Annotated in this window: 48 protein-coding genes (1 of these 48 running past the window's edge); 29 read left to right on the top strand and 19 right to left on the bottom strand. The window is 62.1% G+C overall.

Annotated features, from left to right (window positions below; all coding sequences use genetic code 11):
- A protein-coding gene (gene mdlC, locus NJ75_RS09605; protein ID WP_039333855.1) for a benzoylformate decarboxylase crosses the window boundary here: on the bottom strand, nucleotides 1-1,274 show its 5' portion. It extends 283 nt beyond the left edge of the window; the window shows 1,274 of its 1,557 coding nt (coding positions 1-1,274); its start codon is at nucleotides 1,272-1,274; its stop codon lies beyond the left edge, outside the window.
- A 134-nt stretch (nucleotides 1,275-1,408) separates the two neighbouring features.
- Here mdlC and NJ75_RS09600 point away from each other — a divergent pair, with 134 nt between their 5' ends.
- Complete coding sequence (locus NJ75_RS09600) at nucleotides 1,409-2,323, top strand: ketopantoate reductase family protein (RefSeq protein ID WP_039333853.1); 915 nt, start codon at nucleotides 1,409-1,411, stop codon at nucleotides 2,321-2,323.
- A 21-nt stretch (nucleotides 2,324-2,344) separates the two neighbouring features.
- Here the strand turns inward: NJ75_RS09600 and NJ75_RS09595 are convergent, their stop codons facing one another.
- Nucleotides 2,345-4,903, bottom strand: a complete 2,559-nt coding sequence (locus NJ75_RS09595; protein WP_039333850.1) for a TonB-dependent receptor — start codon at nucleotides 4,901-4,903, stop codon at nucleotides 2,345-2,347.
- Nucleotides 4,904-5,012: 109 nt separating this feature from the next.
- Nucleotides 5,013-6,644: a tetratricopeptide repeat-containing sulfotransferase family protein gene (locus NJ75_RS09590; RefSeq protein WP_052242307.1), complete on the bottom strand. Its 1,632-nt coding sequence runs from the start codon at nucleotides 6,642-6,644 to the stop codon at nucleotides 5,013-5,015.
- An 80-nt stretch (nucleotides 6,645-6,724) separates the two neighbouring features.
- On the opposite strand from NJ75_RS09590, the gene NJ75_RS09585 reads away from it, so the two are divergent.
- Nucleotides 6,725-8,026, top strand: coding sequence for an amino acid permease (locus NJ75_RS09585; protein ID WP_039333848.1), 1,302 nt, complete (start codon nucleotides 6,725-6,727; stop codon nucleotides 8,024-8,026).
- Here NJ75_RS09585 and NJ75_RS09580 read toward each other — a convergent pair.
- Both NJ75_RS09580 and NJ75_RS09575 read right to left on the bottom strand, forming a co-directional pair.
- Nucleotides 7,980-9,581, bottom strand: a complete 1,602-nt coding sequence (locus NJ75_RS09580; RefSeq protein ID WP_039333846.1) for a phytoene desaturase family protein — start codon at nucleotides 9,579-9,581, stop codon at nucleotides 7,980-7,982. The genes NJ75_RS09585 and NJ75_RS09580 overlap by 47 nt on opposite strands.
- A 26-nt stretch (nucleotides 9,582-9,607) precedes the next feature.
- Entirely contained in the window at nucleotides 9,608-10,789 is a 1,182-nt protein-coding gene (locus NJ75_RS09575; protein WP_039333844.1) for an aromatic ring-hydroxylating oxygenase subunit alpha, read from the bottom strand.
- A 60-nt stretch (nucleotides 10,790-10,849) separates the two neighbouring features.
- Between NJ75_RS09575 and NJ75_RS09570 the strand changes: the two genes are divergently transcribed.
- Entirely contained in the window at nucleotides 10,850-11,464 is a 615-nt protein-coding gene (locus NJ75_RS09570; protein WP_039333842.1) for a TetR family transcriptional regulator C-terminal domain-containing protein, read from the top strand.
- Here NJ75_RS09570 and NJ75_RS09565 read toward each other — a convergent pair.
- The 4 genes from NJ75_RS09565 to NJ75_RS09550 form a co-directional block, all read right to left on the bottom strand.
- The gene (locus NJ75_RS09565; RefSeq protein WP_236727109.1) at nucleotides 11,445-12,794 is read right to left on the bottom strand and encodes a M20/M25/M40 family metallo-hydrolase; all 1,350 of its coding nucleotides are present in this window, start codon (nucleotides 12,792-12,794) and stop codon (nucleotides 11,445-11,447) included. The two genes, NJ75_RS09570 and NJ75_RS09565, sit on opposite strands and share 20 nt — an antisense overlap.
- Nucleotides 12,795-12,971: 177 nt before the next feature.
- Nucleotides 12,972-13,826, bottom strand: coding sequence for a p-hydroxycinnamoyl CoA hydratase/lyase (locus NJ75_RS09560; protein ID WP_039333838.1), 855 nt, complete (start codon nucleotides 13,824-13,826; stop codon nucleotides 12,972-12,974).
- Between the two features lie 29 nt (nucleotides 13,827-13,855).
- Nucleotides 13,856-15,256, bottom strand: a complete 1,401-nt coding sequence (locus tag NJ75_RS09555; RefSeq protein ID WP_039333836.1) for an aldehyde dehydrogenase — start codon at nucleotides 15,254-15,256, stop codon at nucleotides 13,856-13,858.
- Between the two features lie 389 nt (nucleotides 15,257-15,645).
- Complete coding sequence (locus tag NJ75_RS09550) at nucleotides 15,646-16,629, bottom strand: NADPH:quinone oxidoreductase family protein (RefSeq protein WP_330217047.1); 984 nt, start codon at nucleotides 16,627-16,629, stop codon at nucleotides 15,646-15,648.
- A gap of 464 nt (nucleotides 16,630-17,093) precedes the next feature.
- On the opposite strand from NJ75_RS09550, the gene NJ75_RS09545 reads away from it, so the two are divergent.
- Nucleotides 17,094-17,408, top strand: coding sequence for a UrcA family protein (locus NJ75_RS09545; protein WP_039333834.1), 315 nt, complete (start codon nucleotides 17,094-17,096; stop codon nucleotides 17,406-17,408).
- Between the two features lie 94 nt (nucleotides 17,409-17,502).
- Here the strand turns inward: NJ75_RS09545 and NJ75_RS09540 are convergent, their stop codons facing one another.
- The 3 genes from NJ75_RS09540 to NJ75_RS09530 all read right to left on the bottom strand — a co-directional run bounded on the left by NJ75_RS09540 (nucleotide 17,503) and on the right by NJ75_RS09530 (nucleotide 20,216).
- Nucleotides 17,503-18,420, bottom strand: a complete 918-nt coding sequence (locus NJ75_RS09540; protein WP_039333832.1) for a response regulator — start codon at nucleotides 18,418-18,420, stop codon at nucleotides 17,503-17,505.
- Nucleotides 18,407-19,810, bottom strand: a complete 1,404-nt coding sequence (locus tag NJ75_RS09535; RefSeq protein WP_236727108.1) for an ATP-binding response regulator — start codon at nucleotides 19,808-19,810, stop codon at nucleotides 18,407-18,409. The genes NJ75_RS09540 and NJ75_RS09535 overlap by 14 nt, the downstream gene beginning before the upstream one ends.
- Before the next feature lie 202 nt (nucleotides 19,811-20,012).
- A complete protein-coding gene (locus NJ75_RS09530) occupies nucleotides 20,013-20,216 on the bottom strand; it encodes a hypothetical protein (protein ID WP_039333830.1) in 204 nt (67 codons plus the stop codon).
- A 202-nt stretch (nucleotides 20,217-20,418) separates the two neighbouring features.
- Here NJ75_RS09530 and NJ75_RS09525 point away from each other — a divergent pair, with 202 nt between their 5' ends.
- From NJ75_RS09525 to glgX, 7 genes are all read left to right on the top strand, one after another.
- Nucleotides 20,419-20,958 carry a cytochrome b gene (locus NJ75_RS09525; RefSeq protein WP_039334047.1) on the top strand — a complete coding sequence of 180 codons (540 nt, stop codon included), beginning with the start codon at nucleotides 20,419-20,421 and terminating at the stop codon, nucleotides 20,956-20,958.
- 298 nt (nucleotides 20,959-21,256) lie between these two features.
- Nucleotides 21,257-23,680 (top strand): glycogen/starch/alpha-glucan phosphorylase, encoded by a 2,424-nt coding sequence (locus NJ75_RS09520; protein ID WP_039333828.1) that lies wholly within the window; start codon nucleotides 21,257-21,259, stop codon nucleotides 23,678-23,680.
- A complete protein-coding gene (glgB, locus tag NJ75_RS09515) occupies nucleotides 23,677-25,842 on the top strand; it encodes a 1,4-alpha-glucan branching protein GlgB (protein WP_039333825.1) in 2,166 nt (721 codons plus the stop codon). Before NJ75_RS09520 ends, glgB begins: the two co-directional genes overlap by 4 nt.
- A 16-nt stretch (nucleotides 25,843-25,858) precedes the next feature.
- Nucleotides 25,859-27,118, top strand: a complete 1,260-nt coding sequence (gene glgC, locus NJ75_RS09510; RefSeq protein WP_082013340.1) for a glucose-1-phosphate adenylyltransferase — start codon at nucleotides 25,859-25,861, stop codon at nucleotides 27,116-27,118.
- Nucleotides 27,115-28,593, top strand: a complete 1,479-nt coding sequence (gene glgA, locus NJ75_RS09505) for a glycogen synthase GlgA (RefSeq protein WP_039333823.1) — start codon at nucleotides 27,115-27,117, stop codon at nucleotides 28,591-28,593. Before glgC ends, glgA begins: the two co-directional genes overlap by 4 nt.
- A complete protein-coding gene (locus NJ75_RS09500) occupies nucleotides 28,590-30,218 on the top strand; it encodes an alpha-D-glucose phosphate-specific phosphoglucomutase (protein WP_039333821.1) in 1,629 nt (542 codons plus the stop codon). Before glgA ends, NJ75_RS09500 begins: the two co-directional genes overlap by 4 nt.
- On the top strand, nucleotides 30,215-31,981 hold the full coding sequence (gene glgX / locus NJ75_RS09495) for a glycogen debranching protein GlgX (RefSeq protein ID WP_039333819.1): 1,767 nt from the start codon (nucleotides 30,215-30,217) through the stop codon (nucleotides 31,979-31,981). The genes NJ75_RS09500 and glgX overlap by 4 nt, the downstream gene beginning before the upstream one ends.
- Nucleotides 31,982-31,984: 3 nt before the next feature.
- Here the strand turns inward: glgX and NJ75_RS09490 are convergent, their stop codons facing one another.
- Both NJ75_RS09490 and NJ75_RS09485 read right to left on the bottom strand, forming a co-directional pair.
- On the bottom strand, nucleotides 31,985-32,632 hold the full coding sequence (locus NJ75_RS09490) for an RBBP9/YdeN family alpha/beta hydrolase (protein ID WP_039333817.1): 648 nt from the start codon (nucleotides 32,630-32,632) through the stop codon (nucleotides 31,985-31,987).
- 125 nt (nucleotides 32,633-32,757) lie between these two features.
- Nucleotides 32,758-33,642, bottom strand: a complete 885-nt coding sequence (locus NJ75_RS09485; protein WP_169745713.1) for a helix-turn-helix domain-containing protein — start codon at nucleotides 33,640-33,642, stop codon at nucleotides 32,758-32,760.
- Nucleotides 33,643-33,748: 106 nt separating this feature from the next.
- Here NJ75_RS09485 and NJ75_RS09480 point away from each other — a divergent pair, with 106 nt between their 5' ends.
- The gene (locus tag NJ75_RS09480; RefSeq protein ID WP_039333813.1) at nucleotides 33,749-34,939 is read left to right on the top strand and encodes a cytochrome P450; all 1,191 of its coding nucleotides are present in this window, start codon (nucleotides 33,749-33,751) and stop codon (nucleotides 34,937-34,939) included.
- A gap of 182 nt (nucleotides 34,940-35,121) precedes the next feature.
- Nucleotides 35,122-35,703, top strand: coding sequence for a murein L,D-transpeptidase catalytic domain family protein (locus NJ75_RS09475; protein ID WP_236727107.1), 582 nt, complete (start codon nucleotides 35,122-35,124; stop codon nucleotides 35,701-35,703).
- On the opposite strand, the gene NJ75_RS09470 is transcribed toward NJ75_RS09475, so the two are convergent.
- Entirely contained in the window at nucleotides 35,696-36,553 is an 858-nt protein-coding gene (locus NJ75_RS09470; RefSeq protein ID WP_169745712.1) for a LysR family transcriptional regulator, read from the bottom strand. The two genes, NJ75_RS09475 and NJ75_RS09470, sit on opposite strands and share 8 nt — an antisense overlap.
- A 100-nt stretch (nucleotides 36,554-36,653) precedes the next feature.
- On the opposite strand from NJ75_RS09470, the gene NJ75_RS09465 reads away from it, so the two are divergent.
- The 6 genes from NJ75_RS09465 (at nucleotide 36,654) to NJ75_RS09440 (ending at nucleotide 43,177) form a co-directional block, all read left to right on the top strand.
- Nucleotides 36,654-37,817 carry an isovaleryl-CoA dehydrogenase gene (locus NJ75_RS09465; RefSeq protein ID WP_039334041.1) on the top strand — a complete coding sequence of 388 codons (1,164 nt, stop codon included), beginning with the start codon at nucleotides 36,654-36,656 and terminating at the stop codon, nucleotides 37,815-37,817.
- 33 nt (nucleotides 37,818-37,850) lie between these two features.
- Complete coding sequence (locus tag NJ75_RS09460; protein ID WP_039333810.1) at nucleotides 37,851-38,837, top strand: alpha/beta hydrolase; 987 nt, start codon at nucleotides 37,851-37,853, stop codon at nucleotides 38,835-38,837.
- Nucleotides 38,834-40,435: a carboxyl transferase domain-containing protein gene (locus tag NJ75_RS09455; protein ID WP_039333808.1), complete on the top strand. Its 1,602-nt coding sequence runs from the start codon at nucleotides 38,834-38,836 to the stop codon at nucleotides 40,433-40,435. Before NJ75_RS09460 ends, NJ75_RS09455 begins: the two co-directional genes overlap by 4 nt.
- Before the next feature lie 14 nt (nucleotides 40,436-40,449).
- On the top strand, nucleotides 40,450-42,321 hold the full coding sequence (locus tag NJ75_RS09450) for an acetyl/propionyl/methylcrotonyl-CoA carboxylase subunit alpha (protein WP_039334040.1): 1,872 nt from the start codon (nucleotides 40,450-40,452) through the stop codon (nucleotides 42,319-42,321).
- Nucleotides 42,321-42,770 carry a MaoC family dehydratase gene (locus NJ75_RS09445; RefSeq protein ID WP_039333806.1) on the top strand — a complete coding sequence of 150 codons (450 nt, stop codon included), beginning with the start codon at nucleotides 42,321-42,323 and terminating at the stop codon, nucleotides 42,768-42,770. Before NJ75_RS09450 ends, NJ75_RS09445 begins: the two co-directional genes overlap by 1 nt.
- 170 nt (nucleotides 42,771-42,940) lie before the next feature.
- Complete coding sequence (locus NJ75_RS09440; RefSeq protein ID WP_039333803.1) at nucleotides 42,941-43,177, top strand: hypothetical protein; 237 nt, start codon at nucleotides 42,941-42,943, stop codon at nucleotides 43,175-43,177.
- Nucleotides 43,178-43,208: 31 nt separating this feature from the next.
- Here the strand turns inward: NJ75_RS09440 and NJ75_RS09435 are convergent, their stop codons facing one another.
- Entirely contained in the window at nucleotides 43,209-44,138 is a 930-nt protein-coding gene (locus NJ75_RS09435) for a LysR family transcriptional regulator (RefSeq protein ID WP_039333801.1), read from the bottom strand.
- Between the two features lie 123 nt (nucleotides 44,139-44,261).
- On the opposite strand from NJ75_RS09435, the gene NJ75_RS09430 reads away from it, so the two are divergent.
- The 5 genes from NJ75_RS09430 to NJ75_RS09410 all read left to right on the top strand — a co-directional run bounded on the left by NJ75_RS09430 (nucleotide 44,262) and on the right by NJ75_RS09410 (nucleotide 48,970).
- Complete coding sequence (locus NJ75_RS09430) at nucleotides 44,262-44,996, top strand: pirin family protein (protein ID WP_052242272.1); 735 nt, start codon at nucleotides 44,262-44,264, stop codon at nucleotides 44,994-44,996.
- 59 nt (nucleotides 44,997-45,055) lie between these two features.
- The gene (locus NJ75_RS09425) at nucleotides 45,056-45,472 is read left to right on the top strand and encodes a DoxX family protein (RefSeq protein ID WP_039333799.1); all 417 of its coding nucleotides are present in this window, start codon (nucleotides 45,056-45,058) and stop codon (nucleotides 45,470-45,472) included.
- A gap of 82 nt (nucleotides 45,473-45,554) precedes the next feature.
- Nucleotides 45,555-46,133, top strand: coding sequence for a nitroreductase family protein (locus tag NJ75_RS09420; RefSeq protein WP_039333798.1), 579 nt, complete (start codon nucleotides 45,555-45,557; stop codon nucleotides 46,131-46,133).
- 42 nt (nucleotides 46,134-46,175) lie between these two features.
- On the top strand, nucleotides 46,176-47,795 hold the full coding sequence (locus tag NJ75_RS09415) for an NAD(P)/FAD-dependent oxidoreductase (RefSeq protein ID WP_039333796.1): 1,620 nt from the start codon (nucleotides 46,176-46,178) through the stop codon (nucleotides 47,793-47,795).
- The gene (locus NJ75_RS09410) at nucleotides 47,792-48,970 is read left to right on the top strand and encodes a BaiN/RdsA family NAD(P)/FAD-dependent oxidoreductase (protein ID WP_039333795.1); all 1,179 of its coding nucleotides are present in this window, start codon (nucleotides 47,792-47,794) and stop codon (nucleotides 48,968-48,970) included. The genes NJ75_RS09415 and NJ75_RS09410 overlap by 4 nt, the downstream gene beginning before the upstream one ends.
- 10 nt (nucleotides 48,971-48,980) lie before the next feature.
- Here NJ75_RS09410 and NJ75_RS09405 read toward each other — a convergent pair whose 3' ends face one another.
- Nucleotides 48,981-49,184 carry a hypothetical protein gene (locus tag NJ75_RS09405; RefSeq protein WP_039334037.1) on the bottom strand — a complete coding sequence of 68 codons (204 nt, stop codon included), beginning with the start codon at nucleotides 49,182-49,184 and terminating at the stop codon, nucleotides 48,981-48,983.
- 285 nt (nucleotides 49,185-49,469) lie between these two features.
- Between NJ75_RS09405 and NJ75_RS09400 the strand changes: the two genes are divergently transcribed.
- On the top strand, nucleotides 49,470-51,014 hold the full coding sequence (locus NJ75_RS09400) for a sensor histidine kinase (RefSeq protein WP_039333794.1): 1,545 nt from the start codon (nucleotides 49,470-49,472) through the stop codon (nucleotides 51,012-51,014).
- Nucleotides 51,011-51,694: a response regulator transcription factor gene (locus NJ75_RS09395; RefSeq protein WP_039333793.1), complete on the top strand. Its 684-nt coding sequence runs from the start codon at nucleotides 51,011-51,013 to the stop codon at nucleotides 51,692-51,694. Before NJ75_RS09400 ends, NJ75_RS09395 begins: the two co-directional genes overlap by 4 nt.
- 750 nt (nucleotides 51,695-52,444) lie before the next feature.
- Here NJ75_RS09395 and NJ75_RS09390 read toward each other — a convergent pair.
- Nucleotides 52,445-53,434, bottom strand: a complete 990-nt coding sequence (locus NJ75_RS09390) for a lactonase family protein (protein ID WP_039333792.1) — start codon at nucleotides 53,432-53,434, stop codon at nucleotides 52,445-52,447.
- Nucleotides 53,435-53,592: 158 nt separating this feature from the next.
- On the opposite strand from NJ75_RS09390, the gene NJ75_RS09385 reads away from it, so the two are divergent.
- Nucleotides 53,593-54,258 (top strand): MFS transporter, encoded by a 666-nt coding sequence (locus NJ75_RS09385; protein WP_082013337.1) that lies wholly within the window; start codon nucleotides 53,593-53,595, stop codon nucleotides 54,256-54,258.
- Nucleotides 54,216-55,097, top strand: coding sequence for an MFS transporter (locus tag NJ75_RS09380; protein ID WP_156484034.1), 882 nt, complete (start codon nucleotides 54,216-54,218; stop codon nucleotides 55,095-55,097). Before NJ75_RS09385 ends, NJ75_RS09380 begins: the two co-directional genes overlap by 43 nt.
- A 6-nt stretch (nucleotides 55,098-55,103) precedes the next feature.
- Here NJ75_RS09380 and NJ75_RS09375 read toward each other — a convergent pair whose 3' ends face one another.
- Nucleotides 55,104-55,844: an SDR family oxidoreductase gene (locus NJ75_RS09375; protein WP_039333788.1), complete on the bottom strand. Its 741-nt coding sequence runs from the start codon at nucleotides 55,842-55,844 to the stop codon at nucleotides 55,104-55,106.
- Nucleotides 55,845-56,012: 168 nt separating this feature from the next.
- Between NJ75_RS09375 and NJ75_RS09370 the strand changes: the two genes are divergently transcribed.
- A partial coding sequence (locus tag NJ75_RS09370; protein WP_039333786.1) for a hypothetical protein occupies nucleotides 56,013-57,671 on the top strand: 1,659 nt, incomplete at its 3' end.

Raw genomic sequence — 57,671 nt, 5'->3', positions numbered from 1 at the left:
GCAGAGCCATCCCCAAGTACGGCAACCACCTTCTCTTCAGGACGCGCCATCGCCATTCCCACTGCGGCCGGTAGGCCATGCCCCAAACCGCCGCTGGCCGTGGTGTAGAAGGTATCCTTGTGCACGATCGGCAAGCGATCATGCATTGCGCCACGACTTGACGGAGCCTCCTCAACGATAATGCTGTGCGGATCACGCAAGGCCGCAAGTCGTTGCAGGACGAACGCGTCCGACATGACCGCACCATCGAGCGGTTCAGGGTGCAGTCGCGACATGGGTGCCGTTCGCTGCGCGACGCCGCCTTCGGCAAGCAGCGAGACAATCGCATCTCTGCAATTGCCAACTATTGCCGTTCCCGCTGGCGCCCATGCTGCGTGCACATGATTATCGCCGATCAGCCAGACTTCACAGCTTTCGGGAACATGGAGCCCGCCTCCCTCGACATGATACAGATTCATGGGTCCGCCGAGGGCCAGAACGAAGTCATATGGAGCAAGTGCAGAAACGATGGCTTCGCGGGCCGCCGTGAGAAAGCCGGCGAAGAGCGGATGATTTTCGGGAAAGCTGCACCGTGCGGACATCGGCGCAACCCAGACCGCGGCATTGTGCCTTTCGGCCAGCGCGACGACCTCATCCCACACCCCGTCGCGCGCAACACCTGCTCCGACAACGAACGCAGGGCGATCGGAACGTGCTAGGGCATTGGCGCATTCGGCCAGTGCAATGCTGTCCGGAGCGCGGGCGGGATGGACTTTGCGTAATACAAATGGCTCGCACTCGCGATCCCAGTCGTCGATCGGGATCGAAACGAACGTGGGGCCTCGGGGTGGCTCCATCGCCACCAGCCAAGCGCGGTGAAGGGCTGCAGGAACATCTTCCGCGCGCGCCGGCTCGCACGACCATTTCACGAATGGCCGAGGAAACTCGCTGGCGCGCTCTGCGAACAGGAATGGCTCATATGGCAGTATGGACCGAGCCTGCTGCCCAGCCGTCACCACCAGCGGCGTCTGGTTCTTGTACGCGGTAAACAGGTTTCCCAAAGCATGCCCGACCCCGGCTGAGCTATGGAGATTGACGAGCGCCGCGCGGCCCGTTCCTTGTGCATATCCATCGGCCATGCCGAGAACGATGCTTTCCTGCAGCCCCATCACATATCGAAAGTCTGCCGGAAAATCCCGGAACATCGGCAATTCGGTAGAGCCCGGATTTCCGAAAACCGTCGTCATCCCAACTTCGCGCATCACCTCTAGCGAAATTTCTCGAACTGTCGGCATCTCGCTCCTCTAGGTTCACCCGGTGCAAAGCATGGTGCGTCATTGGCATGCGCACAATTGTTATATCTTGCTGCCCCCCGTAAGTGAAACGGAGTTGGGCACACTTTGTAAGCCCACCCCGCTTGGGAGGGAACATGGAACGAGTGGTGGTGGTAGGTGCGGGAGCCATGGGATGTCTTTTCGCCGGACGTCTGGCCCGTGCAGGAAAAATGGTCACCTTGGTGGACATCGATGCGGACCGCCTCGAGCAGATTGCAAAAAGGGGCGTCGAACTCCACGACGAATGCGGCAACGGCGTGGTGGACGTAGGCACTGCCCTGGCAGCCGGCGCACCCAACGCAGATCTGTTGCTGCTTTTCACAAAGGCCATGCACAGTCGTGCTGCGATTCAATCCGTTGCCCACCTTGCAGACGGGCATTGCTGTGCATTGACCCTTCAAAATGGCTTGGGAAATGCCGAGGCCATTTCGGAGGTGTTCACGCCAGACCGTACGCTTGTCGGCGTGACAGACTGGCCAGCGGACCTGTCCCCTCCCAACGCCGTGGCGGCGCACGGGACGGGCCACGTCTGGCTTGGATCGTTCACGGCAGGTGGACAAAGCTCGGCAGTCGAAGCTGTCAAATGTCTCAATGCTGCAGCAATGCAGGCGCAGCATGATCCCCTCGTGCTTGCAGCAATCTGGGAGAAGGCAGCCTTCAATGCCGCACTGAACGCGCTTGCGACCATCCTCGAACGTCCTGTTGGTGGCCTCGATTCCCCGGAAGGCCGAAGAGTTGCCACAGCAGTAATCGACGAGACGATCGCAGTGGCGAACGCGCAGGGCATCCGGATGGATAGGGACCGCCTCCTGGCCAAGACCGATTTCGCGCTCACCAACCACCGGGCGCACAAGCCGTCCATGCTACAAGACAGACAGGCAGGTCGCACAACGGAGATAGAGGCGATCAACGGTCAGATCATTGCAGCAGCAAAACGAGCAGGACTTGCCGCCCCGGTTACCGAGGCACTCGCCGAACTTGTCAGGATGGGCGAGCCCGGCCGGATTTGATCCCGACCGGGCGGCGCATTGTCAGAACTTTGCGCCGGCCCGCAGCCCGAACATGCGCGGCGTTGTAGGCACGATGTAGGGACGCTGCGTGCAGGCGCCGCACTGAACGAAGCGCGACAATTGGCCACGTTCGTCGGTCAAATTGCGTACAAAGGCTTCGATCGAATAACTCGACCACTCACCCCCGATCGCAAGATTGACTTGGCCAAAGCCCTCTAGCCGCCCCTGCGCCGCTGCAAAATCAACGCGAAGGTCCGAGCTTGCGGAACTTTGGTACGTCGCGTTGACTTGTCCGTAGACCTTGCCCTCGCCCATCGGTACCGTGTAGCGTGCGGTTCCGCTCATCTTCCACTGCGGAGTAATCGGAAGGCGGGTTCCTGCCGGCGCCTGCAGCGAATTATCGGGGTCGGAGCAGGTGAAGGTAGGATCAATGGCTGCGCAAAGATTGTTGCGGATTTTCGCGTCGGTATAGGCACCGGACAGATTGATGCTCAGGCGATCCAGCGAAATCGCTGCATCTAAGTCAAAGCCACGAATCCGCGCATTCGGACCATTGGTGATGATTGTGAAGCTGTTTGGGCCAAGGTAAGAGAACTGGAAATTCTTCCAGTCCTGCTGATAAACCGCACCATTCAGGCGTAGCAGGCCGTTCGCCAGCGTCGTTTTGAAGCCAAGTTCGTAGTTGGTAAGGTAATCGGGCTGATAAGCGCCGAAGTCGCCTCTGCGGTTGATGCCGCCCGGACGAAATCCGCGTGACACCGTAGCGTAAGCCAGCACGTCGCTGTTCGGCTTCCAAGTTGCATTGAAGCGGTATGTACCGCCCGAACCGATCGCCCTGACCGGCTTGACCTCACCATTGATGACGCGCCCGAGATTGTTGCAGGGACTACCCGCAACGACAGCCGGCAACAATGTGCCCGAGCCGGTACGCTGCCAATCACCGTTCTCGTCCTTGGTGAACAGGCGTTCGCCGTTGCTTGTGAAGCAACTACCTACGCCTGTGGCGAAGCTGCCGGCACCATTGAACGGAGTGTCGTTGAAGTCGCTGCCGGGATTCCTGCCGAAGCCGAAGAAACCGATCAACGAGTTGTCATAGATAAAGGCGCGGCCACCTGCTGTCAGCGTCACCGTCGGTGACAAGTCCAGACTGAACTCCCCGAACATCGCATAGTCTTTGTCGACGCGCTTCTGTTGCGTGAGCCAGAGCGTGCCCGGGAAGCCATTCACCGAAACAAGCGGACCAAGATTGTTGATCTTGTAGTCCTGATGAATGAGGTTGGACTGATACTGATAGAACAGGCCCCCAACGAAACGAAAGGCCTCTGTCGAAGGGGAAGCGACCCGAAACTCCTGACTGAATTTCTTGAAGTGATCGGTGCCGATCACGTTCTGCCGAGGATCAATCGTGTTTCCGAGAGAGTCCTGATAATAGAAGTAGTTGGCCAAGCCGCCAACGGATTCATACAGCGAATCGTAAGCTTCCGAATAGTCGGTATAATCGCTTGACTGGAAGGTCTTGCGATCAAGATACGCGCCTGCGTAAGTCACGTCCCAGTTGCCAAACTTGCCCTCGATCGTCAGCGCAGCCTGCCAGAACTTGTCGTTGCGGAACTCCGGGAAGAAGTGCTGCACCTGAAGATCACCGACCGACGGATCATATCCATAAGACCCGCGGCTCTTGGTTTCCTGGTACATGAACTGCGGCGTGACGGTCCAGTTTTCGTCCAGATCGACCTTGAGCGCAGCGCGGCCACCGTAGATGTCGGTGTAATTGTAGTCCTTCTTGACGAAGGCCGCGTTGTTGACGCTGACGCCATCCTTGATGCAGCCGTTGATGTTATCTTCGTCGTCGAATGTCGGCGTGCCGCAGAACGTGCGCGTGCCTGGCACATTATCGATGAAGCCGGCATCGCGCTGATACCAGCCCACCACACGCAAAGCCGCGTTCGAGGACAGCGGCGCGTTGATCATGCCTTCGAGCTTGTAGCCCTGTCCGCCCTTGTGGACCGTGTTCACCTCGCCGTCGACGCTGCCGTAGAAGCCGGACGTATCGGGCTTGTTGGTGATGATGCGAATTGTCCCCGCCTCGGACGATGCCCCGTAAAGCGTGCCCTGCGGGCCAGAGAGGCTTTCGATGCGGGCGATGTCATAGACATGCACGTCAAGGTTGCCGCCGATGGTGGTAACCGGTTGCTCGTCGAGATAGACCCCGACCGACGGCAGCGAGCCAGAGTGATTGCCATCGCCGCCCGAGGCCACACCGCGCATGTAGACAACGTTCGTACCTGGCGTTCCGCCGAGCGCCTGGAACGTGACCGATGGCAGCTGCTGCGCATAGTCGGTGAAGCTGGCGACCCCGAGCTGCTCCAGCTTCTGCGTGCCAAGCGCCTGGATCGAAATGGGCACGTTTTGCAGGTTCTCGCTGCGCTTTTGCGCGGTAACGATGATGACGTTGGGGTCGGATTCCGCAGCATCCGTCTGTGCTTCCTGCGCCATCGCCGGGAAACTAACTGCCGCCCCCGCCAACATGAGAACCTTGGCCAACTGCGTACGACGATTGATCTTGGTGTGCCCGCGCATAGCAGAATTTACCCTCATGTTTCTGTTTTGCGCGACGATGCTGCTCTTCCGCGATCCTTATCGTCAAGCAGGATACTGCACGAAGCGAGCGTTAACCCTGCAAGCGTGGCTAATTTACAACGATGTCGGTTCCGAAGTCTGCCGGCGCATCCGGATAGGCCTCGAGAACGTCACCCAACACCGATCTGAGAGGCTCCAACCATTGCTCGAAAGGCTTCCATGCCTCTGTTCCATCGCGAAAAATCGGGCGACGCACCTGTTCCGAACTTGCAGTCCTCACTGCGCGTTCGGTCTCATGGAACGCGAGACAGGACTCCTCGAATGGCAAGCCGCAATGGGCCAGCAGAGCCCTAACTTCGGCTTCCGTCTGCTCTACCATCCGCTCGTATATCACTCTGTGCACGACGCCCGGGAGCACCTGATCAAAGTGCGCCATCGCCCGCACATAGTCGCGGTAATAGCGGCCCATGTCATCCAGCGAATAACTGAAGCCCTGCCCCCGCGCGAAATGCTGCTTGAAGTTCGAGAAGCAGCAGGCGAGCGGATGACGACGGGCATCGATAATCCTGGCGTTCGGCAGGATCGCATGGATAAAGGGCACATGCAGCCAGTTGTTCGGCATCTTGTCGATGAACAATGGCCGTGCCGTATGCCGTTGCACCCGGGTCCGCGAAAGATAGGCTTCCCCAAGCTTGCGCAGTTCGTCACCATCGAGAGCTGACAGCGTTTCGGGATAGCCTTCGACACTACGTGCAAGGAAGCCGATGTCGGAGAGTTCACTCGTACCTTCCACCTGCGAGTGACTGGACAGAATCTGTTCGATCAGCGTCGAGCCCGCGCGGGGCATGCCAAGAACGAAGATTGGATCAGGCGCCGTGCACCCCTTCCCCTGCAATCCAGCGACGACAGCCGGCGTAAAAGCTGCGATCGCAGCATTCACGTTCTGGGTCGTATCTTCGGCCCGATATGGCATCCGGCGACGACGCAATTCGTTGCCCGCAGCGTAGTGCGCAAACGACGCCTCCGCCTCTCCTCGATCCTCGAAAGCCTTGCCCAGCGCGAAATCGAGATGCCAACGATCTTCCGCAGTGAGGTCCGTCCGCGCCAGTGCCTGCTGCATGGCCGCCATGTCGTCATTGCTAAACTTCACCGTCTTCAAATTTGCAAGGCTCCACCAGGCCTCTCCAAGCACTGGCAGAAGTTCGATGGCCTTGCGGTAGGCGGCGATACCCTCCGCCTGCCGCCCAACGGTCTTGAGCATATGACCATAGCTCATCCAGACGCGGGGCTGGTTGGGCGCTTGCCTCAGCACTTGTTGGTAGAGCGCAAGAGCCTCGTCGAACTCGCCTATGCGGCCATAGGCAGCTGCCTGCAAGTTGGCGTGCCCGGCGTTGTCCGGATCGTCAGCCGTGACTTTTGCGAGCTCTTCCAACGCCTCGGGCGCACGATTTGTGCGGTAGAGGACCAAGGCGAGGTTCGCCTTTGCTGCCGTGAACTGCGGAGCAAGCTCGATTGCCCTGCGCAACAGGTTCTCTGCGTCATTATAGCGCCCGATACGTCCCGCCAGTTCGGCAAACAGTCGGATGGCGCGGACATCGAAGGGATCGTCCTTCAGCAGCGACCGCAGAAGCGGCTCGGCCGTTGGCAAGTCGTTCTCGTTCATGGCGACTGCCGCACGGACAAGCCGGGGATCGTAGACCGGTGCAGCAATGCGCGGCGAAGACGTGGTCACATTGGTCATCAACTGCATCACAAACATGGTGACGCCTCGCGATCAAGCGCTAGTCTTCACCCAAGCACAATGAAGGGAACCAGTTGCCAATGATCGCGACGCGCAAGCTGGGCTTCTGGATGACGCTGGCGCTGGTCGTTGGCAACATGATCGGTTCGGGAATCTACATCCTGCCCGCAACGCTTGCACCCCTGGGTCAAAACCAGTTGATTGGCTGGGCGGTGACGATCGCCGGTGCGCTGTGCCTTGCTTTCACCTTTGCCCGCCTTGGGGCACGCCTGCCGTTGGCGGGAGGACCCTATGCGTATGCGCAGACCGCATTCGGACCGGTTGGAGGCTTTGTAACTGCCTGGTCGTATTGGACAATGATCTGGGCGGGCAACGGCGCCGTAGCAGTCGCGGTCGTATCCAACCTGAGCCTGATCTTTCCCGTCATGGGCCGCGTTCCCGGGTTTCCTGCGATCATCTCCGTCGGGTGCGTGTGGTTGCTCACCGCGGTCAACATTCGGGGTGTCCGCGCCGCTGGCGATGTATCGGTTGTCACCACGGTACTCAAACTGGTGCCGCTGGTTGGCCTTATTGGCCTGACTCTGTGGTTGCTGCTTACTGGCGCCCCCCGTGCAGTGCAGCCTGCGGTGCCGCTGTCAGGCACGGTGGTTGCAGCGGCAGCTGGCCTCACCTTCTGGGGCTTCCTCGGCCTTGAGTCAGCAACCGTCCCTGCTGACAAGGTGGAGAACGCCGCCTCGGTCGTCCCGCGCGCCACACTAATCGGCGTCGCACTGACCGGGTTCGTCTACATCGGCATTTCCACCGCCTTCGCACTTTACATGCCCATGCAAGCTGCCGCCGCATCTCCTGCGCCAGTGGCCGATTTTCTCGCGCGGTTCTTCGGGTCCGGTGTGGGTCAGATCGTCGCAGTCTTCGCCGCGATCAGCGCGTTCGGCACGCTCAATGGTTTCATCCTTCTTCAAGGCGAAGTGCCTTGGGCTATGGCGAAGGGCGGCGTCTTCCCGCGCTGGTTCGCAACAGAAGGGTCCCGCGGCACACCGGTACGCTCGCACCTGGTTTCAAGTGTCTTGCTGAGCATCGTGACCTTGCTGAACTTCGGTCGCGGGATGGGAGACCTCTTCGCATTCATCGCCTCCGTAAGCCTCGCCGCCGGCATGCTGTCCTATTTCCTCGCCATGCTCTCGGCCGTGCGCCTGCTACCGGGCGAGCGCATTCTGGCCGTCGCAGCTCTCATCGGAGCAGGCTTCATTGCCTGGGCGGCATGGGGCCTCGGCGGCGAAGCCCTCTCTTATGGCGCGGGCTTCATTGCGCTCGGCTTGCCGGTCTATCTCTGGGTCAGGAGCGATGCAGCAGCTTCCACAGCACTGAACGGTCACGGATGATCTCGTGCGCCGCGTTGTGGCCGGGCGCTCCGGTCACGCCGCCCCCCGGGTGGGTTCCCGATCCGCACATGTAGAGGCCCTTGATCGGCGAACGATAGTCACCATGACCAAGCACCGGGCGCGCAGCCCAAAGCTGATCGAGGCCCATGGTGCCGTGGAAGATGTCGCCCCCGATAAGCCCGAACTTGCGCTCCAGGTCCAAAGGCGAATGTATCTGCCGTGCGATGACTGCACCCTTGAAGTTCGGCGCATGCTCGGTGACCGTATCGATGATCAGGTCCGCCACTTCTTCGCGATGCGCATCCCAATCAATGTTCGGATCGAACTGCTGGCAGAACAGGCTCGCTACGTGCTGCCCCGGAGGCGCCAGACTGTCGTCGACGGTGCTCGGGATCTTGATCTCCACGATCGGCTTCTTCGACCAGCCGTGCTGCTGGGCATCGATGAAGGCCTGATCCATGTAATCCATGCCTGGCGCGATGATGATTCCGGCCGTGTGATGTTCGGCCTGTTCCTTGCCGGGCAGCACAGTGAAATCCGGCAGTTCGGATAACGCGACATTCATGCGGAAGGTGCCGGAACCGGTCTTGTAGCCCTTTATCCGGCGGTTGAAGTCCTCATCGAGATCCGAGGAGTCGACCAGTTGCCGGTAGAGCAGCGCGGGGCCGACATTGGCAGCGACGATCGGCGCGTAAAGCTCTTCGCCACCTTCCAGCTTCACGCCCGCAGCCTTGCCGTTGCTGACCAGCACCTTGGAAACCGGTGCTTCAAGGCTGATCTCGACGCCGACCTCGGCACAGGCCTTGGCCATCGCCTGCGTGATCGCGCCCATGCCGCCGACAGAATGGCCCCAGGCGCCCAGCTTGCCGTTTACCTCGCCAAAGACATGGTGGAGCAGCACATAGGCAGAGCCGGGCGTCGAAACGCCAGCATAGTTGCCCACCACCGCGTCAAACGCGAATGCCGACTTGACGTGATCGTCCTCGAACCAGCCATCAAGGAAATCGCGCGCCGACTTGGTGAAGATGTCCAGCAGGTCACGCTGCGTTGCCATGTCGAGCTTGGCGATCGGCCACCCCTGCATTGCAGCAGACTTCAGCGCAGCAATGCCGCCACCAACATTCGGCGGCGTCTGCAGCGAAATGTCGCGCAGCACGTTGGCGACCTTTTCCAGCGCGGCGTCGTATCTGGGATAGGCCTCGGCATCCTTCGTGGAAAAGCGCGCGAACTCTGTCTCCGTGCGCCCCGGCCCGCCACCCAGCTTGAGGTACGTATCGGGAAACGGAAAGAAGTTGCTGATTGTCCGCTCGATCACGCGATAGCCATGATCGTGGAGCTTCATGTCTGCGATCACCTTGGGCCGCAGCAGGCTGACAGTGTAGCTCGCGGTCGAGTTGCGGAAGCCGGGGTGGAATTCCTCGGTGACTGCTGCGCCACCGACAATGTCGCGACGTTCCAGCACGCGCACCTTCATTCCCGCCCTGGCGAGATAGAATGCGCAGACCAGGCCATTATGGCCGCCGCCGATGATCAGTGCGTCGTAACGGTTGGACATGCGATAATTCCCCGAAACCCTCGTGATTACTTCTTCGACCAGCCAGCCGACGGAGCCCTGTGCAGTCGCGCCTCGGGCGTGATCGCGCGGATTTTGCGGGCGAAGCTGCGCAGGCACACTTCGCTCTTGCCAATCGGCCCTGCCCCGTAGGAGTTCGACGCCATGCCCTGCTGAATCCGTTCGATCAGCCAGGTATCTTCTGCATTGACCACCCGGTTGATCCGCCAATTTGCATAGCGCACCAGCTTCATCTCTCGGCGTTCGTCCGGTAGCGCAAAACACATCTCGCGCAGCACCGAAGTCGTGGGCGTCAACGGCAACCACTGCATGAAATCAATCTGGTCGGCATAGATATCGAACGCCATGTTCGGCCAGAGCTTGTAATACAGCCACCGGCGCTGCGATTGCTGCGGAAGATGCGGCACTTCTGGCAGGTGCGTCTGATAGAACCGTTCCCAGAAATTCGCCGAAGGCTTGTCGACAAGATCGCCCTTCATCCGGTCAACCCAGCCGTGGTCGGAGATCTCGTACGATTTCCCGAAAATGCGCGTCAGGCCATCGTGCGCAACCGGGATGTGCAAGTTGTCGGAATAATTATCGCCAACGTTCTTCCAGTTCACCTGCCTCTCGCGCAGGCGCACGTCGCCGATGCGGCGCATATCCTCAAACCGATAAGGCTCAACCTCTTCCTCGAACGGCGCCATCATTTCAGCGACGCTCGGGAAGCCTGCATCAACCAGACGCACGAACACAAAACCACGCCAGATCTCGACCGCAACCGGCACTAGGCCATTATCTTCGAGTTTCAGCGCCGGGTAATCCGACTTCATGGGCACGCCCGAAAGCCGTCCGTCAGGCTCGAATGTCCAGGCGTGATAGGGGCAGACCAGCTTTCTGGCACAACCTGCAGGGCCCTCGACAAGACGCATGGCGCGGTGGCGGCAGACGTTGGTGAAGGCGCGGATGACGCCATCGTCTCCTCGGATCGCGATTACGCTTTCGTTCAGGTAATCCAGCGTCCGGTATTCTCCGGCAGCGGCAATGTCGCCTTCATGGCAGACGATCTGCCACGACGGCCGGATCACCCGCTCCATCTCGACGGCAAAGTACTCCGGATCGGTATAGAGCCAGCCCGGCAGGCTCCAGTCCGCGTCAGGATCGACTTCGTCCGATGAGATATGGCGGAATGCGCCGGATAGATCGCCCATGAACCCGAATCCAGATTGTCTGTTGAACAATCGTACAACAACGGGCAGATTGTTCAAGAGATGAGCGAAGCAGCAGCATCCCCCGCGTTCCGTCGCACAGAACCCGACGTCCGGCGCTTGAGCCTTATCGAAGCTTGTGCCCGCGTGCTTGCCCGCAACGGGGCAGCCGGGGCGAGCGTCCGTGCCATTGCGCAGGAAGCAGGTGCCTCGGTCGGCCTCGTGGGTCACTACTTCGGTGGCGTTGATGCGCTTGTTGCCGCAACGTACGAACATGTCGATCGCCGTGTTGCCGAAGCGCTCGACCTTGCAGTCGCCGAGGCCGGTCCCGCGCCTCAGGACAGGTTGGAAGCTTTCGTCATGGCCTCCTTTGCGCCGCCGATTGCAGATACGGCTCTGCTGGCCACGTGGATCGCGTTCTGGAGCCTTGTCACGGCACGCAAGGACATTGCTCGTCAGCATGACGAGCAATACGCCCTTTACCGCGCCCGGCTCGAAGCCCTGTTAGGAGATTGCGGCGTGCCGGTCTCGGCACGCCGTCGACACGCCATAGCGGTCACGGCGCTGGTGGACGGGCTCTGGCTCGAGCTGTGCCTGTCGCCCGGGTGTTTCACAGCCGGAGAAGCGCGGGACATCGCCCGCGGCTTCCTCGCATCCATCACTTCGTCAGGTCGGTGATCAGGCTCAAGTAATAGGTGATCCCCGGACGGATGTTGGAGAGGCGGGTCCGCTCATTGAGGCCATGGGCGAACGACTCCGAGTCCTTCGCAAACGTCGGACTCAGGCCGTAGCTCGGCACGCCGACAGCGCGGAACCACATTGAATCAGATGCCCCAGATGATTGCGAGGGGATCAACGGCACACCGGGATAGGCCTTGGCCATCGCCTTCGCCACTGCGGCCATAAGATCAGGCCGTAGCGGCGATGCCGGCGAAGCCACCGACCCGACCGTGACATCGGTGACCTTTACCACCGGATCACCAATGACCTTGACCAGTTCCGCCATGATCTCTTCCTTGGAATGGCCCGGGAAGATGCGGCAGTTGATGTTGGCGAAGGCCCGCTGCGGCAGGGCATTTTCCGCGTGCCCACCGCCCAGCATCGTCGGCACACATGTAGTGCCAACCAGTCCGACCATGGCCGGATCGGCCCGCAGAGTAGCCAAGGCCGTCTCGTCGGCAGGATTGGCCGCAAAGGCGCGCATCGCAGCAGCTACCTCCGGCTTTTCGGTAAATGGCGCTGCCTTCTCGAACGCGGCCTTGGTGATTTCGTTCTGCTCGGCCTTGAACTTGTAGGCACCAACTTTCACCAATGCTTGCGAGAGTTGCACGATCGCATTGTCCGGCCGGGGCGCGGAACTGTGCCCGCCTGGATTGGTCACCTCCAGCCGATAGTCGGCATAGGTCTTCTCCGCGCCCTGCCAGGTCCAGAACAGAGGCTTGGCAGTCGCCTCGTCGAGGAGTCCGCCACCGCCATCAACATTGATGACCAATTCCGCGTTCTTCAGCTTCTCGGCTATGATCGCGCTGGTCTTCATCGTCGTTTCCTCGTCTCCGGAAAACTCGATGACGATGGTGCGCCTGGGCTTGAAACCCTGTCGGCGCAGTTCGATGAGCGTCGAAAGGGCCAGCGCCCCGTCGAACTTCATATCGCTCGCGCCACGGCCATAGAGGATGCCGTCCTCAACCACTGGCACGAAAGGATCGCGCTCCCAATCCTCGCGCTTGGCCTCGACCACGTCCATGTGACCCGAGATCACCAGAGGTTTGAGCGCCGGATTGCTGCCCTTCCACGTCGCGATGATATAGGCGGTATCGTCCACCGGCGTGATCTCGATATCCGAGGTGCTCCAGCCGCCCGCCACCAGCGCGTCACCGAAAAGCCTGGCGACATCGATGGTCTTGTTGCCGTCCCCCCGCACCGAGCGAATGGCAATGGCCTTCTGCGACAGGTCGAGTACCTGAGCCTCGGCCTTTGGATAAGTGGGCTCCTTCGCGACGGCAGGCATGGAGCACGCAATAGAAGCGGCAAGGACAACGCAGAACTTGGGCGGCATGTACAAGACTCCTCTTCCGCCAAGCTGACCTCTTGCGAGACTACAGGCAACCGCTTTTACTGGGCATATCAAATCAGAAAGGCCCCGGACGCGATTGCGTCCGGGGCCTTCCGAAACCCGTCTAGATGATCAGGCCTTGACCTTGCTCGTGTCGAACGTGCCGAGGCCGGGCTTGAAGCTCTTTTCATCCAGGAACTGGCGCGTGGCTTCCTTGCGAGCAGCGGCGCCGCCAAAGCTGTGCAGCGCTTCCTGCGCACGGATCTGGTACTCCAGACCGTTGTCGTAGGTCATGTCGACCATGCGGCGCATCGTCCACTTGGTTGCACGCAGAGCATGCGTGTCCTTCTTCTTGAGCGCTTCGCAAATCTCCAGAACGCGCGCCTTCAGCCTGTCAGCAGGGACGGCTTCGGTGACGAGACCCTGTTCTTCGGCCTGCTTGCCGGTAAGATTCTCGCCCATCATGGCGTGGTACATGGCCTTGCGGAACGGCATCAGTTCCTGGGCGACCTTCGATGCTCCGCCACCGGGCAGAATACCCCAGTTGATCTCGGAAAGACCGAACTGGGCATCTTCAGCTGCGATCGCGATGTCGCAGCCAAACAGAGGGCCGTAACCTCCACCAAAGCACCAGCCGTTGATCATCGCGATGGTCGGCTTCTCGTACCAGCGCAGACGCTCGAACCAGCCATAGCTCTCGCGCTGTGACTTGCGCACCGCTCCAAGCCCCTGAGCCTCGGTCTCGCGGAAGTACTCCTTGAGATCCATTCCTGCGGTCCAGGCATCACCCTCGCCGGTCAGCACCAGAACCTTCACATCGTCGCGGAACTCAAGTTCCTCAAGCACCGCCTTCATCCGGCGATTAAGCTTAGGGCTCATGCAGTTGCGCTTTTCCGGGCGGTTGAATTTCACCCAGGCAATGCCGTCTTCCACGGTGAAAGCGACGGTATCTTCTTCCGCACGCTCGATCTTCTGCTGTTCGGTCATGGTCTTTCCTCTAGGGCAATCGTGCAAATTCAGATGGGATAATGGCCGGGCTGCGTCTCCATCGTGATCCAGCGCAGCTCGGTGAAACTGTCGATGCCGGCTTTGCCACCGAACCGCCCGTATCCAGACGCCCCGACGCCGCCGAAAGGCATTTGCGCCTCGTCATGCACGGTGGGGCCGTTCACATGGCAGATGCCAGACTTGATCTGCCGCGCCACGCGCAGGCCGCGTGCCGTGTCGCGGGTGAAGACTGCGGCCGACAAACCATACTCGGTGTCGTTTGCCAGTTCGATGGCATGAGCTTCATCGCGCGCACGGATAACGCCAACGACCGGACCAAAGCTTTCGTCGCGGAACAGCTTCATGTCCTGGGTGACGCCCGCGACGACATGCGCCGGCATCAAGACATTGTGCGTGGTCTCGCCCCCGGTCAGCAGTTGCGCTCCCTTGGCAAGCGCATCGTCGATCAGGCTCTTGCAGTGTGCGACTGTCTTTGCGTCCACCACCGCACCCAGCGGCGTCGTCCCCTCGCGCGGATCACCTACCGGCATGGCGGCTACCTTTGCCTTGAACTTCTCGGCGAAGGCGTCCGCAACAGAATCAACCACGATGATGCGTTCGGTCGACATGCAGATCTGACCCTGGTTCATAAACGCGCCGAACGCAGCTGCCTTTACGGCTTCATCAAGGTCGGCATCGTCCAGAACGATCAACGGGGCCTTCCCGCCCAATTCCAGCAGGCAGGGCTTGAGATGCTGCGCCGCGCGAACCGCGATGATCCTGCCCACAGCCGTAGACCCGGTAAAGTTGATGCGCTTCACCTGCGGCGCGTCGATCAGTGCCCCGACGACGTCGGCCGCATCCTTCGGGGCATTGGTGACGACATTGACCACACCTTCCGGGAAGCCAGCCTCGGCAAAGGCTTCGATAATCAGGGCGTGCGTACGCGGGCACTGCTCCGAGGCCTTGAGTATCACAGCGTTGCCGCAGGCGAGGGGCACGGCGATGGCGCGAACGCCCAGAATGATCGGCGCATTCCACGGTGCGATGCCGAGGATCACCCCGACCGGTTCGCGCAAGGCCATGGCCACGCAGCCAGGTTTGTCCGAAGGGATGACCTCACCCGAAATCTGGGTCGTCAGGGCGGCGGCTTCACGCACCATGCTTGCGGCCAGCCCGAGGTTGAAGAGCGCCCAGCCCTTGGTCGCCCCGATCTCGCCCATCATCGCCTCGACGAAGGCATCGGCGCGGCTCTCGAGCGCAGCAGCCGCCTTCATCAATACAGCGCGCCGGGCATTGGGCCCCATGGCCGCCCAAGCTGGAAATGCTGAAGCTGCACGCGCGGTGATTGCAGGAATATCCGACGACTGCATGGCTTCGGCCGTCGAAGCTACCGCGCCAGTCATTGGATTGATGCGCTCAAACAGCATGTGCTCTCTCCCATTTATGTTATGGGTTATAGCAATCAATGTCTGTGGTCGCAACAGGTCATTTGCAAAACCCCGCACCTGATCTTTTGTGCAGGGAATGCATCTTCAGTGCTTGGGGGCAGGATGAACAGCTTGGAGACGACGCAGTGAAATCCCCAAGAAATCTGGGCCTTCGAGGCCGGGCAATCCCGTACACAAATGCGCGCACTCACACACTCAGTTGCAATAAACGCAACTAGACATGTGGCTTTCGCACTTGCACACAGAGCGCAGTTCCCCCATTTCGGAAAGGCCTTTCAGGCATCCTCTCCCAAACTTTTCAGGGCCGCGCCGACAACGGTGCGGCCCATTTTTTGTCTTTGTGTAGCCCTCGCGCTACGTGTCCCACGTCACCCGTGTGGCAGGACGACACTCCGCCCGATGACACTGCGTTCCTCCATGCCCTGGAACGCGAGCTTCCAGTCATCCAAGGGGAAGGCGGCGTGGACGTGGGGTTTGATCCTGCCTTGATCCGCAAATTCCAGGATATGCGCGATGTTCTCCCTGCCTCGATCGGGGAAGCGGCGCCCATATTCCCCTGCCCTGACGCCGACCACCGAGAACCCCTTGATGAGAGGAATGTTCGCACCGATCTGCGGAATCCGGCCGGCCGCAAAGCCGACAACCAGCAACCGACCGTCGAACGCGATGCAGCGCGTCGATTCATCGAACACGTCTCCACCGACGGGGTCGTAGACGAGGTCCACGCCTCTGCCGCCTGTAATGGTCAGCACCTGCTCACGGAAGCCCGCGCTGCCGTCGATAACGTGGGCGGGCTTGTAGAGACCGCCGATCGCTTCCCGTTTTTCCTGCGTGGAGGCCACGGCAATGACCTTCAGGCCAAGAGCCACCCCAAGATCGACGGCAGCCAGTCCCACGCCGCCAGCCGCCCCGTGCACCAACAACCATTCGCCTGCCTGCGCCACTCCACGACATACTAGTGCCACCCAGGCAGTCAGGTAGGCAGCCCGCAAGGCCGCGCCCTGGGCCATCGACAGCCGGTCTGGCAGCCTGAGGAGAGCTCCTTCGGGAAAACACCCGAATTGGGCGACCCCACCGGTGAGCATCCCTGCAATCACACGGTCGCCTTCGCGCCAAGGCCCATCGCTTTTCGCCCGAACCACTACGCCCGCAGCTTCCATGCCCGGAATGAATGGCAAGGCCGGTTTTGCCTGATACTCCCCGCGGGTCATCAGAAGATCGGGAAATCCAAGCGCCGCGGCTTCGATCCGTAACAAGACCTCGTCCGACTGCGGCTCCGGAATCGCGGTATCCACAATGCTAACACCGGACAGGTCGGCGCTCAGATTCTGGACCTGCAGCGCTCGCATCATTCTGGTCATCTCCATCTCCCCGGCAGAGCGTGACGCATTCCGATGGGCTCTCCAACTGCCACTTCTTGACCGATCACCAATAAAATTTCCTGCGCCATTGCTGCAGCGCACAAAGCAAATGGCCTAATGCGCATGGGTCCAGCGCCTTTCTGCAATCTTGATGAAGCCCATCCGCCAAATGGCTGACTTCTGCCAAGAATTTTGAACAAGCGTCCTAACTCGGCCTTCTCAGGTGGAGGAATCGTGCATGAAATCTCCGTTGCAGCCGCCGCCTAGATGCTGCGTGGCAACAGCGAAAACCCCGTAAATCCAAGGGTTTTGCAATAAAAATGGCTTGTCCGACGTGTGCCCTCAGCCTATTTTATGCACGGATCAACAAGCCGGGCAAAACCGCACGGTCCACCAAAATAAGCGAGGCCGAAAAACGGTACCCGCACATAAAGACAGTACGCAGGAGAATGCTCATGAAGACCCTTATCGCCGCCACTTTGGCGGTCGGCTTGCTGTCTGCGCCGCAGATCGCTCTTGCCGCACCTGCCCCACAGACCGTCAACATTGCCATCTCGGCCGACGGCCTCGACCTGTCGCGCGCCTCGGACATGCGCCGTCTTCGGAACCGCATTGCCGACGCCGCTGCAGAAGCCTGTGATCCGGCTGACCGCATGATCGTCACACCGATGCCTGATTATCAGTGCCGCCGTGCCGCGATTGCGAGTGTCGAACCGATGGTTCAGGAGCTTGCGCTCGCCGCCCGCAGCGGGAAGATGGCTCGCCGCTGATCGACCTTGGACCAGCCTCACGCTGGCGTGAAGCTTGGCCAGGGGCGCAACGCCGCCTGAAGGATCGTTTCCCCTTCCGGCGGCGTCTCCACCTTCAGGTGCCGAGCACCTTGATCGCAACCGCTGCCGCGGCGGCCCGTGTCTCTACGCCTAGCTTCTCGTAGATGCGTTCGAGGTGTTTCTGCACGGTACGCGGGCTGATCGCCAGCACCTCCGAGATCATCCCGTTGGACTTGCCGTAGCTTATCCAGAGCAGCACTTCGGCCTCGCGGTCGGTCAACCCCAGCTTGAGCTGCAATTGGGACACGTCCGCCTTGGGATTGAGTTCGTTAAGCCGGATCAGCACTTCACTGTCGCGGTACTGTGCAATCACGACCAGTTCGAGCGCGCTTTCCCCTTGCTCGATCCGGACCGATGCCCCCGTGGCATTTCGCGCCAGCACGCGAAGCAAAGGCAGGCGGATCGCATCGGGCAACTGCCGCTCCTCCCGGCTCCATTCCGGGCTTACCCGAAGGATGGCGCGTTCGGCGAGTGGCGTGCACCAGAGGCAACCGCCCTGGGGATCAACGGACATCATCAGCCGTCCGGTTGCATCGAGGCCGGTAGCGCTCGCCTGCATCGCACGCGCATTGCCCAGATGCACTCGAACCCGCGCCAGCAGTTCGTGCACGTTGACCGGCTTGCGCAGATAATCGACGCCACCAGCTTCGAACCCTTCGATCACATGCTCGCTCTCGGTAAGCCCGGTCATGAACATCACCGGCACGTGCGAAAGCTGCGAGCGTGCCTTGATCTGCCTGGTTGCGGCGAACCCATCGATTCCCGGCATCACGGCATCCATCAGGATCAGGTCGGGCACGACATGCTCAAGCAGGTCCAGCGCGGCGCCCCCCGATATGGCAACCAGCACCGTGATTCCCGCCCCTTCAAGTGCATCGGTCAGGAAACGGAGCGAATCCGGCTCGTCGTCGACGACCAGAACCGTATCACGACGCAAGTTATCGCCACTCATCGGGCAGGTCCTCCAGTGTCCTTCCGATCCCGGCGAGATCAAAGCGGTCGAGATGATCGAACAGGCGCGTGGCTAGCGCTTCTGCAGCAGGATCAGCGGCCGCCAGCGACTTGATCTCTCCTTCAAGAGCCCTGACGTGACCGATCTGGACCAGCGCCTTCAACCTGTCGACGTGTTCGCGCGTTGCGGCCGAAACCTGAACGCTGTCACGCGCGCCAGTGCCAGTTTCCCGCACTTCAGGCATGATCCATTCCAGCTGAAGATGGCGCCCCAATGCGTCGAGCAGCGACCCCAGATCCACTGGCTTGAGCAGAAATGCATCGTGGCTGGCTTGTTGACCGGACAGACCGTGGCGCTCGAACGCGTTGGCGGACAACATCAGGATCTTGAGATCGCGTCCGCACATGGCGCGCAGACGTTCCGCGACATCCCAACCCGACATGCCGGGCATGCTGACATCGCAGATTATGGCGTCGAAAGGCTGCGCATCGGCCAGTGCCAGCGCCGTGGCTCCATCACCCGCCTCTGCGACGTCGAAGCCGACCTCGGTAAGAACGGTCCGCAAGACACACAGGTGATCAGCGTCGTCGTCGACCAGCAGGATCGCGCGCCGGTCCCCCTTGTATCCGGCAGGGCGGACCTTGTCGGCCGCATGATCGACCATTCCCGCAACCTGCGGCGCCATGAGCTTGACCGTGAAGCAGCTCCCACGGCCAACCGCACTGTCCAGCTTGAGGTCGCCACCCAGCATGTTCACGACAGCGCGCGTGATGGCGAGACCAAGGCCCGCCCCTGTCTTCTCGGCCTCGGATGCAGCATCAGCACGCTCATAAGGCGCAAAGATCTGCTCCTGCCGATCAAGCGCAATGCCGGGACCGGTATCATGAACTTCGATCGTGGCGATCTGTCCCGACCACCGCAGCACAAGCCGGATTTCCCCACGCTGCGTGAACTTTACCGCGTTCGACACCAGATTGATCAATGCCTGTCGTACGCGCCGTTCATCAAGCCGCACGAACTCGGGCAGCCGGCCCTGTATGCTGCAGACGAACGACAGGCCCTTATGCGCCGCCAGTGGCGAAAACATCTCGGCTACCTGCTCGACCAGCGCCCCCAGCCGGATCACTCCGTTATCGACCCGGACCACGCCCTGTTCAACCGAGGCGATATCCAGCAGGCCCTCGACGAGGTTGGTCAAATGTTCGGCGCTGCGGCGAATGACACGCGCGGCCGCCAACGGATCGACCTGTGCGCCCCGCTCGACAAGCTGGGCATAGCCATAGATTGCATTGAGCGGCGATCGTATTTCGTGGCTGACATTGGCAAGAAACCGGCTTTTCGCCTCGTTGGCCGCTTCGGCCGCAGCCAAGCGTGCGCGAAGCTCTGCCAACTGATCCTGCGTTTCCACTCGCGACTGCCGGTGCAGCCGTCGACCTGCCTGTGCCCCTTGTCTGCTCCGGCCGCGCCGGGAAGTCTGCATTTCAATGACCCCGCGTGCCTGTGTCGTTGTATGAGGCACGCGGCGATTGTGCACTGCAACCAGCTTGAACTCAAGCCCTGTCAAGCTGTGCCCGGCAGGGCAGATTGTCCCTTCAGATCAGTTGGTCTCGCTGCAACCGTTGCAGCAGGCGCACCGCGACGGAGTGGCGGATTGCCTTCCCCTCGCGCAGCTTTACCCATGTGTTGAGCCCGATACCGAAATGGTTCTGGATAACCTCTGGCTTCTGGCTCTTGAGGACGGACGCCATCTTGTGGACGACAGCGGGCTCGACTTGGGTGAGACGCGGCGTTGACATGTTCCCTCACGGACTATGGTTTCTGCCGACACCATATTTTTTGCAGGGGCGAACAGGCATACGTCATTTGCCGCATCCCATTACTTGACATCTGTCATATTTTGGCAAGCCGGCCACCGAAGGTACCCTGCGACAATCGGATACGTGACGAGCGAAAGACTGCGCACTATCGTGGCTCCAGATCAAGTCGAGGGGAATGGTCATGGCCACGTTATCTGGCACGCACGATTTCGTCCGGTACAATGCAGTTGCGCGCCTGTTTCACGCCGTCATTGCGGCATTGGTTCTGTTCAATATCCTGACCGGTATCTTCGGCGAGGCCATCGAAGATATCTGGCAGCCCTTCCCCGCACACAAGGCCACCGGCATCCTGATCCTGTTTCTCTCGCTCGCCCGGCTTGCCTGGCGCTTCACCTGGACCATGCCGGCTTGGCCGGCAACCATGGGGAAGCTCCAGCAAAGCGTGGCGCGCCTGACGCATGGTGCGCTTTACGTCCTGATGATCGTCGTGCCGTTTACGGGCTGGATCTTTTCCTCGGCGGGCAAGTATCCCCTTTCGATCTACGGCCTGTTTGACTGGCCGAAGCTTCCGGTCGCCAAGGGGTCTGCCCTCGCCGAAGCCGCGCATGAAGGGCACGAAGTTCTCGGCTTCCTGATGGCAGGCCTTGTGATTCTGCATATTGCCGCAGCGCTGCATCATCATTTTGTCATCAAGGACAATGTCTTGCGCCGCATGCTCTGAAGCGCAGACGTATTCTGACCGACAAACCGAGGCAGAACACGTACTAGCCCCATCGAAACGTGCATGGGGGGCGACGGATTTCTGCCATGACTGACTTGGCTCGCACTCCACGCTTGCCCTTGCGCCCAAGCCTCGCCTACCGTCCTGCTCGAGAGTGTGATGCAAGGCGCTGCGACATTCATCCTCCGCGGCAAGGTGGAGCGCGGCACGCTGTCATGACAGGTCGGTACAACAGACGCTTGCCGCTCGCTGTCCTCAGCAGCGCGCATCTGGCGTCAAGCAGGGTGGGACTTGTGCGATGAGCATCATGAAACAATCAGGCGCAAGCGAGATCGACGCAAAGATCATCGACGTGCTGCGCCACCGCGTCGGCAAGGATGAACGCGCCGCCAAGCCGCATGACTGGTACACCGCGACTGTCCTGACCCTTCGCGATGCAATCATCGACCAGTGGATGGATTCCACCCGCAAGACCTATGAGCAGGGCGGCAAGCGGGTTTACTACCTGAGCCTGGAATTCCTGATCGGACGCCTGCTTCGCGATGCCCTTTCCAACATGGGCCTCACGCGCGAAATGGAAAAGGCCCTGCGCGACCACGGATTCGACCTCTCTGCGCTGGAGAACCTTGAGCCCGACGCGGCGCTCGGCAATGGCGGTCTTGGCCGCCTCGCCGCCTGCTTCATGGAGAGCCTCGCCAGCCTCGACATCCCCGCCTATGGCTACGGCATCCGCTACGTGAACGGCATGTTCCGCCAGCGGATCGACGATGGCTGGCAGGTCGAACTGCCCGAAACCTGGCTCAGCCACGGCAACCCGTGGGAGTTCGATCGTCGCGAAAGCGCCTACATCATCGGCTTCGGCGGCGAAGTCGTCGCCAATGGCGATGCGGTCGAATGGCGCCCGGCCGAGAAGGTCGAAGCCAGCGCGGTCGACACCCCGGTCGTCGGCTGGCGCGGCAAGCGCGTGAATACCCTTCGTCTGTGGACCGCCCACGCCTTCGATCCCCTGCGGCTCGATGCCTTCAACGCCGGCGACCATTTTGGTGCGCTTGCCGAACAGGTCCGTGCCGACAGCCTCGTGCGCGTGCTCTACCCCGCTGACTCCACGCCCGCCGGCCAGGAACTGCGTCTGCGGCAGGAGTACTTCTTCACCTCCGCCTCGATCCAGGACATCGTCCGCCGCCATGTCCAATATCATGGCGACATCCGCACCCTGCCCGAGAAGGCCGCGATCCAGCTGAACGACACGCACCCTGCGGTTGCCGTCGCCGAACTCATGCGCCTGATGGTCGACGTGCACGGGCTCGAGTTCAGCGAGGCGTGGGAAGTCACCAAGGCGACTGTCGCCTACACCAACCACACGCTCCTTCCCGAAGCATTGGAATCCTGGCCGCTGCCGCTGTTCGAGCGCCTGCTGCCGCGTCACATGCAGATCGTCTACGCCATCAACAGCCGCGTCCTGCGTGAAGCTCGCAAGGCCGGGATGGACGATGCCGCAATCGCCGCGATCAGCCTGATCGACGAGGGCGGCGAAAGGCGGGTGCGCATGGCCAACCTCGCCTTCACCGGCGCGCACAGCGTCAACGGGGTGGCGGCGCTGCATACCGATCTGATGAAGACCACCGTCTTCTCTGATCTGCACAAGCTCTACCCCACCCGCATCAACAACAAGACCAACGGCGTCACCCCGCGCCGCTGGTTGCAGCAATGCAACCCGGGCCTGACGTCGGTCCTCAAGGACGCGATCGGGCCGGCTTTCCTCGACGATGCCGAAAAGCTTGCCGATCTCAACGCCCTGGCTGAAGATGCCGCGCTCGGCGAACGCATTGCCGAGGTCAAGCGCACCAACAAGATCGCGCTCGCGAAGCACATCAAGGACCTGATGGGCGTCCGCCTCGATCCTGATGCCCTGTTCGACGTCCAGATCAAGCGCATCCATGAGTACAAGCGCCAGCTGCTCAACCTGATCGAGACGGTTGCTCTCTACGACCAGATCCGCAGCCACCCGGAACGCGACTGGGTGCCGCGCGTGAAGATCTTCGGCGGCAAGGCAGCTTCGAGTTACCACAATGCCAAGCTGATAATCAAACTGGCGAACGACATCGCCCGCCGCGTCAATTCCGATCCTTCCGTCGGCGGATTGCTCAAGGTCGTGTTCGTCCCGAACTACAATGTCAGCCTCGCCGAGAGGATCATTCCGGCGGCCGATCTGTCCGAACAGATCTCCACCGCCGGCATGGAGGCCTCGGGCACCGGCAACATGAAGTTTGCACTGAACGGCGCTCTGACCATCGGCACGCTCGATGGAGCGAACATCGAGATCAAGGATCGCGTCGGCGATCCCAACATCGAGATTTTCGGCCTGACCGCGCAAGAGGTCGAGGACAAGCGCGCCAACGGCTACAACCCGCGTGAAGTCATCGAAGCCTCGCGCGAGTTGCAGCAGGCCATCGCCGCCATCGCCACCGGGGTATTCTCGCCTGACGATCCGCAGCGCTACGCCGGGCTCATGGGCGGGATCTATGACCACGACTGGTTCATGGTCGCGGCCGACTTCGACGCCTACCATTCCGCCCAACGCAACATCGACAGCCGCTGGGAACAGCAGGCATCGTGGCGCGCTTCGGCAATCCGCAACATTGCCAACGTAGGTTGGTTCTCGTCCGATCGCACGATCGGCGAGTACGCCCGCGATATCTGGGGGGTCCGAGAGCCAGCATGAAGCCACCGGCGAGCGCCATCGATGCCCTGCTTGACGGGACGCACGCCGATCCTTTCTCGCTTCTCGGCATCCACGAAGGACCAGAGGGCGCATTCGCCCGCGCTGTCTTGCCCGGTGCCGAAGAGGCGGTGGCATGGTCACTCTCCGGCAAGAGGCTCGGCAAACTGACGCGGGTCGACGGGCGCGGCCTGTTCGAAGGGAAGGTCAAGGGCCCGCGACAGCCGGTTCGGTACGCCTGCACGGCAGGCACGCACGAATGGCTGGTAACCGATCCTTACTCCTTCGGCCCTGTCCTAGGCCCGCTCGACGATTTCCTTATTGCCGAGGGCACCCATCACCGCCTGTTCGACAAGTTGGGCGCCCACCTGATCGACCATGAGGGCGCCAGCGGTGTCCACTTCGCGGTCTGGGCGCCGAATGCGCAGGTCGTCAGCGTTGTCGGTGACTTCAATGATTGGGACCAGCGTCGCCACCCGATGCGGCGTCGTGCCGACATCGGCGTGTGGGAAATCTTCATCCCCGACATCGGCGAACACCGCGCCTACAAATACCACGTGATCGGCGCCGACGGCACAGTGCTGCCCCTGAAAGCGGACCCCTTCGCCCAGGCCGCAGAATTCCGCCCCAGCACGGCCTCGATCACAGCGCACCCGGTCAAGATGGATTGGGGCGACGCCGATCACCGCGCCCACTGGGCCAGCGTCGATGCTCGTCGCCAGCCGATGTCCATCTACGAGGTCCATCCGGGTTCCTGGCAGAAGCCGCATGACGAGGGCTTCTACACCTGGGACGAACTGGCCGACCGACTGATCCCCTACGTCGCGGAGATGGGTTTCACCCACATCGAATTCCTTCCCGTCTCGGAACACCCCTACGATCCGTCATGGGGTTACCAGACCACCGGCCTGTATGCCCCTTCGGCCCGCTTCGGCCCACCAGAGGGCTTCGCGCGCTTCGTGGACGGTGCGCACCGCGCCGGCGTTTCGGTGCTGATTGACTGGGTACCCGCCCACTTCCCCACCGATGAACACGGCCTCGTCCGCTTCGATGGCACCGCACTCTACGAACATGAAGACCCTCGCCTCGGTTTTCATCCTGACTGGAACACGCTGATCTACAACTTCGGCCGTCGCGAAGTCGTCAGCTTCCTCGTCAACAATGCGCTCTTCTGGGCCGAGCGTTACCACGTCGACGGCTTGCGCGTGGATGCCGTCGCCTCGATGCTCTACCGCGATTACTCGCGCAAGGCGGGCGAATGGATCCCCAATGCCGAAGGCGGGCGTGAGAACTGGGAAGCGGTCGAATTCCTAAAGGCGATGAATCGCGCGGTCTATGCCAGCCACGCCGGCTTCCTGACGATCGCCGAGGAATCCACCTCCTGGCCCGGCGTCAGCAAGCCAGCGTTCGACGAGGCCCCGCGTGAGCACCTTGGCTTCGGCTTCAAGTGGAACATGGGCTTCATGCACGACACGCTGCAGTACATGTCGCGTGACCCGATCCACCGGCAGTACCACCACAACGAGATCACCTTCGGGCTGACCTACGCCTTCAGCGAAAACTTCGTCCTCCCGCTCAGCCATGACGAAGTCGTCCACGGCAAGGGCTCGCTCCTGAACAAGATGAGCGGCGATGACTGGCAGAAATTCGCCAACCTGCGCGCCTATTACGGCTTGATGTGGGGCTATCCCGGCAAGAAGCTGCTGTTCATGGGGCAGGAATTCGCGCAGCGAAGGGAATGGAGCGAGGCCCGCTCGCTCGACTGGGACCTGCTGAATGCCCCGGCCCACGAAGGCGTCCGCCGCTGGGTCCGCGATCTCAATCGCGTCTATACAACCCGCCCCGCCCTCCATGCCTGCGATTGCGAGCCGGATGGCTTCGAATGGCTGGTCGTCGACGATGCACAGGCCTCGGTTTTCGCCTGGCTGCGCAAGGCTCCCGATGCCAGGCCCATCGCGGTGATCTGCAACATGACGCCGCAGGTGCACGACCACTACCGCCTGCCGCTGCCGCACGACGGCGAATGGCGTGAAGTGCTCAACAGCGATGCGCAGGACTACGGCGGCAGCGGGATCGGCAATCTCGGGCAGGTCACGGCCGAAGGCGGTGCCGCCTTCGTGGTGCTGCCACCACTGGCCACGCTGATACTCGAATTCCAGGGATAAGAACGGAGAACAGGGGATGCGCGAAACTTACTCTCAGCCACTGGCCCGCGATGCGATGGCCTATGTCCTGGCTGGCGGCAGGGGCAGCCGATTGAAGGAACTGACCGACAACCGCGCCAAGCCTGCGGTCTACTTCGGCGGCAAATCACGCATCATCGACTTTGCCCTCTCCAACGCGATCAACTCGGGCATCCGCCGCATCGGCGTCGCCACGCAGTACAAGGCGCACTCGCTGATCCGCCACATGCAGCGCGCGTGGAACTTCATGCGTCCCGAACGCAACGAGAGCTTCGACATCCTGCCCGCCTCGCAGCGCGTCTCGGAAGATCACTGGTACGAAGGCACTGCCGATGCCGTGTTCCAGAACATCGACATCATCGCCTCCTATGCGCCCAAGTACATGGTCATCCTCGCTGGCGACCACATCTACAAGATGGACTACGAGCTGATGCTCCGCCAGCACGTAGACAGCGGCGCAGACGTCACCATCGGCTGTCTCGTGGTGCCGCGCATGGAAGCCACCGGTTTCGGCGTGATGGCCGTGGACAAGCACGACACGATCACCGACTTCATTGAAAAGCCTGCCGATCCTCCCGGCATTCCCGGCAACGAGGAAATGGCGCTGGCTTCGATGGGCATTTATGTCTTCGAGACGAAGTTCTTGTTCCAGATGCTGCAGGAAGACGCTGACGACCCGAACTCAAGCCGCGATTTCGGCAATGACATCATCCCCAAGATCGTGAAGAACGGCAAGGCGGTGGCACATCGCTTCACCAATTCCTGCATCCGTGCGGCCGAAGAAATCGAGGAATACTGGCGCGATGTCGGCACGATCGACGCCTATTTCGAGGCCAATCTCGATCTTACCGACACGGTGCCCAAGCTCAACATGTACGACCGCGACTGGCCGATCTGGACCGACCAGATCATCGCCGCGCCGGCCAAGTTCGTGCACGACGAAGATGGCCGTCGCGGCATGGCGATCTCCTCGCTGATCTCACAGGATTGTATCGTCTCCGGCGCCATCGCCCGGCGCAGCCTGTTGTTTACAGGGGTAAAAATGGGCTCGTTCTCTTCCTGCGAGGAAGCGGTGATCCTGCCCTATTGCAACATCGGTCGTGGCGCCCGGCTCAGCCGCGTGATCCTCGATTCCGGCGTGCGCATTCCCGAAGGCCTCGTCGTGGGTGAGGATCCGGAACTCGATGCCCGCCGCTTCCGCCGCTCCGAAAGCGGGGTTTGCCTCATCACCAAGCGGATGATCGACCGGCTGGCATGACGATCAGGGTCCTGTCCGTTGCCTCCGAGGCGGTGCCGCTGGTCAAGACCGGCGGCCTTGCCGACGTGGCAGGAGCGCTGCCTGCTGCGGTTGCGCCGCATGGCGTTGAAATGACGACGTTTCTTCCGGGCTATCCGGCAGTGATGAAGGCGCTTTCCCGCCCTCGAGCGCTGCATACCTGGGACAACCTGCTGGGCGAAAAGGCGCGGCTGGTCGGCGGCAAGATCGACGGCCACCCGTTGTTAGTCCTTGATGCACCAGCCTTTTTTCAGCGCGATGGCAACCCGTACGTCGACTCTTCAGGCCGCGACTGGGCCGACAACTGGCGTCGCTTTGCCGCATTCGGTCGGGCGGCGGCGGATGTTGGTGGGGGCATGGTCAAGGGACGCGCGTTTGACTTGGTCCACGCGCATGACTGGCAGGCGGCCATGGCATTGGCATACCTGCGTTTTTCGCCGCCCGACGGTGGCAAGCGCGTGCCCTCGGTAATGACCATTCACAACATGGCGTTCCAGGGCCACTACGGCGCGGACGTTTTCCCGGCGCTCGGTTTGCCGCCCCATGCCTGGGCAATGGACGGGGTCGAATATCACGGCGGCGTCGGCTTCCTGAAGGCAGGACTCGAGGCGGCGAGCATGATCACCACGGTGAGCCCGACTTATGCGCGCGAGATCCGCACCGCCGAATTTGGCATGGGATTGGAAGGACTTATCGTCAGTCGAGCCGATCGGGTGACGGGCATCGTCAACGGCATCGACACCGTGCAATGGAATCCGGCAACCGATGTCCAACTCCCGCAGGCATATGGGCAACTCTCGAAGGCAAACGGGCAACTCTCCCTGGGCAAACGGGTAGCCAACAAGCGCGCACTTGAGGCAGAATTCGGACTTGAAGCGAGCGACGGCCCTCTCTTCATCGCCGTCACCCGCCTCACCTGGCAGAAGGGCATCGACGTCCTTCTCGAGTGCATCGACCACCTCGTCGGCATCGGCGGGCGCCTCGCCCTCCTCGGTTCCGGCGACAAGGCGATGGAGAACGCCTTCCACGCCGCGGCCATGCGCCACCCCGGCAAGGTCGGTGTGCGGATCGGCTATGACGAGGGCCTTTCGCACCGCATGCAGGGTGGTGGCGATGCGATCCTCGTGCCTTCGCGCTTCGAGCCCTGCGGCCTGACGCAGCTTTATGGCCTTGCATATGGGTGCGTGCCGGTGGTGGCGCGGACTGGGGGGCTTGCGGACACCGTGATCGACGCCAATCTGGCGGCCGTGATGGGCGGCGTGGCGACGGGGGTGCAGTTCGATGGCGTGAATTATGCGAGCCTTGCCGATGCCATCAGCCGCACTGTCACACTCTACTGGCAACGCGATACCTGGCGTGCCATGCAGCGCGCCGGAATGAAGACCGACTTCTCCTGGAACCGCTCCGGCAAGGCCTATGCGGACCTCTATGCCGCCCTCATCGCGGAGGACCAATGACCCGTACCGTACCGTCGACGCCCTACTCCGACCAGAAGCCCGGCACTTCCGGCCTGCGCAAGAAAGTGAAGGTTTTTCAGCAGCCGGGCTACGCTGAAAACTTCATCCAGGCAGTGTTCGATGTGGTCGAGCGGGAGCCGGGCAGCACATTGGTCCTCGGCGGTGACGGTCGCTTCCACAATCGCACCGTGATCCAGCAAGCGATCCGCATCGCCGCGGCCAATGGCTATGGCAAGGTGCTGGTCGGCCAAGGCGGCATCCTCTCCACCCCCGCCGCATCGAACGTGATCCGCAAGTACGGCGCCAGCGGTGGCCTGATCCTTTCGGCAAGCCACAACCCTGGCGGGCCCGACGAAGACTTCGGCATCAAGTACAACATTGCCAACGGCGGCCCTGCCCCCGAAGGCGTGACCGAGGCGATCTATGCCCGCACCCGGACCATCGACCGCTGGCTGACCGTCGATGCCCCCGATGTCGATCTCGACACGCTGGGCACGACGCAGGTTAGCAACCTCACTGTCGAGGTGATCGATTCCGTTGCCGACTATGCCGAGCTGATGGAAGAGCTATTCGACTTCGCCGCCATCCGCGCCAATGTCAGCGCCGGTTTCACCATGGCGTTCGATGCGATGAGCGCCGTAACCGGCCCCTATGCCACTGAAATCCTAGAAGGCCGTCTGGGATTTCCCAAGGGCACGGTGCGCAATGGCGTTCCGCTGGAGGACTTCGGCGGGCATCACCCCGACCCGAACATGGTCCATGCCCACGAACTGTTCGAGACGATGTTCGGTGCTGACGCGCCCGATTTCGGCGCAGCATCGGACGGGGATGGCGACCGTAACCTGATCGTCGGGCGTCACCGCTTCGTCACGCCTTCGGACAGCCTCGCCATGCTTGCGGCGAACGCACATCTCGCACCGGGCTATGCGAGCGGCCTCAAGGGGATTGCCCGGTCGATGCCCACCAGCGCCGCGGCTGATCGCGTTGCCGAAGCGCTTGGTCTGCCTTGTTTCGAGACGCCGACCGGCTGGAAGTTTTTCGGCAACCTCCTGGATGCCGGCATGGCCACGATCTGCGGCGAAGAAAGCGCCGGGACCGGCAGCGATCACGTGCGCGAGAAGGATGGCCTGTGGGCCGTGCTGCTCTGGCTCAACATCCTTGCCGTCCGCAAGATCAGCGTCGACCAGCTTGCGCGCGAGCACTGGGCGAAGTTCGGCCGCAACTATTACGCCCGCCACGATTACGAAGCGCTGCCGACCAACAAGGCCGACGCGCTGATGGCGGAACTGAAAGCTGCACTCGAAAGCCTTCCGGGCCAGACTTTCGGATCGCTCGCAGTCGCCCAGGCCGACAACTTCTCCTACCTCGATCCGGTCGACGGCTCTACCAGCAGCAACCAGGGCGTGCGCGTGATGTTCGCGGGCGGCTCGCGCGTGGTCTTCCGCCTCTCCGGCACCGGTACCGAAGGGGCGACCTTGCGCGTCTACCTCGAACGCTATGAACCGGTTGGCGGCGACCTCGATCGCGAAACGCCCGACATGCTGGCCGACCTGATCGCGGCAGCCGATGCCATCGCCGGGATTGCGCGGCACACCGGACGGACTGCGCCCGACGTGGTGACGTGACGCCCGGCGTCGAGATCACGGACGGCAAGACCCGCTTTACCGTCCGCTCGCCGCATGCCGAAGCCCTGACGCTCTGCCTGTTTGACGGCGAGCCTGAACAGCGCGTGGCCATGACGCGCGTGGGCGAGAACTGGACGGCCGAACTGCCCGGCGCGTTGTGCGGCATGGGTTATGGCTACCGCGCTTCGGGAGCGTGGAATCCGGCGGCCGGCCAGTGGTTCGATCCCGCCAAGCTCCTGGTCGATCCTTACGCCATCGAACTCGACCGCCCCTTCACCTACGACGCCAGCTTATCAGTCTATGGCGTGGATACGGCGGCGATTGTGCCGAAGGCGGTGATTGGCCTCTACGAACCGGCTACCCCTGCACCGCCGCTATTCCGGCACGGAGGCCTGATTTACGAGCTCAACGTGCGCGGCTTTACCAAGCTGCACCCAGATGTGCCCGAGGCATTGCGAGGCACTGTCGCCGCGCTCGCGCATCCGGCGGTGATCGCGCACCTCAAGCGCCTGCACGTTTCCGCCGTGGAGCTCATGCCGGTGGTCGCCTGGATCGACGAGCGGCATCTCCCGCCGCTCGGCCTCAGCAATGCATGGGGCTATAACCCGGTGGCGATGATGGCGCTGGACCCGCGGCTGTGCCCCGGCGGCGTTGCCGAACTGCGCAAAACCGTTGCCGCACTGCGCGCCGAAGGGATCGGCGTGATCCTCGACATCGTACTCAATCACAGCGGCGAGTCCGACGTGCTCGGGCCGGTCCTGTCGCTGCGCGGGCTGGACGACGGAGCCTATGCCAAAGCGTCTGACGGCAGACTGATCAACGACACTGGATGCGGCAACACCCTTGACTTCGGCAATCCCGCGGTGCGCCAACTGGCGCTCGATAGCCTGCGGCACTTCGTCCGCCACTGCGGCGTTGACGGCTTCCGCTTCGATCTCGCCCCGATCCTCGCAAGAAGCCCGGGCTTTGCCGCCGATGCTCCGATCTTTGCCGAGATTGCCGCCGATCCACTCCTGGCCGACCGCGTCATGATCGCCGAGCCTTGGGACGTTGGCCCCGGCGGGTACCAACTGGGGAGTTTCCCCCCGGGCTGGCTCGAATGGAACGACAGGTATCGCGATGACGTGCGCCGGTTCTGGAAAGGCGAGGCTGGCGTTGACGTGCTGGCCACGCGCGTTGCCGGTTCCTCCGATCTGTTCGGGAAAGACTGCCGCTCGGTCAACTTCCTGGCCGCGCACGACGGCTTCACGCTGGCCGACACCTTGGCCTACGAGCACCGCCACAACGACGCCAACGGCGAGGACAATCGCGACGGACACGGCGAGAACTTCAGCTGGAACAACGGCGCCGAGGGCGTGACCGAAGATCCGGAAGTCCTCGCCCGGCGCTCTGCCTTTGCCCGCGCCATGCTCGGCACGCTGTTCGTTTCGACCGGAACGATCATGCTGACCGCCGGGGACGAGTTCGGCCGCAGCCAGCTCGGCAACAACAACGCCTATGCGCAGGACAATGCGATCACCTGGATCGACTGGGAAGGCCGTGACCGCCACCTCGAGAGCTTTGTCTTCGGATTGGCCGCGTGGCGCAACGAACGATCGAGCGCATTTGTGCGCTTCTCAGAAAACGGCCAATGGCGTCGGCTGGATGGGGCGCCCATGCATCCGGGAGACTGGGAATGGCCGCAGACCCGCGGATTCTCGTGGGAAGGCCCGGACTATTGCCTTCTTATAGACCGGACCGGACCGAACGCCGGTCCGGCCTGATCATCATGCCCCCAGACGGCGCAATGCGCGGTCGGGGTGAAAGGAGCCGAGCGGCACGCGCTCACCGCTTTCCAGCGTGACCGGCCTGGGCAGGAGCTGGTTCAGCAGCAGCCGACCAAACGTCCATTCACCGAGGCGGGATTCAGCATTGATGTGCCCGACCTCACCCGCGTCGGCGAAGCGGCTGCCCCACGCCTGGGCAAGCTGGCGGGCCTGCCCGATGCCCATGTAAGGATCGTTCCTGCTGGCGACGAGGATCGACGGGAACGGCAGCTCTCCATGCGGGAACGGCGCAAAACGGGTAAGCCGACGGTCGATCGGGCGCACTTCGACATCGGGCGGGGCAACGAGCAATGCGCCCAGAACCCTTCCGTCTGCAGGTTTTTCGAACTCGGCCCACCAGGCGACCGCCAGGCAGCCCAGGCTGTGAGCGACTAGCACGACCGGACGATCGGCCTTGTGCACGGCGAGGTTGATCTTGTTGACCCAGGTATTGCGATGCGGATCGTCCCACAGGCCGAGATCAATGCGCTCGCAATCGGGCAGGTCCTGCTCCCACTGCGATTGCCAGTGGCCGGGGCCGCTGTTGCCGAGGCCGGGAACGGTAAGGACAAGCGGGTCCTGCCCCGCGAACGAGCGTTGGTGAGTCATGTGCTGTCTCCAGAAAAGGAAGGCCGGTCGACTCGGATTACGTCCCGACATTCAGCAGAGATAACTCAACTATTTTGATAGACAAGAGGTGTGCGCCGGATTGCAGGCCGTTTGCGTCAGACTGATTACGCGCCTTTGGAGCTTCGTGCGCGGCGGAAGGCTGTGGTGGTCTGCCCGGTCCGCGCCTTGAAGAAGCGGGCGAAATAGGCCGGGTCGGCAAAGCCCAAGGCATAGGCGATCTGCGCCGCACTGGCCCCCGAGAAGGCAAGATTGCGGCGAGCTTCGAGGACCAGGCGATCATGCACGATCTCGGCAGGCGGCTTTCCGATCAGCGCTCGCGTGGCGCGGGTCAAGGTTGACGTGGCCGTGCCCAATCGGGCGGCGTAGTCGGCAACAGGCAGATGCTCGCGATAGTGCCGCTCGACCAGTGCCCTGAAGCGGGCGACAAGGGGTTCGCGCCCATCGGCCGGCGCATCGAGGTTGCCTGTGCCCGCTTCGATGGCCGTGGCAAGGATAAGCGCGACCTGGGCCAGCAGTGTCGGGCCGACCTGATCCTCCTGCCCCAGGCGCTGGCCAAGATCCCCCAGCAACCATGCAAGGCGCTGGAGTATCAGCGGGTGGGCGGCGAGTGATATAGCCAAGGCACTGCCGCCAAGCGCTTCCATGCTGCCGAGCAAGCCCCTGAGACGCGGATCGTTGGCGAGGTCGGCAGCGACGGACAACACCCAGCCTTCGGCACCTGCATCAAAGCGGAAGGCGTGCACGCAGGCGGGCGGGACGATCACCAGAACCGGAGCTGCGAAGCTCTGGACAGAACGCTCCCCATGCAATTCGCTGCCGCCGTTCTCCACCACCAGCAATTGCAGCATGTGGGGATGCGCGTGGGGATCGATTGTCCAATCGTGCAAGGTGGCACGATCGCGGATGCGTTCGAGATGGACGAACTCCGGCGGCAGGGAAATCCCCTCCTCACCGTAGAGCGTATAGCGACTGAAGCCTTCTTTCCGCATCTGCCGCAATGTCGCAGGCTGCGCGAAAAGTGCAAGTTTTTGCGCGCGCGGTGCGTCGCGCCAATTGCGCTTTGCGTGCAGCATCAATCGGGAGAGGAGACCTGTCATGGCTACCGTCATCGAGCGGCCCGCGTTTCGCTTTGACCCATATTCCCCGGCAACCGATGCCGATCCGTTCCCGGCCTACAAGACGTTGCGCGATGAATACCCCTGCTTCTGGTCCGAAGAGGCCGGGAAGTGGGTGCTCTCGCGCTATTCCGACGTGCTCAACGCGCTGCAGGACTGGCGGACCTATTCCTCCGCGCAGGGCAACCTGGTGGACGAGTTTCCGGGCCGCGCCGGATCGACGCTGGGCTCCAGCGATCCGCCGCGCCACGACCGCCTGCGGGCGCTGATCCAGTCGGCAGTGACCAAGCGCGCGCTGGAGCACATTGTCGAGCCTGCGAGGGCAGCAGCCCGCGCGCATCTGGCCGCGATTGCCGACAAGCCGGTGTTCGACCTTGTCGGAGACTATACCTCGAAGCTGACGGTGGACCTGCTGTTCTACCTGTTCGCACTGCCCGAGGAGAACGCGGACCTCGTGCGGCACAACGCCGTGCTGATGGTGCAGACCGATCCAGTGACGCGCAAGAAGGGACCGGAACACCTCGCCGCGTTCCACTGGATGGCGGACTATGCGGAAAAGCTGGTGGCGGCGCGCAAGGCCAACCCGGGCGATGACTTGCTTTCGAACTTCATCACCGCCGAGATCGACGGCGAGAAGCTGCTCGACAAGGAAGTGCAGCTGACGGTCACCACGCTGATCATGGCCGGGATCGAGAGCCTTTCGGGCTTCATGGCGATGTTCGGGTTGAACCTCGCCGATTACCCGGAGGCGCGGCGCGCGCTGGTCGCCGACCCTTCGCTGATCCCGGACGCGATCGAGGAATCGCTGCGGTTCAACACATCGGCGCAGCGCTTCAAGCGGACGCTGACACGGGACGTGGAATTGCACGGGCAGGTCATGAAGGCGGGCGATGCGGTGATCCTCGCCTATGGCTCGGCCAATCGCGACGAGCGGATGTTCGACAATCCGGACGTCTACGACATTACCCGCAAGGCGAAGCGGCACCTCGGGTTCGGCGGCGGCGTCCATGCCTGCCTAGGTTCGATGATCGGGCGGCTGGCGACGCAGATTGCCTACGAGGAACTGCTCAAGGTCGTGCCGGACTTCACCCGGGTGGATGAGAAGCTCGACTGGGTTTCATCCTCGAACTTCCGCAGTCCGAAAGCGCTGCGGCTGAAGAAGGCGGGCTAAGCTAACCCGGCGGCTCGGCAGGTGGCGGGTCATGCACGACTCGTCGCAAGGCCGGGCCGCCCCTCTTGCAGATGTGATGTACCGCATACATTTTGAGGCCCAATGGACGATAACCGGGGTGTCGCATAATGGTTCCTGATCGGCGCCAATTTTTGGGCGCCATGGTTGCAACGCTGGGTAGCATGGCGGTTTCGGGCCAGCCGGCGATGGCAGTAACACCTGTGAAAGAGCCGGAAGTCTCGCCGTTCGCCCGGCCGACGCCGCCGTTGCTGGTGCAACGCGCGATTGCCGCGCTCGATGCGCATGGCGCGCATATCCGCCATCGTGATCTCGTCGGTCTGGTCGATTTCGGCAAGGCCTCGCGCGAGGCTCGCTTCCATCTGGTCGATGTCGCAGGCGGCGAGCTCGTCTCCTCGCACCTCGTCTCGCACGGCAGCGGATCGGATCCGGCGAATAGCGGCTGGGTACAGCGGTTTTCGAACGCCTATGGCTCCAACGCCTCGAGCCCCGGCGCTTTCCTCACCGGCGTGACCTATTACGGCAAGCATGGCCGTTCGCGCCGCCTGATCGGGCTTGAGGACGCCAACAGCGCCGCGCTCGAGCGCGGTATCGTGATCCACGCGGCGAGCTATGTCAGCGAGGACATGGCCGCAACGCAAGGCCGCATCGGACGGAGCCAGGGCTGCTTCGCGTTTTCGAACAGCGACATCAACGGCGTGCTCGAGCGGCTGGGCGAAGGCCGCCTGCTCTACGCCGTCAAGTAAACGCGGCGCGCGCGGCTTCGGCCAGCGCACTGCCTTCTTCGACCAGGTCCGGACGCTCGCGCGCAGCGATCAGCACGATGGTGCGCCGGAAATCGTAATCGGCCAGCGGCACCGCGACGACGCCGTCGCGCGCGAGTGATTGCGGCGCGGTCGTCACGCCCATTCCGACCCTCACCATCTCGATGCAGCGATCGTCGTTGGACGAGCGCAGGAAGAAGGGCGGGCGCACGCCGCGCTGGGTGAACCAGCGGCTGGTCTCGCCGAGGATTTCGCAGGAGCGGCGGGCGATCATGGTTTCCGCGGCAACGTCGCTGGCGTCGAGCAAACTCGCTCCGGCAAGGGCATGTCCTTCGGGCAGGAGCAGGCGATAGCCTTCCTCCAGCAGCGGCAGCGAAGGCCTGTCCGCGTCTTCCGGCCGCATCAGCGTCAGAATGGCGTCGACCTGTCCCTCGCCCAGCTTGCGGCGCAGTTCCGCATCAGTGCCTTCGGCCATGGTCAGCGGCTGCGGTCCGGCATGGCGGCGGGCAAGACTGGAAAGCGCAAGCGTGGCGATCGAGGGGAGGACGCCGAGCCGCAAGGGGCTGAGCGGCACGGGCGCCTCGGCAAAGGCGGCTTCGGCTGCGCGAAATTCCCGCTCGATGGCACGCGCGTGATTGACCAGCCGCGCGCCTGCTTCGGTCAGGCGGACCTGCCGCCGCTCGCGCAGGAACAGCCGCGTTCCGGCAATGCGCTCAAGCTCGGCAATGGCGGCGGACAATGTCGGCTGCGAGATTGCCAGCCGCTCGGCCGCACGGGTAAAATTCCCGGTCTCGACCACGGCCAGGAACTGCCGGAGATGGGCGCGCTTCATCATAGGAAAAACCTATCGCAAACCCCGATGTAAATCAATTTTGAGCGATGGTTCTACGATGGTATCCTTCGCCCCGACAAGTTTGCAGAGGATGCCCAAGATGCGCGCCACGCCCGATTTCGACTTCGGCCTGACCGAAAGCGCCCTGATGATCCGCGAGGCTGCGGGTCGCTTTGCCGACGAGCAGATTGCGCCTCTCGCCGCCGAGATCGACCGCAACGACCGCTTCCCGCGCGAGCTGTGGGAGCCGATGGGTGCGCTGGGCCTGCACGGCATCACGGTCGAGGAAGAGTTCGGCGGACTGGGCCTCGGCTATCTGGATCACGTCATCGCGGTCGAGGAAGTCAGCCGCGCATCGGGCTCGGTCGGCCTGTCCTATGGCGCGCACTCGAACCTGTGCGTCAACCAGATCCGCCGCTGGGGCAATGACGAGCAGAAGGCGAAGTACCTGCCCAAGCTGATCTCCGGTGAACATGTCGGCAGCCTCGCGATGTCGGAAGCGGGCGCCGGGTCGGACGTCGTTTCGATGAAGCTGCGTGCCGAACCGGTTGCAGGCGGCTTCCGCCTCAACGGCACCAAGTTCTGGATCACCAACGGCACTTATGCCGATACGCTGGTGGTCTATGCCAAGACCTCGCCCGAAGCTGGCAGTCGCGGCATAACCGCATTCCTTATTGAGAAGGACATGGCCGGATTCTCGATCGGGCAGAAGATCGACAAGATGGGCCTGCGCGGCTCGCCCACCTGCGAGCTGGTGTTCGACGACTGCTTTGTGCCGGAAGAGAACGTGATGGGTCCGCTCCACGGTGGTGTCGGCGTGCTCATGAGCGGGCTCGATTACGAGCGCGTGGTGCTGGCCGGAATGCAGATCGGCATCATGCAGGCCTGTCTCGACACGGTCATCCCCTATGTGCGCGAGCGCAAGCAGTTCGGCCAACCGATCGGCACCTTCCAGCTGATGCAGGCGAAGGTCGCCGACATGTACGTCGCCATCCAGTCGGCTCGCGCTTATGTCTATGCCGTGGCCAAGGCTTGCGACGCCGGGCAGACCACGCGCTTTGACGCTGCGGGCGCGATCCTGCTCGCCAGCGAGAATGCCTTCCGCGTTTCGGGCGAAGCGGTACAGGCGCTGGGCGGCGCGGGCTATACCAAGGACTGGCCGGTGGAACGTTACCTGCGCGACGCCAAGTTGCTGGACATTGGTGCCGGAACCAATGAAATCCGCAGGATGCTGATCGGTCGTGAGGTTATTGGAGCGCGCTGATCTGCAGACGATAACAATCTTGCGGAGAGAACCATGCGCCTGAAAGCTTTCCTTGCCTGTGCTGCCCTGCTCGGGATCGCCAACCCGGCGATGGCCCGGATGGAGAAGGCGACCGTTCACAGCGCCGCAGTCGAAGGCAATCTAGAGGGCAATTCGGCCGATCGCACGGTCTACGTGTTCCTGCCGGACAGCTATGACAAGTCCAAGGGCCGGCGCTATCCGGTCGTCTATTTCCTGCATGGGTATAATTCGACCGCAGACCAGTACGTCGAGCGCAATGACTTCGATGCCGCGCTGAAGGCCTCTGGCACGGAAGCAATCATTGTCGTGCCCGACAGCATGACCAAGTGGGGCGGTTCGATGTATTCGAACTCTCCCACGGTCGGAAACTTCGAGGACTTCATCGCCGAAGACCTGGTGGCGTGGACCGACAAGCACTTTCGCACGATCCCTTCGCGCGAGGCGCGCGGCCTTTCCGGGCATTCCATGGGCGGCTACGGCACGCTGAAGCTCGGCATGAAGCGCGCAGACGTGTTCGGCGCGCTTTACGCGATGAACCCGTGCTGCCAGATTCCGCGCCCGGCATCTTCAGCCGATCCGAAGTACGAAGGCTGGTCGGTCGATCAGGCACTGACGGCGGACTGGATGAGCCGGGGCAACTTCGCGGTGGCCACGGCCTGGTCACCCAATCCCGCCAAGCCTCCGTTCTATGCCGATTTGGGCACCAGCGATGGCAAGGTGAACGATCTGGTCATCGCCAAATGGGCCGCAAATTCGCCCGTAGCGATGGCTTCACAGTACCTCCCCTCGCTGCGCCGCATGAGCGGCATCGCCATCGATACCGGCGATACCGACTTCGTGCGCGCTGACGATGAACTGATCCACGAAACCCTGACCCGGTTCGGCATTGCGCACGACTGGGAAATCTATGTGGGCGACCACGGCAACCGGGTGAAGGAGCGTTTCCGCACGCATGTGCTGCCCTTCTTCTCCAAGCACCTGAAAGGCAGCACGCGTTGAGCGCACCGGTCCTCTCCAGCAACGTCGATCTGAACTCTGACCAAGCCAGAGCCCGCGCGGCGCACAACCGGGCCTTGGCTCGGGAGCTGCGTGAGCGGGTGGCAAAGGCCGCGCTGGGTGGTGACGAGCGCAGCCGAGAACGCCACGTATCGCGCGGGAAACTGCTCCCGCGCGACCGCGTTGAGCGCCTGCTCGATCCGGGCTCGCCGTTCCTCGAAATCGGCCAGCTTGCCGCCAACGGGATGTACGGAGACGAGGTGCCCGGCGCAGGCATCATCGCGGGCATTGGCCGTGTATCGGGCCGCAATTGCATGGTCTTTGCGAACGACGCGACGGTCAAGGGCGGCACCTACTTCCCGATGACGGTGAAGAAGCACCTGCGCGCGCAGGAGATTGCACAGGAGAACCGGCTGCCCTGCATCTACCTCGTCGACAGTGGCGGCGCGAACCTGCCCAACCAGGCCGAGGTCTTCCCTGATCGCGACCACTTCGGCCGGTTCTTCTACAATCAGGCGAACATGAGCGCGCGGGGCATCCCGCAGATTGCCAGCGTGATGGGGTCCTGCACCGCCGGCGGCGCCTATGTGCCGGCCATGTCCGACGAAACGGTGATCGTGCGCGAACAGGGGACGATCTTTCTTGCCGGGCCTCCGCTGGTGAAGGCGGCGACAGGCGAGGAAATCACCGCCGAAGCGCTGGGTGGCGGAGACCTCCACGCACGCAAGTCTGGTGTGGTCGATCATCTTGCCGACAATGACGAGCATGCGCTGACAATCGTGCGCGACATCGTATCGCACATTGGCCCCGCAAGAGATGCGGGCGTTGCGCGGCGTGATCCGGTGCCGCCGAAGTACGATCCGGAAGAGCTGTACTCGATCATCCCCGAGGACGTGCGTGCGCCTTACGACGTGCATGAGGTGATCGCACGGATCGTCGACGGTAGCGAGTTTCACGAGTTCAAGGCGCTCTATGGCACCACGTTGGTCTGCGGCTTTGCCCATATCCACGGGGCACCGGTGGCGATCCTTGCCAACAACGGCGTGCTGTTTTCGGAAAGCGCGCAGAAGGGGGCGCACTTCATCGAACTGGCCTGCCAACGCCGGATCCCGCTGCTATTCCTGCAGAATATCTCTGGCTTCATGGTCGGCGGCAAGTACGAGGCGGAGGGCATCGCCAAGCACGGCGCCAAGCTGGTAACAGCGGTGGCGACAGCGCAGGTGCCCAAGATCACCGTGCTGATCGGCGGCAGCTTCGGCGCAGGCAACTACGGCATGTGTGGCCGAGCCTATCAGCCGCGCTTCCTGTTCACCTGGCCCAATGCGCGCATCAGCGTGATGGGTGGCGAGCAGGCGGCAAGCGTTCTGGCGACGGTGCACCGCGATGCGGACAAGTGGACGCCTGAGGAAGCCGAAGCCTTCAAGGCGCCGATCCGCCAGAAGTACGAGGACGAGGGCAATCCCTACTACGCCACGGCACGGCTGTGGGACGATGGCGTGATCGACCCGGTGCAGACGCGCGACGTGGTGGGGCTGGCGCTGGAGGCTTGTCTGGAAGCGCCGATTGCGGAGGCTCCGCGCTTTGGCGTGTTCAGGATGTGATGGAGGCGAATGCAATGATCAAATCCCTCCTCATCGCCAATCGCGGCGAAATCGCCTGTCGGGTTATCCGGACTGCACGCCGCTTGGGCATTCGCACGGTGGCGGTCTATTCCGATGCGGATGCCAAGGCGCTGCATGTTCGCTCGGCAGACGAAGCCGTGCACATCGGCCCGTCGCCTGCGCGCGAGAGCTACCTTCTGGCTGAGAAGATCATCGCGGCGGCCAAGGCTACCGGAGCCGAGGCGATCCATCCCGGCTATGGCTTCCTTTCGGAGAATGCCGAGTTCGCGCAGGCGGTGCTGGATGCGGGGCTGGTCTGGGTCGGGCCGAAGCCTGCCTCGATTACGGCGATGGGCCTCAAGGATGCGGCCAAGGCGCGCATGATCGCGGCGGGCGTGCCGGTGACGCCGGGGTATCTCGGCGAGGACCAGACGCCTGAGCGCCTGCAGGCCGAGGCTGATGCCATCGGCTATCCGGTGCTGATCAAGGCCGTCGCCGGTGGCGGCGGCAAGGGCATGCGGCGGGTTGAAAGCTCTACCGACTTTGCCGAGGCGCTGGCCTCGTGTCGGCGTGAGGCGGCGTCCTCGTTCGGCGATGATCGCGTGCTGATCGAGAAGTACATCCTCTCGCCCCGGCACCTCGAAGTGCAGGTCTTCGGCGATGCCCATGGCAATGTCGTCCACCTGTTCGAGCGCGATTGTTCACTGCAGCGGCGGCACCAGAAGGTGATCGAGGAAGCACCTGCCCCGGGCATGGACGAGACCACGCGCGAAGCGGTCTGCGCTGCCGCCGTCCGCGCGGCCAAGGCCGTGGACTACGAGGGCGCGGGCACCATCGAGTTTATCGCCGATGGCAGTGAAGGCCTGCGCGCCGACCGCATCTGGTTCATGGAAATGAACACGCGCCTGCAGGTCGAGCATCCGGTGACCGAAGAAATCACCGGCGTCGATCTGGTCGAATGGCAACTGCGTGTTGCCAGCGGCGAGCCGCTGCCCAAGCGACAGGACGAACTCTCGATAAACGGTTGGGCCATGGAAGCGCGGCTCTATGCCGAAGATGCCACCAAGGGCTTTCTGCCCAGTATCGGCCGCGTGGAGGACTTCCACTTCAATCAGTATCAGGCGCGCATTGACACCGGTGTTGAAGCCGGGGCGGAGATTTCGCCGTTCTACGACCCCATGATCGCCAAGGTGATCGTGCACCGCGAGACGCGTGCCGAGGCCATAGCGGGCCTGCGCGAGACGCTGGACGAGGGCGTGGTCGGCCCGCTGATCACCAATAGCGGGTTCCTGTGGCGCTTGCTGGGGCACACTGCGTTCGAAACCGGGGTGGTCGATACCGGACTGATCGAACGCAATCTCGAAAGCCTCACCACCCGTCCGGAACCGACTTCCGAAGCGCTTGGGCTTGCGGCGATGCGGCTGGTCGGCACGCCGGGCGACAGTCCGTGGACCAGCCAATCAGGCTTCCGCATGAATGCCGCCGCACGGCGCGAAGTGCATCTGGCAGACCAGTTCGGACGGGCCTTCATTGTCGAAATGCCTGAGGAGCCGGCGGTCGACTACTGGCCGGGGGAACCCGTCACAAGCATCGACGAAGGTGGCGAGCGCTTCCTTGTGCAGTTTGCCAGAACTGAAGGCGGCGCTGGGGGCGCCGCATCGGATGGCGCGATTATCGCCCCCATGCCCGGCAAGGTCATTTCGGTGGACGTCGCGCCCGGTGAGTCCGTCACCAAGGGCCAGAAGCTCATGGTGCTCGAAGCGATGAAGATGGAGCATGCCCTGACCGCGCCGTTCGATGGCGTGGTGGAGGAGCTGAACGCCGTGGCCGGGGCGCAGGTTCAGGTCGAGGCGCCGCTGGCGCAGATCAAGAAGGCGGAAGGCTGATGGCGGGCAAGTACTTCGACGAGTGGCGAATCGGCGACCGAATCGAGCACGAGATTCGCAGGACCGTGACCGAGACGGATAACCTGCTGTTTTCAACCATGACCCACAACCCGCAGCCTCTCCACATCGATGTGGAAGCAGCCAAGGAAAGCGAGTTCGGGCAGATTCTCGTGAACGGTACTTTCACTTTCGCCCTAATGGTTGGCCTGTCGGTCGGTGACACCACGCTGGGAACGCTGGTGGCCAATCTGGGATACGACAAACTGGTGATGCCGGCGCCGGTGTTCATCGGCGACACGATGCGCGCAACCAGTGAAGTTGTTGATTTGCGGGAAAGTAAATCGCGACCGGAGGCCGGCATCACCACGTTCAGGCATGAACTCTTGAACCAGCGCGGCGAGGTCGTCTGCCGCTGCCTGCGCTCTGCGCTGCTCAAGAAACGGCCGTAATCTGCAGATCCATTTGGTCATTTTGGAGCCAATAATCGTGGTAAATATCAATTTAATTAAGAATATTTCATTTCAGTAAACCGGCTGCCCCCAAATCATGAACAAGGGCAGCGGTTTTCGGGACCGATGGAAACTGCCTGTCCAGGGACAAACTTCGGGGGCATTCACAAATGATGGACGGAAAGAAGTGGCTTCTTGCCACAGGAATTGCTGCGGGCTTGATTCTGCCGACTGCAGCCAGCGCAGGAACACGTGCGAGCCCGCCGATTGTGGTGGCGGCCTCACCCAGCAACGGAAATCCGGCGCCGGGACCGAAGAACGGCTTCCCGCCCAGCCCTGGCCTCGAGATTGCCAAGATCAAGGCCAACGAGAACGCGGCCTTCAAGCGCAAGAGCGCGGGCACCTGAATCAAATCGAAAAGTATCTTTCGGCGCCCCGTCAGTAAGTCTGGCGGGGCGCTTTTGCATCGGGGCAACGTGAAAGCCGCTCACGCAGGGCGTCCAGCACCCAGGCGCGCGCTGGGCCGATTGGACAATCTCGCCGCCACAAGGCGTGAAAGCGATAGGCCATGCCTGGTGCTTCCGGCAGGGCCAGTCGCTTGAGCTTTCCACTGGCGAGATCAGCATTGATCAAGTGGCGAGGCATGTTGCCCCAGCCAATTCCTTCACGGAGCAAGGCATGGCGCGCACCAAGGTCTCCCAACCGCCATGTGCTCGCCGCGAAAACCGAGAAGTCCCTCCCCTGCGTCAGGTTCGACCGATCGGTCAGTACCAGCTGGCGATGCTTGCGCACTTCGCCTGGCGGGATTTTGGCCATGCGGGCCAAGGGGTGATCGGGCGCTGCGACGGGAAGCAGTTCAACCTCTCCGATCGCTTCGCGCTCAAGGTCAGGCAAGGCCACAAGATCCGGCCCCGAGATGCCTAGCTCCGCGCGCCCATCCACCACCAGCGCTGCAATCGCACCCAATGTCTCCACAAAAAGCCGCATTTGCACCGTAGGAAAAAGCGCCTGAAACTCGCGAAGCACTTCCGCAATGAGATGCGTCGGGAACATCACGTCGATGGCCAAGCCGAGTTCGGCTTCGAGGCCCTGGTTGAAGTTGCGAACCCCCGCGATCAACGCATCGACATCGTCGGTTACGGCACGCGCGTGGGCCAGCATCGCTTTCCCCGCGGGCGTCAGCACCGGCTTCTTCGATCCTTCGCGATCGAACAGCGTCACGCCGAGCTGCGACTCCAGCGTGACGATGCCGTAGCTCACCACGGAGATCGCCCGCCCAAGCTTGCGCGCGGCGCCATTGAAGCTGCCCTCGTCGACCACGGCGAGGAACAGGCGCAGCTGGTCAAGGGTTGGCTGGCCGACGTCCAAGAGAAACCCTTTCAAGGAATTCGAACATTCTGATTTATCTTATCGGGATATTCCGAATGACCTGCAAGGCCTATCTACACCCCAACAGGACGGACCCCAAGCCGCCCGTTTGGAGAAATCGCCATGACCCAGACTGCCAACACGACCGCTACAAAGGCTCACATCGAACTGCGCCCCTTCGCCTCGATCGGCGCGGCGAACCACGGCTGGCTCGATGCCCACCACCACTTCTCGTTCGGCGGATACCACGATCCGGCACGCGTCCACTGGGGTGCGTTGCGCGTATGGAACGACGACCGCATCGCGCCGAAGAGCGGCTTCCCCACCCATCCGCACAGCGACATGGAAATCATCACCTACGTGACCAGGGGCGCGATCACCCATCGCGACAGCCTGGGCAACGAAGGCCGCACCGAAGCGGGCGACGTGCAGGTCATGTCGGCAGGCACGGGCATCGCCCACTCGGAATTCAATCTGGAAGACGAGGAAACCCGCCTGTTCCAGATCTGGATCATCCCCGATCGCCGGGGCCACGCGCCAAGCTGGGGTGCCCGGCCGTTCCCCAAGGATAGCCGGGAAGGCAAGTTCGTTCCCCTCGCCTCGGGCATCGCTGGTGACACCGATGTGCTGACGATCAATGCGAACGCCCGCGTTCTGGGCGCGACGGTGAAGGCCGGCGAAACGGTCCGCTACGAACTGACCGAAGACCGCCACGCCTATCTTGTTCCTGCCAAGGGCAAGATTCGCATCGGCGAAATCGAAGCCAATGCGCGTGATGGCGTTGCCATTACCGGGGTGACCGAGATCGTCATTACCGCTCTCGAGGAAGCCGAGCTGGTGCTCGTCGACGCGGCCTGACCGTGACCGAACTGTTTTCTCACATTCCCCAATTACGACTGTTGCAAAGGACCGATCCCATGACTTCCCTCGCTCTCGAGACGCGCGGCGGCTCATCCACCACTTCTGACCTGCTGGCGGCAGCCGGCCGCGTCTTTCTCGCGGCGATCTTCGTGCTGAGCGGTGTTTCCAAGCTTGCCGATCCGACTGGCACGATTGCCTACATCACCAGCGCGGGCCTGCCTGCCCCCAGCCTTGCCTATGGCGCTGCCGTGGCGGTGGAACTTGTCGGCGGCCTGCTGTTGATCGCCGGCATCCGCACCCGCATCGTTGCTTCGGCCATAGCTGCATTCAGCCTTGCCGCCGCCTTCGGCTTCCACGCCAACCTGGCTGACCAGAACCAGTTCATCCACTTTTTCAAGAACGTGGCGCTGGCCGGTGGCCTTTTGCAGGTGACCGCTTTCGGCTCGGGCCGCTTCGGCTTCGACCGCCGCTGAAACTTACCCCCGCGGGCCGGAGTGCAGTTGCGCTCCGGCCCTACCCCCTTATCTCTCTCCAACCTCTCCCAAGGAGCATTCAATGACCCGTACCGCTTCCCCCAGCGTCCTGCCGATCATCGTCGATCGTTGGAGCCCCCGCGCGTTCGACGGCTCGGCCGTGCCGCAGTCTGACCTTGACGTGATCTTCGAAGCCGCAGGTCTTGCCGCCAGCGCCTACAATTACCAGCCCTGGCGCTTTGCCTATGCCCACAAGGGCGATGCAAACTTCGACGCGTTCCTCTCGGCACTGGTGCCCTTCAACCAGAGCTGGGCCAAGGATGCGGGCGTGCTCGTTTTCGCCGTGTCTGACGAATTCATGCGCAGCGACAAGGGCAACAACCCCAACCACAGCCACAGCTTCGATACCGGTGCGGCATGGGCCAATGCGGCACTGCAGGCCCTGCACCTTGGTTATCACACCCACGGCATGACCGGCGTCGACTTTGCCAAGGCTGCCGAAGTGCTCAACCTGCCGGAAGGCTATCGCGTGGAAATGGCTTTCGTGATCGGCAAGCAGGGCGACAAGTCGCAGTTGCCCGAAATGCTCCAAGAGCGCGAAGTGGTGAGCGACCGCAAGCCGGTGAGCGAAATCGCTTTCGCCGGGCCGTTCACGGCATAAGCACAAGTGGCGCCGCCCGCGCGATTTCGCTAGGGCGGCGCCATGCTTCGTATCAATGAACTGAAACTGCCCCTCGATCACGCTGCCGAAGATCTTCCGGCGGCGATCTGCGCACGTCTGGACATCGCGCCAGCAGACCTCACGCGATACCAGATCTTCCGTCGTGGCAACGATGCCCGCAAGAAGCACGCGATCCTGCTGACTTACGTGGTCGATTGCGTCGTGGCGAACGAGGCCGAAGTGCTCGCCCGCTTTGCGGACGACCAGAACGTGAAGCCCACGCCTGACACCTCCTACAAGCTCCCGGTCATGGCCCCCGAAGGCTGGGATGGTGAGCGCCCGGTTGTCATCGGGGCGGGCCCGTGCGGATTGCTGGCTGCGCTGATCCTCGCGCAGATGGGCCTGAAGCCGATCATCATCGAGCGCGGCAAGGCGGTGCGCGAACGCACGAAGGACACTTGGGGCTTGTGGCGGCGCTCGGTGCTGGAGCCGGAATCGAACGTGCAGTTCGGCGAAGGTGGCGCTGGTACGTTTTCCGACGGCAAACTCTACAGCCGCATCAAGGACCCGCGCCATCTCGGGCGCAAGGTGCTGGTGGAGTTCGTAAAGGCCGGCGCGCCTGACGATATCCTTACCGAAGCCCACCCGCACATCGGCACCTTCCGCCTCGTCACCATGGTAATGTCGATGCGCGAGACGATCGAAAGCCTTGGCGGTGAATACCGCTTCCAGACCCGCGTGGAAGACTTCGAGATCGAGACCGGCGCCGATGGGACACGCCGGATTGCGGGCCTTCACCTGTCGGACGGCTCGTTCCTGCCCGCGCGCCACGTCATCATGGCAGTCGGCCATTCCGCGCGCGACACCTTCCAGGTACTGTACGATCGTGGCGTCCACATCGAAGCCAAGCCGTTCGCCATCGGCGTGCGTATCGAGCACCCGCAAAGCTGGATCGACACTGCGCGCTATGGACCGAGTGCGGGCAACAAGATCCTCGGCCCTGCCGCCTATTCGATCTCGCACAAGTGCAAGAACGGGCGCACGGTCTACTCCTTCTGCATGTGCCCGGGCGGGCGCGTCGTTGCCGCGACCAGCGAAGAGGGCCGCGTCGTCACCAACGGCATGAGCCAGTATTCGCGCGCCGAGTTCAATGCGAACTCGGGCATTGTCGTCGATATCGATCCGAGCAAGGACTACCCCGGCGGACCGATGGCGGGCATGGCTTTCCAGCGTCACTGGGAAAGCCTCGCCTTCGAAGCGGGCGGGCGCAATTACAAGGCCCCGGGCCAGAAGCTGGGCGATTTCCTTGCCGACCGTCCTTCCACGGAGTTCGGCAGCGTTATCCCGAGCTACAAGCCCGGCGTGCACCTGACCGAACTCAAGAAGTGCCTGCCCGATTACGTGATCGAATCCATTCGTGAGGCCCTGCCCGCATTTGGCCGCATGGTCCCGGGCTATGACCACCCTGACGTGGTGATGACCGGTGTGGAAACGCGCACGTCTTCCCCGGTGCGCATCACGCGCGGCAAGGATTGCCAGAGCCTCAACACACGCGGCCTCTACCCTGCCGGCGAAGGCGCAGGCTATGCCGGCGGCATCCTTTCGGCGGCGGTCGACGGGATCAAGGTGGCCGAGGCCCTCGCCACCGAACTCCTCGCGTGAGCGCCGCCCACTACGACGCGATCATCCTCGGCGCGGGCGCGGCGGGGCTGATGGCTGCGCTGACTGCAGGCCAACGCGGGCGGCGCGTCCTGCTCGTCGATCATGCCGACGAACCGGGCAAGAAGATCCTGATCTCGGGCGGCGGGCGGTGCAACTTCACCAACATCCACACTGCAGCAGACCGCTACATTTCCGAAAACCCGCACTTCGCGCGATCGGCCTTCGCTCGCTACACGCCTGCAGACTTCATCGGGATGGTCAATCGTCACGGCATCGCATGGCATGAGAAGACGCTTGGCCAATTGTTCTGCGACGGCTCAGCACGGCAGATCGTGGACATGCTGATGGCAGAGTGCCGCGATGGCGGGGTGACGTACGCCTTTGGCCAGAGCGTGAGCACGGTCGATCATGCCGACGGCCTGTACCGCGTGACCATCGATGGCCGTGATCATCACGGCCCTGCCCTGATCCTGGCAACAGGCGGCCTGTCCATCCCGAAGATGGGGGCGACGGGTTTCGCTTTCGAGATCGCGCGCAAGTTCGGCTTGCAGGTGGTACAGACCCGCCCCGCCCTCGTGCCCTTCACGTTGGGTGAGGACGAGGCGCTGTTCCGTTCGCTTTCGGGCGTTTCGACCGATGTCGTCACGCACTGGGGCAAGACAGCGTTTCGCGAAGCGGCGTTGTTCACGCACAAGGGCCTGTCGGGCCCTGCCATGCTGCAGATTTCCTCATACTGGCAGCACCGCACGCCAATCGCCGTCAACTTCATGCCCGAAGAGGGCGCCGACTGGCTGGTCGAGGAAAAGCGCAATCGCCCCCGCGCGGCATTCCGCTCGGCTCTTGCCCGCAGACTGCCGGAACGGCTTGCAGAAGCGCTTGGCAGCCGGCTTGGCCTGGAGGGCGAACTTTCTGGCATGAAAGACGCTGACTTGCGCAAGGCCCAGCAGCAACTCGCGCGCTGGCCGTTCAATCCGAACGGCACCGAAGGCTATGCCAAGGCGGAAGTCACCGCCGGCGGCGTTTCCACCCGCGCGCTGAATCAGAAGACCATGGCTGCAGCAAAAGTGCCCGGCCTTCACGCCATTGGCGAGGCCGTGGATGTAACCGGGTGGCTGGGAGGATACAATTTCCAATGGGCATGGGCCAGCGGCCGCGCTGCAGGCGAAGCTGTGTGAACACCAGACTTCAGCCCTCGATCAGGTCGAGATAAGCCACGACATCATTGTCGGTCGCGATGAACAGTTCTTCCTGAAGTTCAAGTGGCTGCTCCGCCGCGATCCGCAGGGCTTCGCTCAGCGGCCCATAGAACAGCGTGTCGGCCGAACCGCCCTCCGGCCCGTCTCCCAGATGGTAAAGGCGAACGCTTGCGTGATCGTGAGTGGTGCGCATCCGACTGCGATGCCATGGACGCAGCACATTGTCATCCATCAGCATGCCGAACCAGATGTGGCGCCTGCCGCATTCATGGAAATTTAATCGGCCAATTCGTTGATCGGAAAGCGTTGTCAGGACAATGTGAGTGTGAGGTCAGGGCGTGTGCCGTTACTTGAGCTCGAAGCAGCGGCACAGGCAGGGGAACACCATTTCTATGCTACGATTGAAGCGAGGCGTGTCATCGCCCGACGCCAGGCATAGTGCCCGCAATCGCTTCGCCATGCTGCGGGCGATGTGCGCATGAACGCGCTGCGCCTGAAGCTGTGGGTCTCGTTGGTGTTCATGCTGTTCATCGTGGCAGTGCCGGGCGTGATTGCCAACCATGCAGTGAAAGTCATCCGTGCGCAGCAGGCAAGGTCCGAAGCCTCGTCGCAATCACTCAGCGCGTTCCAGCGGCTCGCGGTTCTAGGATACACCCTGCAGCAGGAGCGCTACACCGATCCAAGCGCGTTCGTCCAGGATCGCGAACTCTACATCGATGGCGTCCGCTCCCACGTCACCAATGCGGAGCGTTACATCAACGCCGAAATCAAGATGATCAGCGAGACACCGCTCAAGCGCAAGCAGCGCGCCTCGGAGATAGAAGAGGAAGTCAAACAACGGGAAACCCTGAAGAAGATCGGTGCCAGCCTCGAGCGCTCGTTGAAGGGCGATAAGCCGGACACGGTCTGGGAAGACCTCGTGTTCGAAGCGATCAAGATCGAGGAGCGCGAGGCGAAAGAGTACCACCGCAGCTCGATCGAGACGTTCCAGGGCGTCATCGACACGATGACGCTGACGGTGACGGTCGTGACCATTTGCGGTCTGCTCGCCGTCTTCTGGGGACAGCGCCAGCTGATCCGCCCGCTCGGAAACCTGCTGCAAGGCACGCGCGCCATGGCCGAAGGCGATTACACACAGCGCGTGCCGATTGTCGGCACGACGGAATTCCGTGCGATCGCCGAAAGCTTCAACATCATGGCCTCTCGCGTGGGCGAAAGTGCCGATACGCTGCGCAGGTCCAACGAAGAGCTCGAGCGTGCCGTTGCCCGGCGCACCAGTGAACTTGCCGCAACCAACCGTTCGCTGGAGCGATCGAACCGCCTGCGTCAGCAGTTTCTGGCCGATGCCAGCCATGAACTGCGTACGCCCCTATCCATCATGCGCAGCGAGGCGGAGATCACGCTACGCGATGCCTCGGCACAATCGGTTGACCTGCGAGGCGCGCTGGATCGGGTGGTCCGCCTGTCAGAGCTCATGGCCGAAATGATCGAAGACATGTTGAACCTTGCGCGTGCAGAAGAGCCGATGCTGCATACCACCATCGAACCGGTCGACGCGGTGGCGGCAGTGACCGACAGCATCGCCGACTTCCACCGCGTCATTGAAGCCGACGGCGGGAAGATCGTGCTTCACGAAGGACCCTCCAGCATCATCGTTGAAGGCGACGAAGCCCGCCTCAAGCAGGTCATCCGCATCGTCGTTGACAACGCCGTGTGCTATTCCACGCACGCTCCCAATGTCGAAGCATCGGTCAGCGTGGAAGAGGATCATGCCGTCATAACCATCACCGACCACGGCGATGGCATACCGGCCGAAGACCTGCCCTATCTTTTCCAGCGGTTCCGCAGGGGCAGCAAGCGCAGCGGCAGCGGGCAAGGTCTTGGCCTGTCGATCGCCCGTTCGATCACCGAAGCCATGGGCGGAACAATCAGCCTGACCAGCCGGGTCAATGTCGGCACGGTCGTCACCATACGCCTCCCTCTAATGTCGCCCGCATCGGCGATAGATGGTGCAAGCACATGAAACTGCTTCTCATTGAAGACGAAGTCGAACTCGCCGCAACCCTGCATCGCGGCCTCGCCCAGGAGGGCCACAAGGTCACGCTGGCAACCGACGGTGCAACTGGTCTTGAGTTGGCGACAAACCTTGCGTTCGACTTCATTCTTCTCGACGTAAACCTGCCGGACATGAGCGGATTTGATATCTGCTCGGCACTGCGTGAAGCTGCCGTGACGACACCGATCATCATGGTCACCGCTCGCGACGACGTGGCGGACCGGATTCGCGGTCTCAAGGGGGGTGCGGATGACTACTTGCCAAAGCCCTTCGCATTCGAGGAATTGCTGGCCCGGATGGATGCGGTCAAGCGCCGGATGGAGCGGCCGCAATTCAGCCCGATCCAGCCGGACGGAAGCCTTACCGTGGGCGATCTCCACTTTGATCCCCGGACCATGACCCTTACGCGCGCCGGTTCGCCGGTCCAGTTGACCGTCAAGGAAATGGGCGTGCTGCGGCTGCTGATGGAATCCCCCGGCACGGTGATTTCACGAACCGAAATCCTGCGTGCGGTTTGGGGAATCGAGGACGATCCGCTGACCAATATCGTCGAAGTCTACCTCAGCCGCCTGCGCCGCAAGCTTCACGCGCTGGGCCCGCCCATCGTCGAAAACGTCCGCGGATTCGGCTACCGATTGACGGCCTGAAGGCGCACTGTCTGAAGTGACGATTGCTACACGGGCGCGTCACAGCGAGGCGCGCTCTCCCGCGTCACCGTAGACTGCAGGCCGCCGTCACCCAACGAAAATTGGATACCCCCAAAGCCATACCCCCGCTCTTACCCCCATTTTTTTACCCCGTTTTTCAGGTTCAGGTCCTGCAAGGCACCAGCAGAGCGTGTGCTGGTTGTCCACCTCGGTCGACTTTCTACACTTTGAACTGGCTTATCTGTGAGGATATCCACATCCGCGCATCTGCCCGCAGCATGAACACGAAATCGTTGATTCTCCCACCTCTTGTTCAAGCCAGCGTTCTAGCGTCAGTCGCGTTTCAGTCCTGACTTAAAACTGGACAGGTCGGTCCCTCTTTTGCTGGATCACGGTTGCGCGATTTCTGATGTGTCTGCCGCTCACAAGGTCCTCTAATGCGGAATTTCATCAAATCGCAGCCTCTCAGCTGGCTATCGATGGCGTGGTCGTACAACGCGCGCTCACGACTGCGTATGCGTGCGTCGTGATAAAGCGAATTGCCCTGATGTCTCGCCTGCGCGAAGTGCATTTCGGGCCAACATTCTGCCCTGCATTCGATGGCGGCCGATCGTGCATGGCAGCATCAAGATCTGAATGTCCCACGACGATTCTCCTTCGGCAAAAACGGGCACAGGAAGACTGCGAGATCCCATTCGACAAATTCAGGCCCTCGCGGAGATCTGGCCTAGCCGCAGCAGCGACCGATTTTCATGCGCTCATCAGGAATGCGGCCCCCGGCACAATGACATCGCAGAGGACATTGCCTACAGATGCGTCGATCGAGGAAACTGTGCCATCTTTTTCGTGAGCTGCCACAAGGTGCTTGTTCACTCTCGCGAGATGGCGTGGCGATTGGCCACCACTGGGAAAGCAAGCAACTTGGTGCAGCGCGCCTTGCATCACTCGGAAAGCCACCAACGTGTCGGCTCCGCGGTTGCTTGTCCAAATCAGCTCGTCCTCAACCAACAGATGCCCACCGAGATTGCCAGGCTTGTTCGACGGGTCAGTTCGCAGGGAGTCCATTGGTATGAAAGTGCCGTCCGTTTTTGCGAGTGCCACCAGACCGCTTGACAATTCGCCGTTGACCATGACCTCGTCTGCCAATGCCACAAGGTGTCGCGGCCCGAATCCTGGCGGTGCGCAAAACATCACGCGCTTGTCTTGCAGTTCGCCTCCACTATCCACCGAGGCTGCAAATACCCGGTCGAGGCCGAGATCAGTGAAATATAGCGTACCTCCTTTATCGGCAAAGCGTGCGCAATGTACATGCGGACCAGCTTGCCGATCGGGATCAGGTCCTTTGCCGCTGTTTTGCAGGAACCCGCTACGGTGCAACGGCGCTCCCGTCGCAGCATCGAGCACGATGGTGGCCACGGAACCGCTTTCGTAGTTTGCCACGGCAAGAAGTGAGTGGTCCGGAGAAATATCGAGAAAGCACGGCGCGGCACCGCCCGTCGAGACGCTCCCCAAGGGCACCCACCGATCGTTTTCCAGACGCCAACCGGAGACTTGCCCGGCCTCTTGTTCGCAGACGAACCAAGCAGTCTGCAGGTCAGCACACCATAAGCCGTAACTTGCATCGACGATGCGCGACTCCGCCCCTTCGATTTCGATCCTTCCGGCTTCGTCGATCGTCGCCGAGATCAGACCTTCTCCACCGTTGGCACTGTAGGTGCCGATCCAGAACCGGTGCTTCATCAAAATACCCCCGGCAGCCTTATGACTTAAACATCTGGACCTACATGCGTTTCCTGAACAAGCAGCGCTCGCTCGTGCCGAAAGCGCGCTTCGGCGCATGGCGGGAAACTGCAAGCCCGCCCCGGCTTTCCTTCGTCAGCACCCGCGAAGGAAATGCAATGCTCGCTCCACAACCACTGATCAGTGAGGATGAGCGCGAGCGCGGCTTGCAGACGATCGTCTATGAGGCGGCATTCTCCAACACGACTGCTGCTCTGACGACTGGCGTCATTCTCACCACGTTTGCCCTGCATCTTCGTGCCGACAATTTCCTGATCGGCCTGCTGGCGTCGCTACCGTTTCTGACGCAGCTTGCCCAGCTACCTGCGATTGCGCTGGTGGAACGCCTCCGCGCGCGGAAGGCCATTGCAGTGTGGTCAAGCGTGTTCGGGCGAATGATGCTTGGGACCATGGCGCTGTTGCCCTTTGCCGGAGGCCCGGCTCCATTGCTGCTGGTGGCGATGACCCTTGTGCTCTGCCTGCTAGCGGCGGTCGGAGGATGCGCCTGGAATTCATGGATGCGCGATTTCGTGCCAGACGAGCGCATGGGACGCATCTTTGCGCGGCGGACGACTTGGGCGACGATCACCACTGTGGTCGCCGGAATTGGCGCCGCGCTTTGCCTTGAGTACACGCAGGAGGGATCACACCAGCGCGACCTTGCCTTCAGCGCGCTGTATCTGGCCGGGTGCGTGGCCGGGATTGCAAGTGCCGCCATTGTCGCCGGATTCCCGAACCGACCATGGCCCACGCCGGACCACGTACAACTCGGCTGTGGGAACTGATGCGCGAGCCGGCTTCGGATCCGAATTTCAGGAAGCTGCTCGGATTTCTGGCCAGTTGGCAATTTGCCGTCAATCTGGCGACGCCCTTCTTCACGGTCTATCTCGTTCGCCAACTGGGTTACAGCATGCCCGTCGTCATGGCGCTAGCCATCGCCAGCCAGTTGGCAAACGCGTTCGCCTTGCGGAGTTGGGGTGTCCTGTCGGACCGTTTCAGCAACAAGTCAGTACTGCTCGTCGCTGCTCCAGCCTACATTGCCTGCATCGCCGCAATGGCGGTGGCCTCGCAGATCGACCATGACGGCGCGCAGCTTGTATTCCTGATCGGACTTCACCTGTTGATGGGCAGTTCCGTTGCCGGTGTCACACTCGCCACCACGAATATCGGCCTGAAACTGTCCCCCCGCGGGATGGCATCATCCTATATCGCTTCGACGGCGGTGGTTACGGCGCTGGCCGCAGGTGCAGCGCCGGTCATTGGCGGTCTGTTCGCAGACTTCTTCGCCAATCGCCGTTTCGAGCTGGTGATACGCTGGACCAACCCGGAAGGCGTCTTCGCTTTCCTGCCCTTGAAGTTGGGCAACTGGGACTTCTATTTCCTGATTTCGGGCGTGCTGGGGCTATATGCCTTGCACCGGCTCGGCCCGATCAGCGAAGCTGGCGAGATTGCGCAGCGCGACATGGTGCGCCACGTTCTGGTCCAGGCCCGCTCGTCGGTCCACGCCTTCTCGACCGTCACGGGCTTTCGGGCCCTTACCGAAATGCCGGGGAGCATTGTCAGGGAATTCAGGGTGAGGCGCAGATTTGCGCGGCGCCATGCCCTCCGCATGTTTGACGAATGAGCATCCCTACGCTGTTTTCTGCCTGATCGGCTCCATGCGCAGCAGCGAAACATCGCAGCGTGGCGAGCGGGTCAGCGCAAAGATGATGCCTTCGGCGATTTCCTCTGCGAACAGCATCTCACCCTGCGCAATCGCCTCACGTTGTTCATCGAGGGAACACTCCTGCATGTCTGTGCCGACAGAGCCCGGCTCGATGACTGTCACGCGAATGCTCTTCTCGCCAATCTCCTTGCGCAAGGTCATCGCAAAGGCATTGATGCCGGCCTTGGTGGCAGCATAGACACTTTCGCCTCTCGCCTTGATATCCGGGCTGATCGAGCTGATCAGTACCAGATGGCCCTCCTGCCGGCGAAGCATGCGATCGAGCGCGCCCCGTGCATAGGCCAGAGTGCCGACGAGGTTGGTCTCCACGACATAGCGCCAGTCGTCATTCTCCATCTCGTGCAGGGGCTGCGCGCCGAGCGCGGCACAGCATATCAGCGCATCGATTTCTCCGAGGCGCGCATCGGCTGCTGCGAACACCTTTTCGACATCTGCATGACAGGCGACGTCGGCATTCATGCCGGCGCCCGCATCCAAGTTCGCCAACCGCAAGGTCTCAGCAAGCGGTTCGGCTTCGCGCCCGATGGTGAAGAGTCTTGCACCCTGGCGGGCGAGTGCAAGAAAGGTGGCCCGACCGATTCCGGTCGTTCCGCCGGTGATGAGAATGCGGCGTCCTGCCAGCGATCGCGTGAGCTCTCTGTCCATCCGGATCGAATGGCTTCGCGCGCCACTCGTTTCCGCGCCTTAACGCAGGATCGGCTTTGCGCTCGGTTCGTCGTTTTTCGAAATCGTTCCAGTAACTTGACCTGCCCAAAAGGGAAACCTTGCCGCGCCCGCAACGTTCACCCTGAAAAACAACAAGGGACGAGCAGCATGGCAAGAGATGACGGCACCTCCCTTTTGACGCCGGAATTGATCGTGGCCGAAAAGGTCATTGCGCACGATGGCGCACGATCGCTGGCCAGGGCCGAGCACGGTGGACTTTCTATAGAGGTCAAGTTCACGTCCGACGCGCTTTGGGTGATCTTTTGCCGTGACGGGAGTGGCGGCCTGGCCCTGCGCTTTCCGGTATTCGGGAGCGACGCCGTGGCGCGCGTTCGTCCGGCCGATGGGGCGATAGCCTCGGTGGATTGGCATGGTCCTGCCGGGCATGCCACATTGCGTGTGACAGCCGATGCCTTTGGGCTCGAACAATTCCGCGCACAGTACTGCTTCACGCCGACCGCCTCGTTGCGGATCAGCAAGTTGCCTCGAGACATCGTGGCATTTGGCGCCGATGGTCGGCCCGATCCTTCCGGCGTGACCGTCGAGGCGCAACAGCGCAAGCTCAACACAGCCCTGCTGTATTTCACGCTTGGCGAGGAGCAGTTCGGCAAGGTCCTTTACCTTCAGAACCTCACCGCGCTGAACCCCTACTTCAACGCGACCGGATCGAAGCCCGAAAATGCGGTCCAGGCTGAAATGCCGGAGATGGGTTATTCTCCGCCGCTCAATGCAGACACCGGCCATGCCGATCTGCCGGCGGGCAAGCCCATCATGCTTTACGACACGATCCTTGCCATCCGCGCCTATCCGCAATCGGAGGAAGCGGATTCCGCCTGGCAGTTCCTCGACATGATCGGTGGCATCTACCCGTTGCTGTCCCCGCCCAAGGCCGATTTCCGTCATTGGCCGTCACGCGCAGAGGCGACCGTACAGGACCTGATGCACGCACCCGAAGCGCGTATCGAACATTTCGGCCATGTCTATTTCCACCCATATACCGCAAGTGAATATCCCGACGTCATGGTCCAGCTGGCCATTGCTTCTGCACTTGACGACTGGGGCCGGTGGAAGGGCCTCAAGCACCCGCTGGTGCGCGAGATCATGGCGGGGATCGAGGGGTTCCACGACAAGGAACTGAAGACGTTGCGCCGCTACCTGCCCAACGTCGGCAAGGACAAGAACGCGAACGCCGTTGACAGCTGGTACCTCTACCACCCCATGCTCAATCTCGCCAACCTGGCCATCGCCGGCAACAAGCAGGCGCGCGAGCTTTTCCTCGATACCATCGACTACGGCATCAAGGCGGCGCGCCACTTCAGGTACAAGTGGCCGATCCTCTATGACATGCGCGACTTTTCGGTGATCCAGGATGTCGCCGAGGCCGACCAGCGCGGGCAGACCGATGTCGGCGGCATCTACGCCTGGGTCATGCTGCAGGCCTTCGAGCTGACGCTCGACCGTCGCTTCGTCGACGAGGCCATAGCCGCGATCGAGGCGGCCAAGGGCATGCGCTTCGACCTGAACTATCAGGCCAACCTCACCGCCTGGGGTGCGGCGGCCTGCGTGCGGCTGTGGCGCATCACCGACCGCAAGGACTTCCTCAAGCAGAGCTATGTCTATCTCGCCAGCTTCTTCCACAATGCGCAGATCTGGAACAGCGACATCGGCATGGCCCGGCACTGGCGAAATTTTCTCGGTGTCACGTGCCTGCAGGACGCGCCCTACATGGCCGCCTACGAGTGCTTCGACAGCTATTCGGCGTTCGAA

The organism is Novosphingobium subterraneum (genome assembly GCF_000807925.1).
GTDB classification, from domain to species: Bacteria; Pseudomonadota; Alphaproteobacteria; order Sphingomonadales; family Sphingomonadaceae; genus Novosphingobium; species Novosphingobium subterraneum.
This window is presented reverse-complemented; position numbering and strand designations above follow the sequence as displayed.

Excerpts from the sequence above, each read along its gene's own strand:
- NJ75_RS09415 (WP_039333796.1), top strand. The coding sequence starts at position 46,176 with ATGCTTCGTATCAATGAACTGAAACTGCCCCTCGATCACGCTGCCGAA.
- NJ75_RS09570 (WP_039333842.1), top strand. The coding sequence starts at position 10,850 with ATGAGCGAAGCAGCAGCATCCCCCGCGTTCCGTCGCACAGAACCCGAC.
- glgC (WP_082013340.1), top strand. The coding sequence starts at position 25,859 with ATGCGCGAAACTTACTCTCAGCCACTGGCCCGCGATGCGATGGCCTAT.
- NJ75_RS09600 (WP_039333853.1), top strand. The coding sequence starts at position 1,409 with ATGGAACGAGTGGTGGTGGTAGGTGCGGGAGCCATGGGATGTCTTTTC.
- NJ75_RS09550 (WP_330217047.1), bottom strand. The coding sequence starts at position 16,629 with ATGATGCGAGCGCTGCAGGTCCAGAATCTGAGCGCCGACCTGTCCGGT.
- NJ75_RS09590 (WP_052242307.1), bottom strand. The coding sequence starts at position 6,644 with ATGACCAATGTGACCACGTCTTCGCCGCGCATTGCTGCACCGGTCTAC.
- glgA (WP_039333823.1), top strand. The coding sequence starts at position 27,115 with ATGACGATCAGGGTCCTGTCCGTTGCCTCCGAGGCGGTGCCGCTGGTC.
- NJ75_RS09480 (WP_039333813.1), top strand. The coding sequence starts at position 33,749 with ATGGCTACCGTCATCGAGCGGCCCGCGTTTCGCTTTGACCCATATTCC.
- NJ75_RS09580 (WP_039333846.1), bottom strand. The coding sequence starts at position 9,581 with ATGTCCAACCGTTACGACGCACTGATCATCGGCGGCGGCCATAATGGC.
- NJ75_RS09575 (WP_039333844.1), bottom strand. The coding sequence starts at position 10,789 with ATGGGCGATCTATCCGGCGCATTCCGCCATATCTCATCGGACGAAGTC.
- NJ75_RS09470 (WP_169745712.1), bottom strand. The coding sequence starts at position 36,553 with ATGAAGCGCGCCCATCTCCGGCAGTTCCTGGCCGTGGTCGAGACCGGG.
- NJ75_RS09500 (WP_039333821.1), top strand. The coding sequence starts at position 28,590 with ATGACCCGTACCGTACCGTCGACGCCCTACTCCGACCAGAAGCCCGGC.
- NJ75_RS09450 (WP_039334040.1), top strand. The coding sequence starts at position 40,450 with ATGATCAAATCCCTCCTCATCGCCAATCGCGGCGAAATCGCCTGTCGG.
- NJ75_RS09385 (WP_082013337.1), top strand. The coding sequence starts at position 53,593 with ATGCTCGCTCCACAACCACTGATCAGTGAGGATGAGCGCGAGCGCGGC.
- NJ75_RS09545 (WP_039333834.1), top strand. The coding sequence starts at position 17,094 with ATGAAGACCCTTATCGCCGCCACTTTGGCGGTCGGCTTGCTGTCTGCG.
- NJ75_RS09440 (WP_039333803.1), top strand. The coding sequence starts at position 42,941 with ATGATGGACGGAAAGAAGTGGCTTCTTGCCACAGGAATTGCTGCGGGC.
- NJ75_RS09390 (WP_039333792.1), bottom strand. The coding sequence starts at position 53,434 with ATGAAGCACCGGTTCTGGATCGGCACCTACAGTGCCAACGGTGGAGAA.
- NJ75_RS09490 (WP_039333817.1), bottom strand. The coding sequence starts at position 32,632 with ATGACTCACCAACGCTCGTTCGCGGGGCAGGACCCGCTTGTCCTTACC.
- NJ75_RS09380 (WP_156484034.1), top strand. The coding sequence starts at position 54,216 with ATGGCCCACGCCGGACCACGTACAACTCGGCTGTGGGAACTGATGCGC.
- NJ75_RS09555 (WP_039333836.1), bottom strand. The coding sequence starts at position 15,256 with ATGCTGTTTGAGCGCATCAATCCAATGACTGGCGCGGTAGCTTCGACG.
- NJ75_RS09405 (WP_039334037.1), bottom strand. The coding sequence starts at position 49,184 with ATGCGCACCACTCACGATCACGCAAGCGTTCGCCTTTACCATCTGGGA.
- NJ75_RS09395 (WP_039333793.1), top strand. The coding sequence starts at position 51,011 with ATGAAACTGCTTCTCATTGAAGACGAAGTCGAACTCGCCGCAACCCTG.
- NJ75_RS09460 (WP_039333810.1), top strand. The coding sequence starts at position 37,851 with ATGCGCCTGAAAGCTTTCCTTGCCTGTGCTGCCCTGCTCGGGATCGCC.
- NJ75_RS09525 (WP_039334047.1), top strand. The coding sequence starts at position 20,419 with ATGGCCACGTTATCTGGCACGCACGATTTCGTCCGGTACAATGCAGTT.
- NJ75_RS09465 (WP_039334041.1), top strand. The coding sequence starts at position 36,654 with ATGCGCGCCACGCCCGATTTCGACTTCGGCCTGACCGAAAGCGCCCTG.
- NJ75_RS09375 (WP_039333788.1), bottom strand. The coding sequence starts at position 55,844 with ATGGACAGAGAGCTCACGCGATCGCTGGCAGGACGCCGCATTCTCATC.
- NJ75_RS09430 (WP_052242272.1), top strand. The coding sequence starts at position 44,262 with ATGACCCAGACTGCCAACACGACCGCTACAAAGGCTCACATCGAACTG.
- NJ75_RS09400 (WP_039333794.1), top strand. The coding sequence starts at position 49,470 with ATGAACGCGCTGCGCCTGAAGCTGTGGGTCTCGTTGGTGTTCATGCTG.
- NJ75_RS09520 (WP_039333828.1), top strand. The coding sequence starts at position 21,257 with ATGAGCATCATGAAACAATCAGGCGCAAGCGAGATCGACGCAAAGATC.
- NJ75_RS09425 (WP_039333799.1), top strand. The coding sequence starts at position 45,056 with ATGACTTCCCTCGCTCTCGAGACGCGCGGCGGCTCATCCACCACTTCT.
- NJ75_RS09595 (WP_039333850.1), bottom strand. The coding sequence starts at position 4,903 with ATGCGCGGGCACACCAAGATCAATCGTCGTACGCAGTTGGCCAAGGTT.
- NJ75_RS09445 (WP_039333806.1), top strand. The coding sequence starts at position 42,321 with ATGGCGGGCAAGTACTTCGACGAGTGGCGAATCGGCGACCGAATCGAG.
- NJ75_RS09540 (WP_039333832.1), bottom strand. The coding sequence starts at position 18,420 with ATGAGTGGCGATAACTTGCGTCGTGATACGGTTCTGGTCGTCGACGAC.
- NJ75_RS09585 (WP_039333848.1), top strand. The coding sequence starts at position 6,725 with ATGATCGCGACGCGCAAGCTGGGCTTCTGGATGACGCTGGCGCTGGTC.
- NJ75_RS09530 (WP_039333830.1), bottom strand. The coding sequence starts at position 20,216 with ATGTCAACGCCGCGTCTCACCCAAGTCGAGCCCGCTGTCGTCCACAAG.
- NJ75_RS09560 (WP_039333838.1), bottom strand. The coding sequence starts at position 13,826 with ATGACCGAACAGCAGAAGATCGAGCGTGCGGAAGAAGATACCGTCGCT.
- glgB (WP_039333825.1), top strand. The coding sequence starts at position 23,677 with ATGAAGCCACCGGCGAGCGCCATCGATGCCCTGCTTGACGGGACGCAC.
- NJ75_RS09485 (WP_169745713.1), bottom strand. The coding sequence starts at position 33,642 with ATGCGGAAAGAAGGCTTCAGTCGCTATACGCTCTACGGTGAGGAGGGG.
- NJ75_RS09475 (WP_236727107.1), top strand. The coding sequence starts at position 35,122 with ATGGCGGTTTCGGGCCAGCCGGCGATGGCAGTAACACCTGTGAAAGAG.
- NJ75_RS09420 (WP_039333798.1), top strand. The coding sequence starts at position 45,555 with ATGACCCGTACCGCTTCCCCCAGCGTCCTGCCGATCATCGTCGATCGT.
- NJ75_RS09565 (WP_236727109.1), bottom strand. The coding sequence starts at position 12,794 with ATGCCTGCCGTCGCGAAGGAGCCCACTTATCCAAAGGCCGAGGCTCAG.